Source organism: Myxacorys chilensis, from assembly GCF_059505265.1.
Genome location: NZ_JCACKG010000253.1, coordinates 1 through 46,996, shown reverse-complemented (window position 1 = coordinate 46,996; position 46,996 = coordinate 1). Strand labels below are relative to the sequence as shown.

The following is a 46,996-nucleotide window of genomic DNA, read 5'->3' as shown; positions in this document are numbered from 1 at the left end:
ACTGAGTGAGCTTTTTTACTGTTTACCAGACTTCTCAAACATCCTCTAAGGCTGAGTTGGTTTAGTTTGAGCAGCGTTTGTCTCTGGACTACAAACATAGTTCACTACCGTAAAGGCGCTGCTTCCCCGTTTTGGCTGGCTGAGCGCACCACTATCCCCATAATCAAACTTTTGGATCAACTGCCGATTTTTGGTGTAGGCATTCACCTTTCGTAGCCGCTGCGTCTTACTCGCACAATCGACTGACCAGCGCATAACCGCTCCGTAAATGGGCTGCTCTACCGTCGTGTCTAACAGCGCATTGTTAGGCCCTGGAAACTCTCGATACTCCCAGTACCAAACATACGGATCGTTACGCTCAATCGAACTGACATCGACAAAGAACTTATCGTTAACAGAATTCTCAGTAATTTTAGTCCACTCCACGGCCAGCGCAGAAGGACTGTAGGCTAGAAATGCGCCTGCGACCAGAAGTTTCAAGAACGGATTCATAGATCAATCTCTCAGCCAAAAATAGAGTCAGTGTGGAAAGGCAACAGAATTTAAACGCAGTCACGCTGAGTTTAGCGTTTCACAGGCTCAGTCTTAGCAGGGGCAGGATTTGTGGCGCGGTTGGGCTTGCTGGCTGCCTCCAAGTTCCGAATTGCTTGAGATGCAAAGGTATCTTGTGGACGTTCATCTAAGGCTCGTTTGAAGTAGAGCATAGCAGTCTGCATGTCCTTCTTCTGGGTAGCAGCATAGCCCGCTTGCATATAGCGATCGTAGAACGTTGTCTGCTTTTCTGGTGTAACCTTCGGCGCTGAGTCAGGAGTTGTGGGCGCGGCTGGACTGGTTGGCTTGGCAGGAGTTTCTGGGCTGCGAACAGCCGCGATCGGCCCTACGGACTGGTAAGCACTACTCACCTTCTTTACATAAGGCGACGCTTCAGGGCTGTTGTATCGATTAGAATCACCCGTCAGCCACCACGCGGCTAGGCGCTGAACTGCTAGCGATTCATTATTGCGGCTCGCCTTGTATTCCTGCTTCAGCACATCGCGGACAACGCATGTCACCAACGATCGCGCTGTTGCAGGACTATTCTGAAACTGGAGCGGCGTCACTTCTCGTCCTGTGCATAGCCTTGACCACCGACCGATGTTAGCGGGTTCAACCTGCCAATCGCTATATAGATTGGGAGTCGGTTTATCTGGCTTTGAGGCTTGGCGAAGGGCTTCTACCGCTCGTCCTACCTGCACTTCTGTAACTTGTGCTTGAGCAGGCAGTGCCATCATTACACTGATCCCAATGGCTCCTAGAACTCTCAGTCGCATAACTCGCCCTAACAATGAATACTAAATTATGACTACAGACTCAATTTATGATTCTGCTGTGTCTGACTGTGATAAAGCGTTACGTTTTCCTGGTAGAGAAATCAGGAAATTGGTAGATATCTATTCACTGAATATGAAGGAAGTTGGGTCAAAGGTCAAGCGAGGAAAGGACGATGAGGCGAGACAATGGAGGGCGGCATAAAGGGATAGAAGATTTCCTATTTTAGATCGTGGTTCTTATTGGCATAGAAAGGAGCTGAAAGCGATCGCGAAGTTCAGAGGATTGCTCACCTGAGTTCTGTATCGCAAAAACCTTGTCATACACGAAGAAAGGGACGCAAAAAGCGTCCCTTTCAGCATTTCATATCACCGAGATGAAGATATCAGAGGTGAAAGACTACTCATTACCAACAACTTGGTTCTTAAGTTTGTCAAACTCTTGACCCAGTTCTTGACGATTAGAAGCTTTCAGAAGATAGCGATAAACAAACCAAGCGGTGTATCCTAACCCAACCAGTTCAAAGGTAGGTTGCAGAAGGGGAACATCGTTAATTGCACTCAAGAGGGCTAAGGTGAGCTTCACGGAAACGATCGATCCGAAAACTAAACCCACCGTTACAAGAGGCTTGCGATATTCCGAGAAAAACGCTCCTAGATACTCTGGCAGCGCAGACAAGATCGTGTAAGCTTTTTCGCCTACTTGACGCCATTGCTCGTTTTGCTCAGGAGAGACTGTCGCTAAGGAACCTGCGTCTTCTAGGTTAATGGCAGGAGTCGTAGGCTCAGCGACACTAGTGGGGGAGTTGTCTGAATACTCCACTTGTTTCAATTCAGGTTCCATAGTAAGAGTTCCTTGGAAAGATTAACCTGGACATGCCTTGCCGGATGAATTAAACCAGCGTTCGGACAATATCAGAATTTAGAAATAAATTTCGCTATCTTTCAAACATAGCGAAATTCTCTTCTGAAGTTGTCACTTGCAAGATAGATAATCACCTAAACTCTCAAATTCTGCAAATTTCGTTCTCTAACGTATTTACCGATACATTGAAAGCGCCACCAGTAAAGGCATTCCAGCGATCGCAGCGCTGCGATCGCTGGAACATGAGCATTTTGAAGCAATAATCTTAGTCAATTTATCCAGAAATGACTGAGTAAAATCACTTGTTTTTATCAGACATAAGTAAAGTAAATACATCAATCGGGGACATTCTGAAAAAAATGGTGTTTAACGTCCCCAGATTTCGGTCTTGCTAGTGTCTAACTCTAAATTGAGTAGTACATAAATATTAATCTAGTGAAAACAAAATTGACAGATTTCTTGCCAAATTCTGCTGCTTTGGTCGATCAGCGCGTGGTTGCTGTCCAATTCGACCAGATTGACCCATGCGCGATCGCGGGCATAATCGCGACTGACCTGCACGGGGATCACCTCATCCTCAAGTCCGTGCAGAATTAACGTCGGCACTGGTTTTCGTAGATTTGCTTCGTTGTATTGTTGGAGATCACTGACAATTTGATAGTCCAAGGGTAAAAGGCGACCTTCCCCGTGATGATAAACCAGTAGGGGCTGCCCGGCTTGCCATTGTTGAAGTTGAGCAGCTCCGATCGTGGGCAACCAATGCTCTAGATAGCGAAATGCAGGGGCAAGTAGAACAAGCCGTTCAACTTGGGGACAAGACTCTCCAAGCCATGCGGCGGTCAATCCTCCAAAGCTTGAACCAATGATAGTGGTGGACGATGCTGGAAGGATGGCTCTAACTTGTTGCAGTTGGCGGCTCAGCGTTAGGTGCGTGAAGTCATTCTGATTGAGATCGGGAATCTGTAAGATGATGTCTTCCGAGGTGAAGCGATTCCTGCGGAAGGTTGCAAACTGGGTGCGCAAATCTTGGGCTTTTGCCGATTGAGGACTAGAAGCAAATCCGTGCAAATAGAAAAATTTCACCTTTACTCCCGAACGCGCTCTTCCATACGTCCTCGGTTATCGCGCTGCTTCTTCATGCGTTCTGCAAACTTCTGACGTTGCTCGACGGTCAGTATATCTCGCATGGCTAACATACTTTCAAATTGAGCATCGGCAACCTGTTCTCGTAAGGTTTTGACTTGTCGATACTTTTCCTGGAGTTGCTCTTTAGACGCGTCACCGCCCATCAAGCTCCGCAGCTCTTGCTGAGCTTGACGTTCTGACTGTTTACTCGTGCGGATGCGATCGCGGTACTTCTCCCGCACCGCTCGAATCTGCTGCATCTGATCTGCCGACAGATTGAGTTCTTTTAGCCAACCCATCCCAGGACGTTTTTCGGGTCGCTCTGGCTCCGCTTGGGCAAAAAGATGCTCGGCGGAAAAATCGGCTAATTTTGAAGCGTCGGCTTGGGTTGTGGCTCGAAAGGCAATCGCACCTCCTAAAACGGCGATTAAAGCAGCGATCGCAGACATGCGACGAATCATGGAACTCTCCTTATCCAATTAATTATCAGTCAACGGTTCGACCAAGGCTAGAAACTCTTGAGCCGAGCGATCGTTGGCATTAGAGGAAACGTCAGATACCGAATTCAACCAGCTATTTTCCATAAACGCTTCTAAGCTAGCGACATCCGTAGGAGCAGGCTGTGAGGCTTGGTAAGCTGCCACAGCCACCACTAATCCAGCCGCCACGGCTCCTGATGTTGCCCACCACCGAATCGGACGCACAACTCGCTTTGCTTGGCTCTCTTGAGTTGCCTGCATAATTCGCTCTTCTAGCGAAATAGACGCAGGCGGTGGCAGCGGGCGATGGTGCTTGAGAAACGAGACTAACTCTGGATCATCTGGAGGTTTATGAGTCATAGTTGAACTCCTTCACGATGTAAAAATTGGCGCATAGCAGCGCGAGCGTGGAATAGACGAGATTTCACCGTGCCTAAAGGAATCCCTAAAATATCTGAAATTTCTTTTTGGGCAATGTCTTCTAAATCATGCATCACTAAAATGGTGCGATGCTCGAAGCTAAGGTGGTGCAAGCCTCGCTGTACGACGTCCTGGTAGTGGAGATGCATCAAGTCTGGCGCGTCTTGCTGAGTCTGGCTCTGTTGCTTCAGGGAGTCGAAGCGCGATCGCCCCTTTGCTAATAGTTGCCTTTGGTCTGAAGCGACATTCCAAGCGATGCGGTACAGCCAGGTGGAGAACTGAGAAGATTGCCGAAATTTCGGCAGTCCCTTCCAAGCCCGCAAAAACACTTCTTGCACCAAATCATCAAGGGTGGCTGTATCGCAAAGCTGATAAAGCAGCGCCCTGACTTTCTGATGATAACGTTGATACAACCAACGAAAGCTGTTCGCGTTGCCAGCGACACATTGCCGGATCAGCACGTTGTCCGAAAGCTCGGAGTTTCTGGCTTGGTCATCGCTAGCTTGCACCGCACTCCTCTGAACGTCGCGTTGTGGCTCTAAAAGAGTTGATTGCTCTTGGAACCTTGCAAAGCGCATTGTATCCGCTACCACTGATGCATTCTCCGCAGATGATATGAAATTAGACAGATCGCGGCGAAGAAAGGTTCATATCATTACTCACGGTTTTTAGAGAGGACTATCCTCAATGAGGACGAACCATCGAGGGTGGAGGCGGATCAAAGGGTTCAAAGATTGAACTGGGGTTCAGTCCAGTAATGTGTTGAAAATCGTCAGGACTGAGAGGGCTGAAAATTCCGGTACGTTCCCACTGCTGAAGTGACTCGTGAACGTGATTGAAGAATGCGAGTCCGCGTGGCATCGGAATTGCTGCCCAATGGTGCGCGATCTCATCGGCTAAGGCTAACTCAATCCAGGCAGAAGGATACCGCTCTAGCAGTTGATCTAGCTCATTTTCGCAAGCTTCAACCTCTGATCCATTCAGTTGATAGCTGCTAATAATATGCTTTATTCGTTGCTTTTTAAGATGTTTAGCGAGGGTCATTACTTGTACTTGGACATTCAACAACTATTTAGCAAAGCGTTCATGCTTTCAGCTTATAACACCCCGATCAAAACCTAGAAAAAATCAATTTTGCAGCGACAAATATCGCAATCAAACTGCATGTACAAGTAGAATTTCAAGCAGGGCTGATGCAGCCAGAAATAAATAGCGATGTTGAGATACCTAAACCTATGGAAAATACTTTGTTCGATCGCACCTTTCGAGACAGTGAGGGCAAGATTGTTCTGGCACAGATACCAAACCTGCCAATTTTGGTTTGGGGGACAGCAAGCTTACTCCAATTTCTAGTGACCAGCGGCAAAATCCAGGCCGGATTAGATTTAGTCGCGTTTGGTTCCTTGTTCACATGGGCATGGCAGGAGGTTTTTCAAGGGGTTAACTATTTTCGGAGAGCGCTCGGTTTCGTCGTGCTAGTTGGCGCGATCGCGTTCAAACTTCAAGGAGCCACCGGGCTCACTTAATGACTCCTTAATGATTGGCAGCTTGTTGAAACCTCCGACCCTGAACGCAATCGGGCATTGCATTTCTGGATCGCTCGAATTTGGATCACTCAAATTTGAGTGATCCAGATTTGGATCACTTAGAGAGGCAAGAACCTTTCAGTGACCATAAGTAACAAATTATCGTGACAAGCGTGCTAATTTGTGCGATAACCCAACCCGTACCCCTCTTTGAACAGTGCTGTAGGTTTAACACTTATGGATTTAAAGGCTTTGATTCGTGAGATTCCCGATTTTCCTAAACCTGGAATTCTGTTTAAAGACATTACGACGCTGCTACAAAATCCAGAAGGGTTGAGATACACAATCGATTTGCTGGCTGAGAAGTGCGCAGATTTAGCTCCTGACTATGTTGTGGGAATGGAGTCACGCGGGTTTATTGTGGGAACGCCTTTAGCGTACAAAATGGGGATTGGATTTGTCCCCGTTCGTAAACCAGGGAAGCTGCCAGCACCCGTTCATCAGGTGGAATATGAGTTGGAGTATGGAACGGATTGCTTAGAAATGCATAAAGATGCTTTCAAGTCGGGCTGCCGAATCCTGATTGTGGATGATCTGATTGCGACAGGGGGAACGGCAGGAGCAACAGCAAAGTTAATTCAAAATATTGGATGTCAATTAGTTGGATGTGCGTTTGTGATCGAGTTGAAAGATCTCAACGGGCGTCAACGGCTACCGGATGTGCCGATCGTGACATTAGTTGAGTACTGAGTGGGTTGAATAAAAAGTTGATGGGCCGTTGTGCTAATCGCTATCAAAATCCCTAAGCTGACAAGGGCACAGGTTTAGACGGGGTGTATGCAGCAACGGCATTTTTCGATGCCTCGCTTTAGATGACTTAGCGACACATCCGACTTAGCACCGACCGGAGTAATCTTCTGTCAGCCTAGAAGGTACCACCTTAGAACCAAAGCAACTGGCTAAGGGTTGAAGAGCAGAGCCGTGCTAATTGTTGTAAATGGCGATCGCATGTCAGGATTGACGTGTCCACACTCCGATGAAGGTTGGAGGCAACGATGCAGAAACTCACGCAGGAACAGTTAACCCAGATTGTTGCAGAGGCCCAGCGCATCTCCAACAAGCGGCAAGATGAACTGGACGCAGACGAAGTTCGACAAATTCTTCAAGAGTTGAACTTGCCGCCAGAGTTGTTAGAGGAATCTCTGATACAGGTACGGCGACGGCAATCGTTGCAAGTAGAGCAGCGTCGAAATCGTTGGATAGTTGGAGGTGTTGCCGCTATCATCGTTGTAGCGATCGCGTCAATCCTCTATTTCTTGAATCACCAACAACAGATCCTAAATCGAGTGTCTGTACAGCGCGATCGTATTACCCTGCAAGCGGATGGTAGCGATGTGCAGACCGTTTCTCGCCAATCGAATCCCGATCTCTACTATCGTGTTGTGTTAAAAGACGCTCCGATTGGGCAGAAGCTATCGCTCTCTTGTGAGTGGATTGATCCAAATCAGCAGATCGTGAAACAAAACCGCTACGAAACGCAAGAGATTCGCACTGCCCTTTGGAATACTTACTGTCACTATCCAATCGGTACAACAGCAATTCCTGGAACCTGGACGGTGCGGATGCGACTTAACGATCGTTCAATTAGTGATGCCTCGTTTACGGTTCAGTAAGCAGAGACAGAATTAATGGCATCCCCGTTATGCAAGTTCATCTATTTCTACAAAGAGCGCTTGGGGCATCCCCTCGTAGTCTTTTGCTTTAATCGTTTGAATTACGCAGTCGAATGAGTTGACGGCGCATTTGAGGCGAAGCTTCGAGTTCAGAAATTTCTTCTGCGTTCACCTGTACCTGCATTGGCTCCATATATTCATCGCTGCCGCACGAAAAGGCATCAATGAGCATCTCTAAAAGCTGTTCACGATCCTGAAGGACTCCCTTCTCCTCAATAAGCCGAAACTTAAGATGGACTTCACACTCATAGACACTAACTTCGGCGGCTTTAGGCTGATACTCTAAGGAATCGTACTTCATCGATTTCAGCGGTTCCTTTACGCGGCAGGTGGATAGGCAGACTAGGTTCTATTACTAGATTCTATTAATAGTAATTCGCTAAAAAACTGCTCTTGACTGGTCATGTTCAAGGCTGATCAATCGGTAAATACTCCCCTATTGCTCGAAACTAACATTTTTCAGAAGTTGGCTAGATCAGCTATATTGCTGAATCAACTTCGTGAAGGTTAAGGTGCTGAGCTTAGGATTAAAACCAGTATGAGATGGTTTTTAGCAATTACTTCATGACTGACTCAATGATAGTTATAGGTGAGCCGCTTTTGAATTAGTACCGTAATTACACTAGATTTAAGTGGCTTAATAATGATGGAATCAAAGTAAGGAAATGGTGAAGTAGACAAGCAATTTATTAGCTACAGCATATCCGTAGACTGAAATTCCTTGAAGTTTAGATGCACCTTAAGCATTCCCCTAAGCCACTAAGATTTATCAACTAGAGAAGGTCAAGAATCAGCTCGAAAAGTACCCGAAAAAATTCTTGTGTTTAATAACACTAAATAGAAAAGCGCAATACTGACACAACTTGCGCCAAGCCTTATAGCGAAATTGAATTTACTAAACTGTTCCAGCTTTAATCTGCTTTTCGAGAACAGATAATGTACGGCGTATACAGTGCTGTAGTGGAACCGATGTGCATCATGCTACAAGGTAGAACGAGCAGGATTTCAGCGGCTAGAGAGAGATAGTAAAAACTCAGTAAGCGATCGCGTAATTAGTGATCTATTTGACATCTGGGCTTAAAGGGTATGAGCGCCTCAATGTGCTTTTTCTTGAGTGAAGTAACTGTGAAGATAAGATATGGTCAGCGATCTCGCTGCAAGATTCTATTAAAGCAAAAAGACAAATGCATCCGTTTTCAAAAACTTACGCAGCCATCATTGACGGCAATTCATAAGGTAAACCTAGTTCATCAATCAGTACTTGGTTAATCATCTTAGTCTCCGTACAGTACAACTACGGAAACGAAAGGTGAACTCCGCAAATCTTCTGATCTAACCCAAGCAGCTTGCTCTTCAATACTCTGCAAAGTGAATGCTTTAAAGTTCGGTATAGTGCTGATAGATAGCAAGATAAAGTGGCTTGAAGTCCAATCATGCACCAAACCACCTTTGCATTAATAGCCTCCTATTTAGCTCTGTGAAAGAGTTGTTTCACAACTTAAATCCGTCGATTAATTGCTGTTGCAGTCGAAAGACAGGCAATGTGAAGTGAAAACAACTCCCTTGATTTGGCGTGGAATCCACCCAAATTTGCCCATAGTGCGATCGCACTATGCGTTGGCACAGGGAAAGACCAATTCCATATCCGTCTTGTGCTTGGTCGCGCTGAAGCCGGAAATGATCTTCAAAAATGCGCTCTCGATTGTCTTCAGGAATGCCAGGCCCAGAGTCGCAAATGCTGACTTGCACCTTCTGGGTCGTGCGATGCAAAATGGAGACGTGAATTGCGCCATTAGTTGGCGTGTATTTGATTGCGTTGTCCAAAATGTTGACGAAGACTTGCCGAACGCGTTCGGGGTCGGCGTAAACGAACGGCAGATCATTTGGAATATCAGTATTTACTTTCAGATGCTTAGCTTGCGATCGAGCGTGCAAGCTGTCTAATGCTTCCCGGCACATTGCGCCTAAATCAAGCTTCTGAGGCTGGATGTGTAGTTCTGCGCTAGAGCCTTTCGCCGCTTGCAGAATGTCAGTAATCATCCGATCGATTGTGCGAAGCTGCGATCGCGCATGGTTTAACAACTGCAGGATTAGGACAGGCGTGAAGCGTGAGGACTGGCGATCGCCAGATTTGTGACCGATTTCGAGGGTTTCCACGGCGATCGAGGCAGCGGTGAGAGGATTACGAAGATCGTGCGCCAACATCGCGATAATTTGGTCTTTAAACTGAAGCTGCAATTTCAACTCTTCACGCTCTTGATTCAGCCGGAAAACCTCATCTGAGAGTTTTAACAACTCTGCCGATTGAATCACCGATCGAACGCCAGTCGTTTTGGACGCATCAACTTTAGCTGATTTTGCGATCGCGTCTTCCTCCAACAAAAATTCTTCTGCCGCTCGTTGCCACCGCGACCACCACCGCTCTAACTGAGCGACCAAATCGCTACCCGTCAAAATTTGTCGAGGCTCAGGATGAATTTTAATCAGAGCAGGAGTTGCCACTAATCGAAAATGCTCTGCCAAATACGGCTGCTCACCAACATCGACAATCTGAAGCTCAAACCGATTGTCGGACTCTCGCTTCTTGAAAAACGACCGAATCTGCCGGATTTGTTCTTTAGAATTGGGACGCTGATCGACAAACAGGAGAATCTGTAAGGGCACTTCAGTATTTGTAAACTTATCAGAAGGTGCCAGCATCTTTCAGGAGTACGCTTAACCGATAGGGCAAATTAGTGGAACAATTTGCTGTAGGACCAGGAAGAATTGAGATTTGACGATGTTCTGCTTCTAGGCTCAGTGCAGAAGAAAGGTTAGATTCCCTGCGAGTAGGATAGGATGCCACCCTAAAAAACTACAGAGACTTAAAAACTACAGAGACTTTGTGACTCCCATGCAACCGTTTGCCTGAGCTGAAACAATTCACCTCGATTCAATTCCTAACATATAGGGTAGCGTATCCCTTGCAACCTTCTAAAGAATTTCTAAAGTTTTCGTTTTGGCATACTCTGCTGGACCAACTCTGTTGATTCTCTTGAACAAGGTATGACGGTATACTCCGCACCGCATGGCTCCTTCAAATTGCTGTACCGTATTCAACTAAGACTGGGGAATAGTCCGGAGTCGAGGGAGCCTCCGTGTTTCTGTAAAGATAAGAACAGTGATGAGGTGACGCTGTGGGTCAGGGCAAATGAAAGTATTGGTCTTAACCTGGGAATTTCCACCCCGCATTGTGGGCGGGATTGCCCGTCATGTCGCGGAACTCTACCCAGAATTGGTCAGGTTGGGGCATGAGGTTCACCTGATGACAGTGGAGTTTGGGCAAGCTCCCCACTACGAAGTTGTGGACGGGATAAAGGTTCACCGATTGCCCGTAGCACCAGCACGCGACTTCTTTCATTGGGTCGGCAACATGAATGAGAGCTTAGGCTCTCACGGCGGTAAACTCATTTTAGAAGAAGGGCCGTTTGATGTCATTCATGCCCACGATTGGCTGGTTGGAAGTAGCGCGATCGCGCTGAAATACCATTTCAAAGTTCCGCTGATCGCCACGATTCATGCCACTGAATACGGGCGGCACAATGGCATTCACACCGACACACAGCGCTACGTGCATCAGTGTGAGAAGCATCTCACTCACGAGGCGTGGCGGGTGATTGTTTGCACCGACTATATGCGCCGGGAAGTGGAGCGGACGCTCAACACGCCTTGGAACAAAATCGATGTGGTGTACAACGGCATTCGACGTGAAAAAAAACACATTAACCCAGCGTTTGATTACAGAGCCTTTCGCCGTTTGTTTGCGGCAGATGATGAAAAAATCGTTTATTACGTTGGTCGAATGAGCCATGAGAAAGGCGTTTCAACCTTGATTCAAGCGGCTCCTAAGATCCTTCAAGAACTGAATGATCACGTCAAGTTTGTGTTAATTGGGGGCGGACAGACCGCCCATCTTCAACAGCAGGTTAGAGAGCGGGGGCTGTGGGAGAAGTGCTACTTCACCGGATTTATGCCCGATGAAGAATTAGATCGCTTTCAAACGATCGCGGATTGTGCTGTTTTTCCAAGCTTGTATGAACCCTTTGGAATTGTCGCATTAGAGAGTTTTGCGGCACGAGTTCCGGTTGTTGTCTCAAATACAGGTGGGTTCCCAGAAGTCGTGCGTCACGAACAAACGGGAATTGTGACGTGGGTGAATGACCCCGATTCATTAGCACGAGGTATTTTGGAGGTGCTGAAGCAGCCCGAGTATGCTCAATCCTTAGTTAACAATGCTTACAAAGACTTGGAACGCCGTTTTGACTGGTTTAAACTGGCTCAGCAAACAGAAGCGGTGTTTGGGCGAGTGTTGCATGAGCGATCGCAGGTCGATTGGTAATTCAATTTAGCCACTTAGTAAAGAATCTAAATATGGTGGATTACGCTGAGCGAGTTGTGTGGCTGAAGCAAAACACAGCTCTGGGAACGCTACCGGAAGCCGTGCTGGCTGCGATCGCAGCCGCGATTGAAGAAGAATCCGTGGGAGAAAATTGTCGCCTGACGCTGGAGGACACTGTTCCGGCAGCTCTCTATATTCTTTACAGTGGACATATTGAGAGTTACCGCACGAGCAAAAACAGTGAAGCAAGGGCAACAGGGCTGCTTCCGGGAGCGGTGATGTATTTGAAAGAGCTACTGCTCGATGAATTGGCCGTAGAAACCACGATCGCGCTCAATGACTGTGTGCTGTGGACGATTGAGCGATCGCGGTTCCTCGAACTGGCTCAGCAGTATACCGAAATTGGACAAACCGTTTCACGGCAGCTTGCCACCGAGTTAGAGCAAGTTTCGTCTGCCTTGGAGTATGAGCGAGAACGGCAGACTGCCCTGCGTCCCTACCTTGTACCGAAGGTGAGACGAGGAATTGTCGGGTCAAGCCGCTATGCAACGCGGCTGCGACAGGAAATGAAAAAAGCCTCTAAAGATCGCGGTTCAGTGCTGATCTTTGGCGAACCTGGACTTGAAAAAGACAATGTGGCGGCGTTGATTCACTTTGGGTCGAGCGATCGCAAAGAACCCCTGATCAAAGTGAACTGCAATACCCTGCAAGCGAACGGGGCTGAATTGTTTGGTCGAGCAGGCGGTAAACCTGGACTTTTGGAGTGGCTCGGTCGCGGCACACTTCTGCTAAATAATTTGGAAGACGCTTCACCAGAGCTAGAAGCGAAACTGGTGCAAATGCTATCCACGGGAGAATTTACTCCTGTCAGTCGAGACGGAGAACCAGCGGCATCGGCGCGTCCGGTTGAAGCTCGGATCATGATGATTTCTGAACGGGTTTTACCTCAGTTGGAGCGGTGCAAAAAAATTGCTCACAGTATCAAAGTTCCGCCGTTGCGAGTGCGAAAAGCAGATGTCGCGGCGATGGTGGAATATTATCTCAGCTTATTTTCGCGATCGCGGAGCCTGCCAAAACCGACTGTCACCCCAGAAGCGTTGCGGCGTCTGCAAGGATACGATTTTCCGGGCAATTCAACTGAGTTACAGAATCTGATTGAGCGGGCACTGGTGCAGTCTGGAGAAGCGAGCGAACTGACGGAAGAGGTCTTTTGGTCAGCGAGTGCGAAAAGCCGCCGGTTCCGAATCAATCTTCTAAATGCTTATCCAAAGCTACGGCAGTTTCTGCGGAGTCCGTGGTGGCCGGATCGGATCAACTACGGGTTCGTGTTGGGGAGTTTTGCGATCGTGGTGGCTGTGTTGATGCTGGGACCGCAGAGCCGCGATCGCAACATTGCCCTAAATCTGTTTTGGGCGTGGTGGTGGATGCTGATTCTGATTGGCTTTCCCTTTGTAGGACGGCTTTGGTGTTCGATTTGCCCCTTCATGATCTATGGAGAATTAGCACAAAAAGTTTCATTATGGCTGTTTCCAAGGCGACTTTTACCGTGGCCACGACAACCGGCTGAGAAATGGGGCGGTTGGTTTCTCTTTGGCATGTTTGCGCTGATTTTACTCTGGGAAGAACTGTGGAATTTAGAGAACACGGCTTATTTATCGGGCTGTTTGCTCTTATTAATCACGGCTGGAGCCGTTACCTTTTCGTTGTTATTTGAGCGGCGATTTTGGTGTCGATATCTCTGTCCCATCGGCGGCATGAATGGAATGTTTGCCAAATTATCCATGATTGAATTGCGGGCTCAGCAAGGCATTTGTTCGGCAACCTGTACGACCTATCAATGCTATAAAGGCGGACCTCAAAAAGGAGAAGGCATGGACACAGGCGGATGTCCGGTCTATTCTCATCCAGCTCAGCTTCAAGATAATCGAGATTGTGTTTTGTGCATGACGTGCCTCAAGGCTTGTCCGCATCGATCCGTCGAACTCAACCTGCGTCCGCCCGGCATCGAACTTTGGACAACGCACAAACCGACCTATGCAGAACTTTGTTTGCTCTTTTTGCTATGGGGCGCGGTGTTTCTCCATCGCTTGCCAGAAATTGAGCAGCAGTTTGGACTGAATCTTTATTTAGATCACTTTGGAATTCATGCAGGCGTATCGGTGTTGGCGTTGCTGCTTCCGGGCGCGATCGCACTCCTCGCCCATGCCCTGCTGCAAGTTTTCAATGCCAAGTCCCGTCCCTTTTTGGAACTCGCTTACGGATATCTGCCGTTTGTGTTGGGCTGTAGTCTCGCTCACTATCTGCGCCTCGGATTAACTGAAGCCGGGCAAGTACTGCCGGTGACGGTCGCAACGTTTAATCCAGAGGCGTCTTTAGCAACGCTGCCGGTTGCGATCGTTCATCCCGCTGTGATCACCTTTCTACAAGCCGCAACAATTGTCGGCTCATTCTGGCTCAGTGTCTTCCTGACGCAGAAAATCGCCCGCCAAGCGATCGCACTGCTCCTACCCCAACATTTAGCCATGGTTGCGATCGGATCGCTCTTCTGGAAAATTACGATTGGCTGGTAAATCATCCTGAGCGGTTAAAAACGCGGTGTATTGGGAATGAACCCTAATATCTACGGCTCATCTTGTAGGGATGAGTCTCTCTTTAGATAGGTTTGCATTTCTATCGAATTCGGCAGAATAATCCAAAAGGAAAATTATTCAACGTAGAATCTACTGAAAATTGGCAAAATTGGCCAAAAAAGAATTATTCAATGTAGAATCTGACGCATCAATTACGTTGCACCCTTTAACACCGTCATGGGAAAACGAAACGACAATTCACGGGCTTTGGTTTCTAAGGCTACGCCCCGATCTTTAAATCGAGCGATCGCCACCACCCGCTTCACCTGTCGCCTTCTCCTATATCTAACCCAACGCCATCCCATCTTGTTTTGGACAGGTTCCTGGCTAGTGCTGGTGCTAATTTCTGGGATTTCGCTAAAAGGGATTCTGCAAATTGATGTTTCGCCGCCTCAAACAGAGCAAGCGCAATCTGAAGTTGTAGTGCAAGCCCCAGCGCCAGTGCAATACTCAGCTCAAGAGTCTGCTTCGTCCTTTGGTTTGTTAGCGGCTGTCGTGGTGTGTTGTGGCGCAGCCTCAATGCTATTGGCGCGTCAGCTCCGCCCCGCCAAAGCGACACCACGGTTCCAAGGGAAGCTTGCTTCGCGATCGCTAGTTCAGCGGAATGCCGCACCCGCGTCCACCGCCCTGCACCCGCGTCCTCCAGCTCCTTCACCCCTAAAAACGGCTCCACAGAGCGTCAGAAGGTCTGCGCCAAACGCTCCTAGAAGCAGTGCGCAGCCCAGACCCGCTAAACCCGTTGCTGCTCGAAGCGCTGCTGTAGCTGAACCAAGACAGCCTAAAGTAAAGGTGGTTCCTCAGTACGAACATCCTCTAGATTGGACTGAACCGGGTTTAGCTGAAATGATGGACATTCGGAAGCACGATTCGATTTCATCATTTCTTTAAGGTTCTTTTGAACGTTATTTTGCCGCTAGCAACGCTTTCCACTCTGCGATCGCGCTTTCCGTCCACAGCCAGTTCTTAGCCAAAGCATTCGGCTGAAACTCGGTCGGCGTCTGCCTGAGAATCCGGTTGCGCAGAATAATGGCTTGCCGCTTTAAGCTGGCTTGCTGTTTGGGCGGTTGCTGGTTCGCGGCCTTCATGTAGGCGAGGGCAATGCCAGCATAGGCAGTCATCTCATCTTGCAGAGCAGGATTTGCCTTGCCTGTTGCTGCGGTTGCGCCAAGTTTCTGCTGCTCGGCGGCCAGTCTAGCCGAGGTCTTCCATGCCTCGCCCGCGCGTTTGAGGTTTCCCTCCGCATAGTAGGCAAATCCGAGGGCATTGTAATAGAGCGGCTCTGGTTTGCCGTCCACCGCCGTTTTCCAGTAACGACGCACATCTCCAATACTGAATGTCCGATTGCCGCTTTGCTGAAGCGATTGCCAAGCGACTCGCCCGCGCAAAAAGCTGATAGCTGGATTCGTCTGTTTGTCGTTAGGAACAGCATCGATTGCGCTTGTCGCTTGCACTAAATTGTTTTGATTGAGCAGAGCTTCTGTTGCCTCCTGCCCTTTGCGCAGATCGCCCTGACGGAAGCTCTGAGTGGCCGTAGCGGTGAGAATACCAGTCTGACTCGTCGGCAGATTGCTAGTAGGTAGAGTAGCCGGATCAGGCAAGACGTTGCTAGGCCATAGAGACGATCGCAAACTAGAAATTCCCCAAATGGCTAAAACAGCCGCGACAGCAGTTCCCGCGATGCCAAACGTAATCCAAGGACGGCGGCGAGTCGGATGCTTTAAATTTTTGGCAAACACCCGCGAGTGAGGCGGAGTTTCCGTTCTGACTAGCGATGCGCCACTCGACCCCGTAGAAGATTGAGCCAAGTCCGACGGCTCCTGGCTAATGGCTCTGCCCGTGGAATCTGTTCCAAAGTTATGCGCAGTTTTGAGGCGGCGAAGATGTTGCTCCGCTTCGACTAAGTTGGGATTGAGTTGCAGTGCCATTTGGTACGCAATGATTGCTTCCGCAGGGCTGTCATACTGCTCTAAGGCAATACCCATTTTGCTGTAGGCGTCAGCATATCGGCTATCTAGCTGCAACGCTTCACTGTATGCCGCGATCGCGCCTGCCACATCGCCGTTCGCATAGAGTGCTTCTCCTGAAGCGACAAAATCTGCCGCCGTCCGAGGCTGATCGGAGGAGTGGAGCCTGTCCTCATGCTCAAAAAAAGTGTCCTCATAAAAAGGATTGTCAGATTCGTCTTGCAATTCCCGTAGCAGATTCAGAACTTCCTCGCGATCGCGATCATCGGGGTTGTCTAACTCCAGCCCGTCCAACAAATCGTCCGGCATCACAAAAGGAATTGGGGTCGCCGTCGACACTGCTTCAGGAACCGATCGCGTCGGGGTCACAAGCTCTGGAGTCGGCAGTTCGCCCACCAGCGGCGGTTGCAAATAGCCGTCGAAGTTGGGGTGCAGATACAGAATGGGCAGTGACCAATACAACTGGTTTGAGCCATAAGACGAGAGCAACCCCTGACGAGCACGGCTCAAGCTCAAATCGATTGGATAGCGTTGCTTCAAGTTGCGATAGAACAGGCGGCTGAGCGTTAGCGCCACGTCATCGGGAATCCGTTCTGCCATCGCCAAAACTGCTGGAACTCCCCGTTTCAGTAAAGCTTCGGCAAGGTTGCCCGATTCCGTCGCCTTGGATAGGTCGGCGGTGGCGGTGTAAACCCCCCGGCAGGAGTTAAAAACTGCCATGCGAATGCCGTTATTCACCAACAAGCCTGCTAGGTCATCGCCGCTCAACACTTCTGTTAACCCAGTGCGATCGTTGACCAAATATAAATCTCCGCCCGACATGCCCAAGTTGCTGTGTCCGGCATAGTGCAAGATGTGGAAGCGCCCTTGCTCTAGAGCTTGAGTCAGCCTTTCCCGCCCCGGTTGGTTTAGGATAGTGAGTTCAATTTCGCCCGCTGCACTACCCTGATCGCGCATCAGTTCCTCACGCAGATGCGTCGCTTCGCGCTCTAGCTCTAACACTTCTTGGTCGGTCGGAGCCGCCAGTACCATCAGAATTCGGAGCGCCTGACTCTGCTCGACCAAGGACGAGCGGTGCGGCGTCAGCACGGTTGCCATTGGAGCAAAGGCGGCTTGATAGCGAGAGAACACGACATCGGTTCCGGTTGCTAACGGACGCACCCCCGCATGAAGGACTTCCCACGGTAAGCGCGGCAGCAGATCTCCTTTTAGTCCTAAGCGCAGCCGCAATCCTTCTCGCCGATTTTGAGCGATGCCTTGAGCGGTCATCCAACTATCGCGAATCGTTCCTTGAAACAGCGCGTTGTAGAGAGTTTGTCCAAATTCAACCAAGTTCGGCACAAGCACACCTGCGGCATCTTCGGGTGAGTGTCCAGTACGGGGGCGAAAGAGGTTGCCTCTGAGCAATCCTAATAAGGGGTCGTGCATCAACTGACGAGCTTGCTCTAGCCACTCGTCTACCTGCCAAGTCACTAACTCTTCGGCTAACGGCACTCCCGGAGAGACGCCTTCTGTACGGACGAGATATTCGGTTGCTCGCACCGGAGTTACTGATAGAAAAAATTCTTGATCCACGACCACCCTCCAAGACCCTGTTGCTTGCCGACGCCCTCTCTTTCTATAACCACTTGCGATCGCGCCTAGTCAGGTAAAAACTTGACAATGACACTGTGACTGCGCTTGTGATTGCACGAGGGATAAGCCATCCCTCTGCTCTAACTAAATAACTGTCCGCCTAACTTAACTCTCTGTCTAACCTAGATGCCTGTGCCGACTGTGCCGCCCCTTTCTCATAAATAGACAATTTGTGATAAACAATTTGTTTAGAAGAATTGCTTATTTATGGGAACGCTATCAGCGCATATACGGATATATCGTTCGGTGAGATCTTGGCACATACTGAAGCGGTAGACGGTTCCCATGACTAAACGTTATCCCAGGTTAAACAAAACTTATTCTAATCTTCAAGAATGCCCGCTTGAGCTTCCAGAACACGCTTTAGGCGGCAGAAAAGAGCAAGGGTAGATGTACCATCAAAATTAAGGCTGAAAGAATGATTGTGCTTTCTTCGTGCCTCTTTATCCCTTCATGCCCCAGACGGTTCGCAAAGCAGAATTTAGAGAAACGCGACCTCTAACAAATCTCACCCTAGATATATTTACTTTATCGTTCTAGACCCTACTCTGTAGCTATTGAGCCTTTCTGATTCAAAAAGGTAAGTTGCCTTTGCGCTTCAGCACTAGGATGCACTTGCCTTTACTCTTTGTGCGATAAGATCTGACTATTAAGTTATGTTTCTGCTGATCTTTCCGCAGTATGTAACGCTTCGGTTAAAGACAGAGTTCGACTACGACTTAGACCTGTTATTTTTGCTTAAACGCTAACGAGAGGACTAGAACACATGGCATTTACACAAGCTCCCCTGCCGTTTCCAAAAGATGCGCTTGAGTCACACGGGATGAAAGAGGAAACGCTGGAGTTTCATTACGGCAAGCACCATGCAGGATATGTCACCAATCTGAATAAGCTGGTCGAAGGCACTGAGCTTGACAATGCATCGCTAGAGGAAGTTATTCAGAAGTCATTTGGTGATTCATCCAAAACGGGTATTTTTAATAACGCGGCTCAAATTTGGAATCATACGTTCTTCTGGAACAGCCTCAGCCCCAACGGGGGAGGGTCACCAACGGGCGATCTCGCAGCTAAAATTGACGCGGCCTTTGGTAGCCTGGACAAGTTCAAAGAGGAATTTAGTGCGGCGGCGGCAACCCAATTTGGCAGCGGTTGGGCATGGCTTGTCGATGATGGTGGCACACTCAAAATCACCAAGACTGCTAATGCTGAAAATCCTCTAGTTCATGGTCAAAAGCCTCTGTTGACCTTAGACGTGTGGGAACACGCTTACTATCTTGATTATCAGAATGCCCGTCCTGCGTTCATCAAGAACTTTTTAGACAACTTGGTGAACTGGGACTTTGTTGCTCAAAATTTGGCTTCCTAGTTTCAATCGGGACTAAAGTTCAAATTGATAGAGAGTAAAGATAGCCGCGATCGCGCCCTTGGTTCTCCTCGGTTTTGTGATAGCGGCTATCTTTCTGCGAAGTTCCTCCCCTCGCCCCTGCTAAAACTCGCGCATTAACGCGACAATAAAAGTGACCTCCCCCTAGGCCCTCCACCCATGAACAGCTATGACCTCGCCCGCTATTTAGAGCAGACCGATAGCATGACCAAACCTTGGCTGCTGGCTCAACTTCGATTGCTCAAGTTAAACGAACAGCGATCGGAGTTATCTACTGCGGAATACGAGGCTCGGTTGGCTGACATTCACCAAGACTTAATGAATTTAGGAGAATGGTGGGTTGGCATTGAAGACGAGGTATTCTAATGCGTCGGCGAAAAAAAAACACAGTGGACATTAATCTCACCGATCCTCAGTATTATTTCAATCGAGAGTTAAGTTGGCTAGAGTTCAATAGTCGCGTTCTGCATGAGGCGTTTGATCCACGTACCCCTCTGTTAGAACGGCTGAAATTTCTAGGGATTTTTAGCTCTAACTTAGATGAATATTTTATGGTGCGGGTGGCAGCGCTGAAAGAGCAGGTCGAAGCGAATGTAACGAAGTTACCGCCAGACGGGCGCACCCCCCAAGAACAGCTTGATCTGATCGACGAGCGTCTGCGTCCCCTTGTGCAGAAGCAGCATTATCACTTTAATCAAGCTTTGCGTCCTCACTTAGCCACGCAAGGCGTCTTTCTACTGGACTACATCGACCTCAGCCAAGAACAGCGCACATATTTACAGAGCTATTTTCAAGAGCAAGTTTTTCCGGTGCTAACGCCGCTGGCGATCGATCCGAGTCATCCGTTTCCTTATATTTCAAACCTCAGTTTAAACTTAGCCGTTGTGATTAAAGACAGTGTGACCGAGGAAGAACTCTTCGCGAGAGTTAAGGTTCCTGGGATGCTGCCGCGCTTTATCTCCCTGCCGATCGAGACTCAAATCACACCCACCTCACTCTCTAAAAGTCGAGCGACCGTGTGGGCAGGCGTGCCGCTAGAGCAAGTCATCGCTCACAATTTGGAGCCGCTCTTTCCGGGCATGAATATTCAGGAATATCATCCGTTCCGCATTACCCGCAACGCAGATTTAGATGTCGAGGAAGATGAAGCCGAGGATCTAATGTTAGCGATCGAGCAGGAACTCCGAAAACGTCGTTTTGGAGGCTCTGTCGTGCGAATGGAGATTAACTCCTCGATGCCGGAGCACGTCCGAGAGATGCTGATGCAAGAGATGGATCTTGCTCCCACGGATGTGTATGAGGTTGAAGGAATTCTCTGTCTCAGAGATCTCATGTCGTTTCTCGATTTGCCGTTACCTGAGCTGAAAGATTCGCCTTGGACGGCGATCAAGCCTGCCGTTCTGCGGCGAGCCAATGACATTGACATTGAGAAAGCTGCATCTGAGAACGACGACAATTTCTTTGGAACCGTTCGCAAACAAGATGTTCTGGTTCATCACCCTTATCATTCATTTTCACGGAGTGTACAGCGTTTTATTGAGGAAGCCGCCTACGATCCGGATGTATTAGCCATCAAAATGACGCTGTATCGCACATCGGGCGATTCTCCGATTTTGCAAGCCCTGATTGCGGCAGCAGGCAATGGCAAGCAAGTCGCTGCCTTGGTAGAACTGAAAGCCCGCTTTGACGAAGAGAACAATATTAACTGGGCAAAAAAACTTGAAAGTGCTGGAGTCCATGTTGTGTATGGTTTGGTAGGACTCAAGACCCACACCAAATTGACGTTAGTCGTTCGGCGGGAAGAGAGGCGAATTCGGCGATATGTTCATGTTGGCACGGGCAATTACAACCCTAAAACGGCCAGGATCTATACCGATTTGGGGCTGTTTAGCTGTCGAGAAGACCTAGGGGCGGATGCCACGGATCTGTTTAACTTCTTGACCGGATATTCGCGGCAGAAATCTTACCGCAAGCTGTTAGTGGCTCCGGTGAATCTGCGCGATCGCATGATTGAATTTATTCATCGCGAGATCGATCATCAGCGTCAGGGTCGAGACGGGCGAATTGTTGCCAAAATGAACGCTCTTGTCGATTCTCAAATTATTGTGGCGCTGTATGAAGCATCTCAAGCTGGTGTGCAAATCGATTTGATTATTCGCGGCATTTGCTGTTTGCGTCCGGGCATCAAGGATGTGAGTGACAACATTCGTGTCATGAGCATTGTCGGACGGTTTCTAGAACACTCCCGCGTGTTCTACTTTCACAACGATGGTGATCCCACCGTGTTGATTGGCAGTGCTGACTGGATGCCTCGCAACCTCGATCGGCGGGTCGAAGCGGTGGTTCCCATTGAAGATCCAAGCATCGCTCAAGATTTGCAGGAGATGTTAGGTATTTTGTTAGCGGACAATCGTCAAGCGTGGGATCTCCAAGCCGATGGCCGCTATATTCAGCGTCGCCCCGCTACCGACCAGCCCGAACAGAGCGCTCAGAAAGTTTTGATGGAGATGACGCGAGCGAACAATTAAGCGCGTGCAGTCGTCCTCTAGATTAGGCGAACGGGAGGTTAGTGATTTAAGCTAGAGCGTATCTTGCCCGCGATCGCACTCCAAATCATTTTGTCAACATCTTGCTCATGTTTACTGATCGCAGGCAAGATGCCCGCACAACTCACAACTTGTCGATCGCACCGCAAGAATTAATTGATGGCTGATTCCAACACCTTCCTCCGGGACATTTGGTACTATGCGTTGCCGGGGCACCAACTCAAACCCGGTAAAATCATCTCCAAGATTTTGCTGGGCGAACCTATTCTGTTTGGGCGCACGTTAGCGGGTCAGGCATTTGCATTACGCGATATCTGCCCGCATCGTGCGATTCCGCTCAGCTACGGACGGTTTGACGGGCATGAAGTGGAGTGCGCTTATCACGGTTGGCGGTTTGATGCAGCCGGGCGCTGTACCTTAATTCCAGCGTTGACCGAGGATCAGCACCTCAATTTAGATAATTTTGGGGTTCGGGCGTACAGCGTGCAAGAAGTGCAGGGCAATGTCTGGATCTACATGCCTTCTGCAAATCGGGGTGACAGTGATGCGATCGCGCTAGACGTTCCTCGCATTCCCGGATTTGGGCATGAGACATACCAATCCGTTGAAGTGATGAATTTTCCGTGTTTTGTTGATCACGCGATCGTGGGGCTAATGGATCCAGCGCATGTGCCGTTTGTACATCGATCGTGGTGGTGGCGAGCCGATGCCAATTTAGCTGAAGAGGTCAAAACCTTTGACCCATCACCCTACGGATTCACCATGCGAAAGCATCAGCTAGAGCGAGAGACGGTTCTGTATCGCTTGATTGGTCGCAAACCTGCGGTCGAAATTTCCTTCCAACTTCCCGGAGTGCGAATCGAGCAAATCACGAGCGATCGTCACACGGTCTGCAATTTAACGACGATCACGCCAATTACAGAAACCTCAACCGAAGTCACAACACTCTTCTACACGACGCTACCGTGGTTTAAGGTTCTGCTGCCGGTTCTTCGTCCACTCGTACGACGGTTTTTAGATCAAGATCGGCAGATGGTGATCAAACAACAGGACGGGCTGAAATATAACCCCAGTTTAATGTTGATTAAAGACGCCGATACTCAAGCTCGTTGGTACTACCAACTGAAAGCAGAGTTTACACGTGCGATCGCTGAAGGTCGCGCGTTTGACAACCCAGTACGAGAACAGGTGTTGCGCTGGCGCAGCTAAGCAGGTTGATGTCCACCCACTCAAAAAGGGCGAGAAGCCTCGCCCCTTCTCATGCATCCAATAGCGGCGCTTAACTTGCTGCTTTGTCCGTTAGCTTCGTTAATACCTGATTCGAGCGCTCAACAAACGACTTCATACCATCCGCATCAAATCCCTTTTGTGCCATCAACGCCAGATCGTAAACATGGTGACAAATGAGGTTTGCAAGTTCTGCCGAGGGAGACTGACCATCCGGTGTGGCAATGGCTCCATGACTCAAATTGATCAAGTTTTGAATCATTGGATGCGAGGTGTTGACCAACAGAATGTGTTCCTCTGGAAATTGCACGGCCTGCTGTTGCATCAAGGCCGTCATTTCTTGCATTCGGCGCAATTGCTCAGGCAGCAGCACCATAGCAGGCGGCGTTGCGGCAGCGTTTTCTCCCTTGAGTGCCTCCGTCCGAATCGTCAGTTTCGGCTTGTTGAGCGCTTTTTGGAACAACGTTTTAATCTGCTCACTACGGGTTTGATTCGTAGCTGGATCGACAATCTCCTCAGTTTTGTCTTTGTCAATCAGCGTGTCATCTAGCTCAGAATCTACGCGGGAGAAGTTGACGTGAGAGTACTCGCGCTCTAAGAAACTAGCGAAATGGCTGTCGATAAAGGAGTCGAGAAATAGGACTTCTAAGCCTTGACTGGTGTGAAGTTGAACATAAGTTGCTTGAGAGACTTCATCGTTGCAGTAGAACACACGATTCTCATGGCGTTCTTTGTTGCGTTCGAGATAGTCTTGCAGAGTGGTATAGGATTTGCCATCGACAGTGTTGCTTTGGCCTTCTGATGAGTCTTGCCAAACATCTCCTTCTTGCGTTTGAACTTCCACTTTAGGAGCGTTGTCAGTCAGATTTGCAGTGGTGCGATAGATGATGATCTCTTCGACTTGCTTCTTAAATTTATCATCGTTGAGCGACCCAAATTTGACGAAGGTTCCCAGATCCTGCCAGCAACGAATGTATTCTTCCCGGTTATCCCGATAGAGTTCTTTTAAGCGATCGCCCACTTTTTTCGCAATATAGTCGGCAATTCTGCGAACCGTGCGATCGTTCTGCAAGAAGCTCCGCGACACATTGAGTGGAATATCTAAACTATCAATCACGCCCCGCAACGGCAGCAAAAACTGTGGGATAACTTCCTCACAGTTATCGCTGACAAACACCTGGTTGCAGAACAGTTTGATCTGTCCTTTCGACACATCGACATCGGGCTTGAGTTTCGGAAAATAGAGAATGCCGTTCACCACAAATGGATAGTCGGTGTTGAGATGCACCCAGAGCAACGGCTCTTCTTGAAACGGATACAGATACCGATAAAACTCAAGGTAATCTTCTCGGCTGAGATTGTTTGGCGACTCCTTCCACGGCGCAATCTGACGGTTAATTTGTTCCGGTTCTGACGCGGCTTCATCTTCTTTTTCAATGACTTGAAGCTTGATCGGAAACGGCATGAAATCGCAATACGTTTTCACTAGCTGCCGAATCCGGTACGGCTCAAGATATTCTAATTCTTCGTCTTGTAGCGTTAGTTTAACTGTTGTACCTTGCGTTGTACGCGACGATTCCGTTAGCTGAAACTCCGTCGATCCATCGCATGTCCAATTAACAGGTTTTGCGCCTTCTTTATACGACAACGTATCAATCTCGACGTGTTTTGCCACCATAAACGACGAGTAGAAGCCAAGCCCAAAGTGACCAATAATTTGCTGATCGCCGCTGGCTTGGTATTTCTGAACAAACTCCTCAGCGCTAGAGAATGCAACTTGGTTAATGTATTGCTTCACCTCATCTGCTGTCATGCCGATGCCGGTGTCTGAGAAGGAGAGCGTTTGTTTCGGTTTGTCGATCGTAATGACAATCTCCGGCTCACCCATCTCGCCAGAGAAATCTCCAGAACGCGCCACCATCTTCATCTTCTGGATGGCATCGACTGAATTTGAGACTAGCTCACGCAAAAAGATTTCGTGGTCTGAGTAGAGCCACTTTTTGATAATCGGAAAGATATTCTCAGTATGAATCGAGATGTTGCCTTGTTCCAGAATGGTCGTCATCGGCTTATCCACAGTTCTCAAATAACCTCAGCACTATTTTGCACGAAGGTTAGGGCTTGCGTTCCCATTGTAATCAGTAGGGTTGACCGATAGAGCGGTTCGGATATCCTCACCTACGGGGTTCAGAGGCAGTTTTATTGACCCTGTTTTGTTGACTCTGTAACTTTTGGCGCTCTAATTCTAAAGATAGAGCCTAGTAGCTTAGTTGATCCCTCTTAAGTTGATGTAATCCAGAGGTCTTCGCTCTAGGTTTATAGGGCGTCGGATGCTACAGCCAAATGTTACGACAAGAAGATCTAAAGTTTAGTTAAGGAAGGTTTCAATGTTTTTTCACAAAAAAGAAACTATTCATACCGTCAATGTTAATGAGGCAAATCCGCGTTTTGCTCAGCTACTTCTAGAGCAGTTTGGTGGAGCAACAGGAGAGCTAACTGCTGCTCTGCAATATTGGGTGCAGTCCTTCCACGTTGAGAATGCTGGCATTCGAGATATGCTCCAAGACATTGCGATCGAGGAATTTGGACATTTAGAAATGGTCGGTAAGCTGATTGAATCTCACACCAAAAATGTGGATCAAACCGAGGCTTACAAAAGCAGCTTGTTTGCTGTTCGGGGCATGGGACCTCACTTTCTCGATAGTCAAGGCAGTGCCTGGACAGCAACCTACATAAATGAGGGGGGCGATGTGGTGCGCGACTTAAGAGCAAATATTGCAGCAGAGGCAGGAGCACGCCAAACTTACGAAGAATTGATTAAGTTAGCCACTGATGAAGGCACGAAAAAAACGCTCACACACCTTCTCACTCGCGAAATTTCCCACACTCAGATGTTTATGAAAGCTCTGGACTCGATGGGCAAACTGACCGATCCGATGTTTGGCAATATTCAGCCCGATGACACTGTAGACATTTACTACAATTTGTCTTCCAATGGTGGGAAAGATGAGCGTGGGCCTTGGAATTCGGAGCCAACATTCCGTTACATTGCTGATCCGGTCAACCAAAAGTAAACCTAGCACCTGATACGACACATAAGACTTTTTGCATAAGTAGCAGAATGCAAGGCTAAAGCTATCAGGGATTTGTTCAAGAAATAGATCTTCGCACAAGGGATTGATAGTCCCTGTATTCTCTCAGTTGGGAGTACAGGGACTTTATTTTTAACGTCAATTCGGGTTAAGCCATCAGTGCCAAAGCCACGCTCCAACCGCCCTCGCTTCTCGACCCGTCCCCTCTCATTTCCCTTAGCGAGGGGGTGTCGGGGGACGGCTTCCGTCTCCTGACGAGCGGGGGCGCGGGGGGAAGTCCCCCGAATTGTGGCAACGCCACCCAACCCGCCCTAATCGTCTTATCCCGAATTCACGTTATTTCTCAGAGGATCTCTAAATTTGTAAAAGATTTCTAAAAGCGATCGCGATTAGAGCCTATAGATTGCGTCTAGCTCTAATAGGGTGTGAAGCAGCACATTTGCACCTTGGGCACATTGTTCAGGTGAGGTGTATTCAGCTTCAGAGTGACTCAACCCCAATTGACTCGGCACAAAGATCATACCCATGTCGGTGATGCGCCCAACCTCTAGCGAATCGTGCCCAGCGCGGCTCGGAAGCAAGCAATGGGTTAGTCCTAGCTGGTGACTCACAGATGTGATCGCGCTTTGTACTAATTCAGCCGCCGGGGTCGGTTCAACACACAGCAGCGGCATCATCTCAATTTCAGTGTTTGTCTCCGCCGCGATCGTTGCAACTTCAGTTTCTAATTGCTGAATCATGCGATCGAGAACCTCTTTCGACAAATCGCGCATATCGACGCTGAGTTCTACCGTTCCAGGAACGATATTAACGGCATTGGGCGAAACGGTAAGATAGCCCACCGTTGCGACTGGCTGACTGGGCAAGGCTAGAGCGATCGCTTGCACCGCCAGCACAAGTTTAGACGCGGCAATCAAAGCATCTTGGCGCATATCCATTGGGGTTGTACCCGCGTGGTTTGCCTGCCCCGTGATCCTTAGCTTGTGACGCTCCATGCCGACTACACCTTGAACAATCCCGATTTGATGTCCAGTGCGTTCTAAAATAATCCCCTGTTCGACGTGGAGTTCGACGAAAGCACAAAGCGTCGTGCGATCGCGCCGTGCCGTTGCTAACAGACCCCAATCTCCACCGAGACTCTCTAAGGCAGTTTGAATCGTTTGTCCATTTGGCAGATGGTAGCGTTCTATGTCGTTGTAGAGGACTGTGCCCGCGATCGCTTGAGAGCCAATCATGGTGCTTTCTTCATCGGTAAACACAATCACTTCGAGCGGATGATTCAGGCGCACATTATTTTTGTGCAGTGTCCGAACGACTTCAAGCCCTGCTAAAACGCCTAACGTTCCATCGTATTTGCCACCAGAGGGGACAGTATCAATGTGAGATCCCGTTGCTAACGATGGTGCAGGATGTTTTCCGGCGTAGGTTCCAATTAAGTTTCCCGCCGCATCAATTCGCACGTGCATATCGAGTTCAGTCATCCATCTCTGAATTAAAGCCCGAGCATGCAGGGTTTCTGGCGTAAAGGCAAGGCGACAAATACTTCCTGAAGGCTGCTTGCCAATTTTTGCGAGTCGCTCAATATTAGCCGTGAGGCGATCGCGATCGATTTCTAGTTTTGAGAGCGTAAGCATGGGGCTGTTCTGTGCAAGTGAATGCAATGCTACTAAATGTTGAGCGACATTTACTGCACACTGGATACAAAGAAGCCAATCTCTAGCCACTTTTGCCTGTAACGTGAAGCAGACTAGCTTTTGAACCTGAAGTTTTTCACTTTGAGTTTTTCACTTTGCATCGCAATGAAGATCAACGATCTAACTCACCGCTCAATCTGAAAAGAACTGTACGTCCTCATAAAGTAAGTCGATCGCGCCTTCCCAGGCAATGCTTTCTAAAGTTAGGATGTCACCCGTCGTATAAGGCGTGTAGAGCCACATCCGACCTTCACCGCGACGATAACATTCGACGCCGACCTTTTCAGAGTCTACAAGCACATATTCCTGTAACGTCAGCATGTTGCGATAGGCTGTGAACTTATCGCCTCGGTCTCTAGATTCTGTGCCAGGTGAGAGAACTTCGACAATAAGTTTAGGGTACTGGATTAATTTGCGGGCATTGAGGTCACGAGGATCGCAACTTACGACCAGATCTGGATAGTAATAGAGACCGGATGCATTGACTTGAACTTTGACATCTGCCATGTTGATCCGACAACCTTTAGCCCGAACCTGCGATCGCACGAGTGTCAAGAGATTAATTGCAATGTCATTGTGAGGGATGGTTCCGCCTGTCATGGCAAAAACTTCGCCGTCAACATATTCATAGCGTGTTTCTTGGCGAGGTTCCCAGTCCAGGTACTCCTCGATCGACATCTTCTGAGGTTGAGGTGTGGCAATCATGGTGGAGTCCTCTACTTGCTCTCATTATCGCGCCTAGAAGAGTAGATGAAGCAGTACGCTGTGAAACGGAGCTACCAACCTCTAAACTCGGAACTCCGACCTCTGAACTCGGAGCTTCACCCTCTGAACTCGGAACTCCGACCTTTTTGCTCGGCACTTCACGCTCTGAACTCGGAACTCCGGCCTCTGAACTCGGAACTTCACGCTCTGAACTCGGAACTCCGACCTCTGAACTCGGAGCTTCACCCTTTGAACTCGGAACTCCGACCTTTTTGCCCGGAACTTCACGCTCTGAACTCGGAACTCCGACCTTTGAAGTCGGATGAGCGTGCTTTAAACTCGGAACTCCGACTTTTGAGGGGAAGTTGTTGAAGATGAGTTCAGAAAAGCGGCGTTGGCGAAAGCAAGCGTCATAGTTTGAACAGCATTATTTGTGTCCAAAACACGCTCTGGCTTGTTGACTCAGGATGGCTTACCTCAAGACAGGTTGTTTTGTGGTAGCTAATTGTTCGAGTAATGTTGCCGCGATCGCTGGTGCATTGTACTGTTGCATCTTGGTTTGAAACTGCTCGCTGTGGGTGCGATAGCTAGAATCCTTGAGCAACGTTTTGACTGCATTTTTAATCTGTTTGGGCGAAGGAGTGCGCGTTCTCAAATTAATTCCCACCTTTGCCCACTCCACCCGCGCGGCAACTTCCGGCTTCTCCTCTGTTTTCCCTGCAACCACTAAGGGAACTCCATTCGCCAGAGCCATTTGCACTCCGTTGTAGCCTCCATTCGTAATCATCACATCCACATGAGGCAGCAAATGCGCGTGGGGAATGAATGGCTCAATTCTGGCGTTCGCTGGAATGTGAGTCAGGTTGAGGGTGTCAACGGGTGCTCCGCCTGTTGTTGCCACGACTAAAACATCTTCGTGTTCCAGTGCCTGCAACGTTGGCACTAGCAACTCTGCTGAATTCGTGGTCACAGTTCCTTGTGTGACATGAATGATGGGTGTGTTGCCTGCAAGTTCATCCCACCAGACAGGAGGGGTGAACTCGGACGGGGGCGGAGACAGCAGCGCTCCAGTAAAGTGAACTTGAGGGGGTAAGTCGCGGCGCGGATACTCGAAGTCTGGAACACTGGGGGACAGATACAAGAAGGGGGAAATTTTTTCAAAGTAATGGACGGGGCAGGCAGGCAGGTTGAGTTGCGATCGCAAATCGTTCGTGTAGGTTCTCAAATGCCGCAGCACCTTTTGTTCAAAGAAGCACTTTAGCCCCTGATTCCGCAGTCGTCTGAATGGATGATTGCTGGGCAGAAGACCCAACCCAAAAGGAGCCGTGTCTCGGCTGTTCAGAGCTAAAGCAGATGCACCAAACTCTGCCCAAGGTAGCCCTTTTTGTTCTGCGACCCAGGAGACGCCCAGAAACATAGAATCGGCAATCAGGACATCGGCTGGAAACTGATCCAGAATCTCTGAAAGATCTTTGGTTTGCCCTAATGCAGGATCGATGAAGAAATTTTTCAGGTCAAATTTCAGTCGTTGCACTCCCTGAGCCGCTTCACGTTGCTCCATCAAGGACGAAGGAACGTTCTTTGCATCCGAGTAGTCGAGCCAACTGAGAATCGGGGCAAACCGCGCTCCAGTCTTCTCAACCGTTGATTGAAACGCTTGTCCAGTGTACCAACACACCTCATGTCCGCGCTTGACTAGCTCACGGACGATCGGTACAGCAGGGCTAACATGTCCAATAACCGGGACAGTGCCAATCAGAAAACGAGCCATTGGGTTCTCCACTTTCTAAAATTTGCGGTTTATCGTTTCGCTTCGCTGATGATGACAGCATAGCGAGATGCCGTTCGGCTCGAAGCAATAGAACGCTGAGACAGAAAAGGAATGATCAGATTCAAGGTCAAACTTAGAGCAATGCCCAAGGCGGTTTCTGTTATTCAAGGATGAACTGCCAATTACAAATCCTGTCTATCCCAGTCATTGACGTTTGCTTTGCGCCAATTATGCCGTTAGAAGCGAGGCAATTGATTGAGGTTCTGTTCAAGCGCATTAATTATTAACTCGGCAAGTCATTGAGATTACTGCTACCCTTATCCCTTGCTCCTTCTTCCACGAGAGAAGGGAGCCAAACTTTTATCTCCTCTCCTGTGGAAGAGGGTTAGAGTGAGGGCGGTTTGGATACTAGATTAAATAGTGACAGATCAATAATTGGTGGAGACCCGTATGACCCAGACAGCAGCTAAACGCATTTTCATCTGTGGATCAGCGTTGCGCGGTCAATCAGACCACGGCAACTTAGGCAACGCTATGTTTATTGAAGCGACCCAAACAAAACCTTTGTATCGCCTCCATGCTGCTGAAAACGGTTGGCATCCAGCCATTTACCAAGTTGAGGAAGGGGGCATCTCGATTCCGGGAGAAGTGTATGAACTCACTCACGAGCAGTTTGAGCATCTTGCTGCAAATGAGCCGCCTCATATGTATCCTGCCGATGTTGTTCTAGAAAATGGAGACGTTGCAACTGCGTTTCTTTACCCGCGTGAACTCGTGGAGAAATATAACTGGCTTGATGTGTCTGACTTTGGTGGGTGGATTGCTTATAAGTCTAGCGATTAACGCAGAGCGCAACTCCGAAGGAAACACGTCATTACACCCTAGACTTAGACAACTAAACTTAGACAAGCGGCATCTTCTACCACCACTTGCCTGAGTCAATCCGCTTTTTTAGATTTGGGAAAGGCATCGCAGAATTAGATCTGCCAGACTTTGATCTGCCAGGCTTTGAGCTATTAGAGGCTGGGCACTTCTGTAACTGATTCCAGGTGGCGACATTGACAATACCATCATTCTTTAACTGGCACTTTTGCTGAAAGCTCATGACAGCACGTTCGGTAGTGGCATCAAAGCAGCCGTCTTTTTGAACAGAATAACCGTGATTGTGCAGAAGTTCTTGAAGCCCATGTACATCTGCTCCGGTGTGTCCGAGTTTCAGCATTCGCGCTCCCGGTCGGATGTTTGCTTCTAAAGCTTTCCACGTTATTGTGCCGACAACTCCATCGACTTTTAACTCGTGTTGCTGCTGAAATGTTTTAATGGCAGTTTCTGTCAGACTTCCAAAGTCTCCGTCAACCCGTAAAGAGTATCCACAAGCGTTTAGCAACACTTGCAGTTCCGATACTCTTGTGCCAGTGTCCCAAGGGTGAATAGAGTCTCCTGAGAAGGTACAGTGGACTTTCACATCTGAGGCTTTGGAATTAAATGTCATAGCACATTTCGACACTAGGGCGACTAAACTCGTATTTCACCTTAAAGGGCTTAACTCAATCTGTCCATCGTTAACAATTACATCTTCAATGGCTAAGCTTTCATGACAGCAGTGAAGGCTTCTATTCACAGCTTCGCGAGATCTGATTAAGCGCTGGCAACGACTACCACTAGCTAATAATTCACAAAATAAGCAAATCAGTTTCCAAACATAGAAAACCAGTTCTCAAATACAGCAAATCAGTTCCCAAATTCAGCAAACCAGTTCCCAAATATAGAAAACGAGTCCTCAAATATAGAAAATGAGTTCGTCGAACCAAAGAAAAACACGAGGCTGTGAGGTCAGTCAAACGATTAAGCCATGTTTATCTAGCCGATCGCGCCAACCCTGCCGCAACGTGTCATAAAGACGTCGTTATTCATGTCTTATAAAAGCGATGCGATCGCTAATTTGCTGATGGTGAATCTCTGCGCTAAGGTGAACTTAAGACTGATCTCACGACAATAGATCAATTTCAAAAGTACAAATGTTTGCCTATTCAATTCAGTCGTTAAACTGAATAATTCTAATAGTTCGCCTCGGCAAATCATTTTCGTCTAGCCAAGTTAAACCGTTTACTAGGCATTGCTCCTGCCTTCTCTAGTTTCACCGCTCTACACGGTAGGATTACTTCTGCTTCCAGCGCTATCTGATGCAATACTCTGTTCACCCGCCCAACACCTTTATTAGTCAGTATGGCGACCAACTACTGCCAGAATGGTCTGCCCCAGTGCGCTCAATTATCGTGATCTTGCAACCTGCCAATCTAGAACTGACCCATTGCACTCCAGAAGCCGAACATTGCAAGCACCAACTGAGGCAACGCTTCCTAGAAATCGGATTAAAAATTATTCAGCATCTCAAGCAGTTAGGCTACTTGGCCGACGGGTTTGATCCTCAAACTGGGTTACCTCTGACTTCTCAAGCTGGACGAATGCGATTGGATGATGTAGCAGTGGTGCGATCGTCCCTCGGCTATTCAACCACTCAATTAGGCGCGTGTTCTACCGTCGTTCATCCCCTGTGGGGAAGCGCAGTTTACCCCTCGATCTTGATGTCTTCAGCAGACACTAAACTCGTTGAGTCCGCCGTCAAGGCAGTAGCGGGTTTACTGGAGTGCCACCATTCTTTAAGCGGTTGAGGAAGTTTAACCCAATATAGCGTCATCACAACTGATGCTCCGGCCTGTCCTTGTCCAACAATTTCGACGCTGTAGGACGGGCTGCTACGAGTGGCAATATCGGGTATGAATCGTTTGCCAATCCGCCGCCAACTCGGTTCTTTGCTGCGCCATTCAATTCGGCAACAAGGATAGGGCAAGGTTTCGCGATCGAACAATCGGCAGCAAGGGCCAATCACTCGGTAGCTGTAATGACAACCAGGGCTAAAAAAGACGTGTCCGTGAGAAAAAGGATGGGACATGAAATGGGCAAGAGACTAAACAGTAGAAATGACGTGTCCTCTCTATAGTAAAGAAAGAAATAAGAAGTAAGGAAAAGGCACTGATCCCGATTTGAATCAGCAACCCGACAGATTCTAAGGAGATGGGCGTAATCAAACAGAAGAGAGGCTTCAGTTTAATTACGCCTACCTCCTTACTGGCGATTCATCTTGAAGTCATCAACTGCCTCAATGTGCCAATTCTTATCTGTGTAAGTGGGCAGATACATGCTGATGCCAAAGTCAACTCCAATGAGGAACCAAATCGCAGTCTCTCCCGTGCGGCTGTTTTGCCACAGCAGATCGACGGAGCCATCTTCGCTAAAGTCGCGGATGCCGTAGATATCCCAAGCGGCATCGCTCACCCTGGGTAAGTAATGACCCTGCTGAAACTGAGTGTCATTCATCAACCAAATGGCGACTTCGCCTGTACTCTCATTGCGCCAGAGCAAATCAGGTTGACCATTGGTGTTAAAGTCGCCAACGCCTTTAATTCTCCATTCGTTGGAAACCGTTGGCAGCAACACAGAGCGGTTAAACCGGAAGCCATCCATCAACCAAATGCCCGTCTCTCCAGTGCGACGATTGCGCCAGAGGAGATCAGGGTTGCGATCGCGGTTAAAGTCTTGTACGCCCTCAATCTCCCAGTCGAGATCAGCGACTCGCGGTAAATAAATGCCCTCTGATATGAACGCTCCATCCATCTTCCACAGCGCGACTTCTCCAGTGCGATGATTGCGCCACACCAGATCGAGGTTGCGATCACCGTTAAAGTCTGCCGTGCCTTTAGCAACCCAAGCTGGATCACCGAATTGAATGCCAAAGCCATTGGCGTAGCGTGCGCCGTTCTTCATTAACCAGAGCCCGGCTTCACCCGTTCGGATGTTGCGCCAGAGCAAATCGGCTTCTCCATCTCTAGTAAAGTCACCTGAGAGATCAATAACCCAGTTGGTGTCACTTACGGTAGTCAGTGGAACATTTGATGAGAATAAACTTGAGTTGAGCTGCCAAATCATTGTCGCTCCACTGAGATTGTTGTGCAGCAGAACCTCCTGCGTCTGGTTCTTATCAAAATCACCGATCAGAAAGGTATTCCACTGGAGATCGTCTAAGCGGGGTAAGTACAGACCCGTTCCAACATTGGTGCGATTCATGTACCACACTGCATTTTGTCCGCTGAGGTAGTTGTGCCAGAGCAGATCGGGATTGAAATCGCCGTTCAGATCCTTCGTTCGTTGAATCTCCCAGCCCGGACCGGGAAGGGTTTTAATGAAAGACCCTTGCTCAAAGGCAAAGTTACGGGTTTGCCAGATAGCAGCTTGTTGGCTGACGTCGTTTTGCCATACGATGTCCAGGAAACTGTCCCCTGTAAAGTCGGCAACGCCTTTAATTTTCCAGGTTAAATCTGCGATCGTCGGCAGGTAGTATCCAGCCTTAAATTGGGTGGTCTGGAGTTGCCAAATCGCAACTTCTCCACTGCTTTCGTTGCGCCACAGGATGTCGGTGTCGTTATCGTTGTTAAAGTCACCAAACTGCTGCATTTTCCAAGACAGATCTACCACCGATGGGAGATAAGCCGCGCTACTGAACGTGGTGCCGTTCATTAGCCAGATCGCGTTTTCTCCGGTTCGAGTGTTGCGCCAGATGATGTCTGCTTTGCGATCGCGGTTGAAATCTGCTGCTCCCTGAATTTTCCAGTCTGTTCCGGGCACGATCGGGGAAATCACATACTTGATGGCTTGATTCCCCTCCATCAACCACAGCCCGACTGAGCTGGTGCGCTCGTTTTGCCAGATCAGGTCATCGTCACCGTCTCCATCTAAGTCAGCCGTCGCCTTGATGCGCCACCCTTCCTCGTCTACGGTCAGCAGATTGCTTGAGCTTTCATAGGTTGTGTTGTTGAGATACCAGATAGCATTCTCACCCGTGAGAGCATTGCGCCAAACAATATCTGTTTTGCTATCGCGATTGATTTGAGTACCGGGACTGGTGTCGTCATTTTCAATTGTCCCCTTAACTTCCTCTGAACCAAGAGCGATCGTTGCATTGCTGGGATTGCTGAGTTTGAACTGGAAGGTTTCGTTGGCTTCAGGACGAGTATCGCCTAAGACGTTAACGGTAACGGTCTTCTTCGTTTCACCCGGATTGAAAGTGAGTGTGCCTGTGGTGGAGGTGTAGTCGTTATTGGCGATTGTGGCTTGTTCGTCAGCCGTCGTGTAGGATACCGTAACCGGCAAGGAACTTGCTTGAGATAGACTGACTTCAAACACAAACGGGGTGATGCCGCTATTGCCTTCTTCTCGACTCGGCGTAGCGGTAACTTGCACCTGCGGCAACGAATCATCATTCTGAATCGTGCCTGTCGCGGCCAGCGTAGAGCTTGCAGACGGCAAAGTTGCATTGGTTGGGTTGCTCAACTCGACGGTAAATGTCTCATCCAGCTCATATTGAGTGTCACCTGTCACCTGCACCGTGATGGTCTTCGATTGCTCCAATGGTGCGAAGGTTAGCACCCCTGTATTTCGTGTGTAGTCGCTAGTATCGGCGGTTCCGGGCTTCGTGTCATATTGAACGGTGATAGTTTCGCTGCTGGGGTTGGAGAGGTCAACCTTAAAGGTAAAAGGTGTTGTGCCACTGTTGCCTTCTGCTGCTGTGACATTCTGAATGCTAAAGGTTGGACGAGGATCGTCGGCAAGAATGGTTCCAGTGCCTTGATTAGACACCGTGGATAGGGTCGCATTCGTAGGATTGCTGAGTTTGAACTGGAAGGTTTCGTTGGGTTCAAACGTGCGATCGCCTAAAACATTGACGGTAACAGTCTTCTTCGTTTCGCCTGGATTGAAGGTGAGCGTACCTGTGGCGGCGGTGTAATCGTTATCAGCAGTCGTCGCTTGTCCATCAGCCGTACTGTAAGCCACCGTAACTGGCAAGGAACTTGCTTGAGACAGACTGACTTCAAACACAAACGGGGTGATGCCGCTATCGCCTTCTGCCTGGCTTGGCGAAACACTGACTTGCACCTGCGGCAACGAATCATCATTTTGAATCGTGCCTGTCGCGGCCAGTGTAGAACTTGCAGACGGCAGAGTTGCGTTGGTTGGGTTACTTAACTCGACGGTAAACGTCTCATCCAGTTCATATTGAGTATCACCTGTCACCTGCACTGTGATGGTCTTCGATTGCTCCGACGGCGCAAAGGTCAGAGTGCCCGTGTTTCTCGTGTAGTCGCTGGTGTCAGCCGTTCCTGGTTTGGTGTCGTACTGAACGGTAATAGTTTCGCTGCTGGGGTTAGAGAGGTCAACCTTAAACGTAAATGGTGTTGTTCCGCTGTTGCCTTCTGGTGCTGTGACATTCTGGATGCTAAAAGTTGGACGAAGATCATCGGCAAGAATGGTTCCAGTACCTTGATTGGATAGGGTCGCATTCGTAGGATTGCTGAGTTTAAGTTGAAAGGTTTCGTTAGGCTCAAAGCGAGTATCGCCTAAGACGTTAACGGTAACAGTCTTCTTCGTTTCACCTGGATTGAAGGTGAGCGTACCTGTGGCGGCGGTGTAATCGTTATCAGCAGTCGTCGCTTGTCCATCAGCCGTACTGTAAGCCACCGTAACTGGCAAGGAACTTGCTTGAGACAGACTGACTTCAAACACAAACGGGGTGATGCCGCTATCGCCTTCTGCCTGGCTTGGCGAAACACTGACTTGCACCTGCGGCAACGAATCATCATTTTGAATCGTGCCTGTCGCGCTTGAAGGCGGCAAAGCTGCGTTAGTTGGGTTGCTCAACTCGACGGTAAACGTCTCATCCAGCTCATATTGAGTATCACCCGTCACCTGTACTGTAATGGTCTTCGATTGCTCTAATGGAGCGAAGGTTAGAGTGCCGGTGCTTTGTGTATAGTCGCTGGTGTCAGCCGTTCCGGGCTTCGTGTCATATTGAACGGTGATGGTTTCGCTGCTGGGGTTGGAGAGGTCAACCTTAAAGGTAAACGGTGTTGTGCCACTGTTGCCTTCTGGCGCGGTGACATTCTGGATGCTAAAAGTTGGGCGGAAATCATCGGTAAGAATGGTTCCAGTGCCTTGATTGGATACGTTGGATAGATCTGCATTTTTGGGATTTTTGAGACCGACCGTAAAGGTTTCGGTGGGTTCAAACGTGCGATCGCCGACGACCTTCACCGTAATGAACTGCCGCAATGGATCGCCAGGAAGGAAGGTCAGCTTTCCGGTTGCGCTCTGGTAATCACTATCGATCAGGCGAGCAGTGCCATCAAGCGTGTCGTAGTCAACCTCTACGGTATCAGCGGTTGGATTCGACAGATCTACGGCAAAGACAAAATCTTTCAGTCCAGCATCACCTTCTGTGAGCGCGATCGAATTAATGCTGAGTGTGGGTTTTGCATCATCATTAATGATTACGCCTTTGGCTTGACTTGCGATCGTAGAGAGTTCAGCATTGATTGGGTTAATCAGCGTGACATTAAAGATTTCGGTTGGCTCAAACTTGTTATCCCCATTCACGAACACGGTCACTTCTTTTTCGGTCTCGTTCGGTGCAAACGTGAGCGTTGTGGTTGTAACTCCTGTGTAATCTAGGTCATTAGTTCTGGCAGTCCCGTCGCTCGTGGCGTATTGAACAGTAACCGGAACGCTAGTTGCTTGAGATAATTTGACTTTGAATTTGAATGCCGTTGTCGTTCCAGCATTTCCTTCATTGCCGCTTGCATCATCAATACTAATCGTCGGGAAAGGCGGCTGATCATCGTTTTGAATGATGCCTTGAGCATCGGTTGCGCCTGCTGGCAGTATGGCGTTAACCGGGTTAGCCAGCCTGAGCGTAAAGTCTTCATCTGGCTCAACGTCCGTGTCTCCCTTGACTAAAACGGTGATGGTCTTCTTCTGCTCACCTGGATTAAACGTGAGCGTGCCAGAAGCGGGAATGTAGTCTACCTCTGGTGTTGCACTTCCAGGAATCGTGGTGTAATCGACGGTAATCGCATCGCTACTTGGATTCGAGAGATTCACCTCAAAGACAAACGGCGTTGTTCCACTAATGCCTTCATTTTGAGATTGGCGACCGCTGAGTGACAGAGTAGGCTGGCTGTCATCGTTGGTCAGAACTCCATACGCTTGAGCCACTGAGATATCGGCGTTCACCACGGACTGATCGAGCAGCTTGACGACGAATTGCTCGGTCGGTTCAAACTTCACATCTCCAACCGTTTGCACAGTGATTTGCTGCTGGAGGGGGCTACCAGGGCTAAAGGTGAGCCGTCCTGTTTTGGCGAGGTAGTCTCCATCGGCTACTGTTGCCGTGTCGTCCTCAGTGGCATAGTCTACCGTGATAATTTCCGCACTTTCGTTCGACAGCGTGACGGTGAAGACATAATCTTGAGTACCGCTATTGCCTTCGCCTTTTGTGACACCGCTAATTCCAAGGGTAGGTCTGCGATCGTCGTTTGTGATCGTTCCCGTCGCGATCGCGCTTGCAATCGTCGCGTTGATTGGGCTGCTCAGCGTCACCTTAAAGTCTTCGTCGGGTTCTAACTTGGTATCACCGTTTAGCAGAATGGTGATCTCTTTCGAGGTTTCTCCAGGGGCAAAGGTAATGCTCGCATTCGACACGCTAGCGTAGTCGTTGTCGCCCGTTTTTGCTGAGCCGTCGCTGGTCGAGTAGGAAACAGTTATCGGATCGCTGCTGGCATTCGACAGGTTCACCTTAAATTTAAGAGCGGTTTGACCAGAATTACCCTCATCGATACTGGCATCTAAGATGCTAATCGTTGGCGCAGCATCGTCATTCTGAATCAATCCGAAGGCAGTATCTATTTTTAGCGTTGCACTACTGCTGACGTCACTTAATTTGACGAGATAAGTTTCATCGGGTTCTTGATCTGCATCTCCTTTAACATTAACCGTAATGGTTTTTTTCGTTTCACCAGGGTTGAAAGTTAGTGTGCCAGAGGCTGCTTCAAAGTCGTTGTTTTCAAGGGTTGCATTTCCACTTGGAAGGTTGCCATTCAAAGCATCATATTTAACTGTGATAGTTTGATCGCTGGGATTCGATAATGAAACTTCAAATGTGTTGAGATTCGTCTCACCAATCGCACCTTCTAGCTGATTTTGAGTGGTATTTGCGATCGTAATTTCCGGCGGCAGATCATCATTTTGAATCGTGGCAACGGCACTGACTCCACTGGGATCTGCAAGGGTTGCATTCGTTGCGTTTGTCAGTTTAATCGAGAAAGTCTCATTCTCTTCTCGCTTGCGATCGCCCAAAACATCGACTGCAATCGTTTTCTCAGTTTCGCCTGGGTTGAAGGTCAGCGTTTGATTAATTTGAGCCGTGTAATCTTCTCCAGCTAAGGCGGTTCCGTCTTCGGTTGTGTAATTGACCGTAATCGCTGTATCAGAAGGGTTGGAAAGCGAGATCAGGAAGTTAAACGGATTCGTTGTATCCCCTTCAGCTTTAGTGGGTGCAGTAATTTGAACGGTTGGCTGCAAGTCGTCGTTTTTAATCGTTGCGATCGCGCTGCCTTGCTCAACCGAAATTGCTCCATTAGTTGGCTCGCTCAACACTAGTTTGAACTGCTCATCACTTTCAAACGTGCGATCGCCTTTGACTTTCACCACCACTGTTTGCGTCGTGGTGTTAGGGGCAAATGTCAGCGTATTTGTAATCGGCACATAGTCGTTGTCAGAGGCTTTAGCAGTCAAATCTTCAGTGCTGTATTTAACTGTAATAGGTTCGTCACTTGGCTTGTCTAGGCTAACCGTAAAGATATAATCTGTTGTAGTACCTTCTGCTCCCTCATTAATAGCATCAGCAGCGCTCACACTGATGACAGAAGTTTGATCATCGTTTTTGATTACGCCTGTTGCAGTTGCGGTTGAGATCGAAGCATTGCTACTAACGTTGCTTAGAGTAACCGAAAACGTTTCATCTTGTTCAAATTTTGTGTCTCCCGTCCCTAACACGGTGATAATCTTTGATGTTTCTCCAGGGTTAAAGGTGAGTGTTTGCGATACAGCAGTATAATCATTGTCACTTGTGGTTGCACTGCCATCCGCTGTGGCATACGTCACCGTCACTGGGTCACTCGTCGCATTGGAGAGTTTGACTTCAAACTGATAGTTTGTTGTTCCCGAATCGCCTTCGGTAACGGTTGGTAGGGTAATATTCGCGATCGTCAATGTCGGCGGATTGTCATCATCTAGAATCGTTGCGATCGCAGATGAATTACTTCCTACTACCGCGTTGACCACCGCGCCAAGTGACACTTTAAAGGTTTCGTTTGGCTCTTTCACCATGTCGTCTTTTACGACAATGGTTACTGTTTTGGACGTTTCGCCAGGCGCAAACACGACGTTCTGATCAAACGCCTCATAATCATCTGGACTTGTAGCTGTGATGTCACTGGTGGTGACTTGTACGCCGATCTCTTGGCTGCTGGCTTGATCGAGCGTCAGTGTGAAGACAAATGCCGTTTTTCCTTCTAGCTGCTCTAGCGTAGTAGGGCTAATCGTGACGTTGGGCACTGAAACAAGGCGAGCGTTCGAGAACTCAGACGTATTGCCCGTTGCATCGGTGATGGTTGCGCTGATGAACTGTCCCGCCGCGATCGCTTGAGGATGGGTGTAGCTGACGATCGCTTTTCCGGTAGCGTCGGTGGTGATAGTCGTTGTGCCTAAGAAGGTTTGTCCTTCCCCAAAGCCAGAAGGATCAGCCGTTGTGTTGCTGAAAAATTCGACTTGGAAGGTCGAGTTTGCTGCGCCGTCAAACGTGCCGGAAATAGCGGTACCTGTGCTAGAAGGTTCTGCGATCGTCAGCACTGCTGTGTTTTGTAAACCGTTTGCGCCTGTATCAATATCTCCAGGATCATTCGCCGTCACGCCATCGTTGCCTAAGTCAATACCTAAGTCAGTATTCAGGAAAATCGAATTTTGTTGAATTCGGTTTCCAGTAACATTTCCCTCGATAGAAATTCCCGAACCTTGGTTATTGGCAATAACGTTTCCTGTCGTACCACCAATTGTATTGTTACTAGAATTGATGCTAACTCCGTCTAGAGCGTTGCCAAAATTTCCGGTTCCAGTTGCATCTGTTCCAATGTAGTTTCCTTGAACCGTGTTACCGCCTACGCCCTCTATCCAGATTCCATTTTCCGTGAATCGATTGATAATTAATCCCTTAACGGTGTTATCACCTGACTTGAGTGTTAATCCGTTGGCAGTTCCTGCGCCTGCACCATTAAGCTCAATGATTGGAGTTGTCGTGTAGCCTTCTTGAGTTGTACCGTCAATAATCACCGCATCTGTGATATCTGGAAGCGCAGATGCAAGCGCAATTGTTCTAACGCCCGATCCTCCAATCCCAAAGCTAACGGTGTCTTTGCCACTAAACGCATTTGCGTTCAGAATGGCTTGCCGCAGTGAGCCTTCACCACTGTCATTGGTGTTCGTCACAACCGTGTCGTTGGCCTCGATCGTGACCGTATCCGTATTGGCGGTGGTTGAAATCGAATAGGCTGGATCGTCTGCTAATGTTAGTTTCACAAATTCGGCAGCTTCTGCCTGAATGTCATCTTGCGGAGTGAGCGTAAGGTTCACCGTTCCCACGCCATCCGGTAGAGTAATAATTAGATCGCTGCCCGTGATGGTGAACGAGCCAGCATCAATCGTCGGAGTAAAGTCTGCGATTTCACCTACTTTTGCTGCGATCGTAGCGGTACTCGTCGCGTCGATTTTTAACTTAATTGTGAGCGTACCCTCGGTGCGACTACGGCGAATTTGATAGGTCGGATTTGCGGGTGCACCCGATTCAGCAACACTTTTGTTGGTAGCTGACAAACTCACTATGGTAGCTAGGGTTGAGCCAAACACATCTGGTTTGCCGTTTAGATCAGAACTAGTTAAATTGATCGCATTACTTGCAAAGGCAAGGTAGCTTCCAGTGCTGTTGATGACTGGATTAAACGAGGCTCCATTGCCGCCTGCTGTACCTGTGTTGCTGATCCAAGCCGTGGAAGCTGTTTTGAGGTCGCGAACAAAAATATCTTGAACTCCGTTTGTGTCACCACTGACCAAATCGGTTGAGTAGCTGCTGAAGCCAATAAATCGACCGTCACTGCTGATGACGGGATTGGAAGAGCCAGTTCCAGATGAGCCAGTTGCTCCATTGCTTGTGCCCGTTCCGCTTGCTCCCGAAGAATTAATACTGACTAATTGTGTTGTGTTGTCTTTGAGATTGCGAACGAAAACGTCTTCAGCATTGTTTGAATCATTGTTAGTAAGATCAACAAAGGTGCTGCTAAATGCAACAAATTCACCATTACCACTCACAATCGGGTTAAATGCGCCAAAGCGATTGAGAGTGCCGCCTCCACCTGCGCTGTAAGTACTACTGGTATTTACACTAACTAGCGTAGTTGTATTGGTATTGAGATTACGAACGAAGACATCTAGTCCACTATTACTATCTGTTCCTCCACCTAAGTTGCTTGCAGCGCTAGTAAAGGCGATGATCTTTCCATCATTACTGATACTGGCTACTGAAGAATCACCGTCTCCGATCGCGCCGCCGCTGCTTTGGCTGACCAGCGCGATCGCATTCGTTAAGCGATTCCACACAAAAATATCTTTCTTGTTGTTTGTATCACCTGCAACTAGATTTGAAGCCGCACTGGCAAAGACAACATACTCACCATTACCATTAATTACCGGACTATCAGAATCACCATTACCGCCAGCACTCACAAGAGTAGTAGTATCAGTCGTACTATTCCAAATAAAAATATTTTTACCACTTGTAGCAACGCCTGTGAGGTTCGCGCTACTGACAAACGCTACAAAAAGCCCATCTGCACTTAGAACAGGACTAAGTGATGCTCCGTTGCCCACGACACCCGCGATCGTATGGCTAACCAACATCATTTTATTGGTTTCGCGATCGTACCAAAAGACATCGCTCGCCGTATTGCTATCGTTAGCGATGATATCTGACGCAGTACTGCTAAAAACGATGTATCGACCATCAGCACTAATTTGCGGATCGAAAGAGGCGGCATTTGCACTTGCAGTTCCGGCCTGGTTGCGGCTAATCAGCGTTGTCTTTCCCGTTTGCAGATCTCGCAAGAAAACATCTTCAGCCGCGTTTGTGTCATTTGCTGTGAGTTCGGAGGCTTTGCTGGTAAACACCACATAGCGCCCATCTGCACTGATCGAGCCAACATGAGTGTTGGAGTCGCCACTTCCAGTTCTAGAATTTCCGAGTGAACCTGTATTGCGACGAGTTGCCAGTACTGCACTGCCAAACGAGACGCCTGTGATGAACACATCTTCTAAGCTGTTGCTATCATTGGCAATCAGGTCAGTGGCAGCGCTGTTAAAGGCAACAAAATTGCCATCTCCACTGATCACAGGGGCAACTTGAGTGGGAAAACCATTAATGAGGGTGCTACCCGATGCGTTGTTTCCTACAGTGCCAGAAGGATTGCGGCTGATGAGATAGGTTGAAGGCGTTGTAGAAATGTCACGAACAAAAATATCTGGCTTGCCATTGGTGTCGCCATTCACTAAATTCGTAGCGCTACTAATAAAGCTCACTCGCTTACCGTTGTAGCTCAAGGTTGCAAAATCAGATTCATCGTTACCTACTTCGCCTGCCGTGCTGCGGTTGACCAGGACTGTTGTATTTAAAGTCAGATCTCGTACGAAAACATCTTTCTTGCCATTTGTGTCACCTTCCACTAAATCGTTAGCGGTGCTAGTAAAAGCGACATAGTTACCCGTGTCGTTAATTACAGGTCTGAATGACCCGTCACCCGTAACAGAGTTAGGAGTTGTCCCACTTTGACCCGCACTAGTAGCACTGACGAGTTGAATCGTTCCTTTAGTTGGATCGGTCGTTGAACGAGTCCAGACGAAAACATCGTTAAGACCATTCGTGTCGTTCGTGCCCAGCGGACTATTGCTTGTAAATGCAACGCGATCGCCACCTATACTAATCGAGGGCGTGCCAGAAACATTGCCGCCAGAGGTTAATGCCAGTAGGACGCTGTTATCGGTAGAGCCATCATCAGGGCGCTTCCACAGAAACACGTCTGGACTCTGACTTGTATCAGAATCGGTAGCAGTAATTAAATCGGATGCGTTGCTGGTAAAGGCGACATAGCCTCCATCACTGCTCAAGACCGCCGCACTGACTATTCCATTACCAGCAACTGTTCTGTTGAAATTGCGGCTGACCAACGTGACCTTGTTATCTGATTTAGTCCACAGGTAGGCATCCCGTCGAGTATTGCCGCTGTCCCGTGAGTCGAGATTCGTGGCTAGACTGAGAAACGAGATCGCATCTCCAGTCGCACTAATAGTCTGACTAGAGGAAGTATTGTTTCCGCTCAACCCTGTGCTCGATCGGCTCACCAGCGTAGTGACATCATTCTGCCGATCCCAAACAAAGATATTGTTCCGAGTCCCTGTATTTTGAATATCGCCGGACACAAGATTACTAGCATTACTGACAAACGTGACAGAATCTCCGTTGCTGCTAATGATTGGGTTCAGCGAATCACCTGTGGCGCTAAACGTGCTGCTCACTTGATGACTAATCAGCTTGACAGACCCATCTGTGCGGTTGAATAGGAACACATCTGACTTCCCATTCGTGTCGTTGTCGACTAGATTGTTGGCACTGCTGGTAAAGACAACATACTGCCCATCTTGGCTGGTGCTGCTTGCTCCACTGCTGCCTCCTACAGTGGCGCTAAAGAGCGTGGGATCAGAAACCGAGATCAGATCAATGGGCAAAACGCCTTGATAAGCGGCTAACGTATCTGACCGGAGCGCGATCGCAGCCTCAATCTCTCCCATATTCGCTTCTAGCGTCCAGTCGCCGCCCAGCTCTGCGTTTCCTGTCCAATTCGTTGAGGCAGCAATGTCCGCTCCCGTCAGTTGACTAAATTGATTAATGAAGGCTTGCCCCTGCTCTCCCTGAGCAATATCGCACCCATACAGCAGAATATCTGCATCTTCTGTCAGCGCCTCTGACCAACTTTTAAATTGCGATGCGTAGTTGTCAAGCGTCTTCCCTGTAAGCCAGGTGTTGCCTAGTTGAACCCCTCCCACTTCTCCATGAGAAATGATATGCAGGCTAGAAATACCGCTTCGCCCCAAAAGGGTTTGAGTAATCTGCGCGATCGCGCCGCTAGCTTCCCCAGAAATTGCGCCTTGTGCCGAATGAAGGACATGGACTTCGGTTCCTGCTTGCACACCCGCGACTAACGATTGGTAGTCTTTCACCCCCGAATCGATGAAGAGGATAGAAGCCGAGGCGCTTCGCGCTAGTGGCGTCTGAGGGGTTTGCAGGGGCGATGCAGTCGCTTCAAGGGTACGCTCAGCGTCATCCGTACTTAGAACAAATGGTGAACGGCTCCAGATAGATGACCCAGTAAGTTCCATGGGGCGTACTCCTCAGAAGGGGTGAGTTAGGGCAAAGACTAATGGTGAGAATTGTTACCAAGTAGCCGTAGACATTTTGCCCAAGAAACTCATTTTTGCGTACGCTTTCGGATGAGGATACGTGAATTCTGCAATTAAGTAAGTAATAAATTCATAAGCATTGTAAGAAATTTAAGGGAAATTACGGAAGAAATTTATTCAGTTCTAAAACGTAGGTTTGGCAGAGTTTTGCTTTAGACAAATTATTTGTGCAAGGCAAATGCGACGTTGCTAAAGCTTAGACTTACCTGCAATACCTCAAACAGCCAAAATTTAGCTTTACTAATATATATTCGATATCATAATATCAAGATATTGACTGTTGGAACTCAAACAGTTTAGAAGCATCAATCGAATTGGCGCATTTTTAGGCGTAATGGGGCAAAGCCAGCTAGATATGAGCGGCAAAGAAGCAGAACTTGATCCGGGCGATTGGCCTTGCCAAGCTCCGAAGGATCGCGTAACGGCGCATCATTTCGGTCAGCGGATTGCAGAAGTGACCGAGCGATATGTAGCAAATAGTTTAGTGGCAGCAGATTAGGTAGCAGATAGCTCCATCCGCTACCTAATCTGCTGCCTAATCTAGTTCCAAAGCGATTATTTCAAATCTAGCAATCCTTCTTCTTTAATCTTAGGATTGAACCGAATCTCAGATTGAACTCCTCGTTCTTTCAATTGAGCTAAAATATCTGCCTCAACCCGTCTAGCGACATTTTTCAAGACTTTTCCTTGAGCTACTTCGTCATGAATTGGGTTTTGATAATTTGCCTGTTCTTCAGGAGTCATCAAGGCTTTTACCTGAATGGGTTGAGTCCAGAGCGTATCGTCACCCAAAGTTGAACCGTTTTCCTCAATCCAAGCTGCGCGAATCTCTTCTAAAACCGCGCGACTCGGACGATCAACGGTCTTTACTTTTACCCAATAGCAGCGATCGAGCTGTCGGACTAAATGCTGCTTCAAACTTAGAGAAACATCTCGCGAAAACCCAACAAATTGCAGTGTTTTCGTCTGATCAAAAACAGCATATACGCCTACTTTTCCTTGAAATTG

The 46,996-nt window shown here is 48.5% G+C and carries 34 protein-coding genes; 15 read left to right on the top strand and 19 right to left on the bottom strand.

All coding sequences use genetic code 11. The annotated features are described in order from the left end of the window. Positions 1-45 precede the first annotated feature (45 nt). The 8 genes from AC5JLB_RS26125 to AC5JLB_RS26090 all read right to left on the bottom strand — a co-directional run bounded on the left by AC5JLB_RS26125 (position 46) and on the right by AC5JLB_RS26090 (position 5,240). The gene (locus AC5JLB_RS26125; protein ID WP_495876758.1) at positions 46-492 is read right to left on the bottom strand and encodes a surface-adhesin E family protein; all 447 of its coding nucleotides are present in this window, start codon (positions 490-492) and stop codon (positions 46-48) included. Positions 493-563: 71 nt separating this feature from the next. Next, the gene (locus AC5JLB_RS26120) at positions 564-1,310 is read right to left on the bottom strand and encodes a hypothetical protein (RefSeq protein WP_495876757.1); all 747 of its coding nucleotides are present in this window, start codon (positions 1,308-1,310) and stop codon (positions 564-566) included. Between the two features lie 397 nt (positions 1,311-1,707). Then, entirely contained in the window at positions 1,708-2,151 is a 444-nt protein-coding gene (locus tag AC5JLB_RS26115; protein ID WP_495876756.1) for a CAAD domain-containing protein, read from the bottom strand. Between the two features lie 453 nt (positions 2,152-2,604). Next, the gene (locus AC5JLB_RS26110; RefSeq protein WP_495876755.1) at positions 2,605-3,255 is read right to left on the bottom strand and encodes a YqiA/YcfP family alpha/beta fold hydrolase; all 651 of its coding nucleotides are present in this window, start codon (positions 3,253-3,255) and stop codon (positions 2,605-2,607) included. Positions 3,256-3,257: 2 nt separating this feature from the next. Next, positions 3,258-3,758 (bottom strand): Spy/CpxP family protein refolding chaperone, encoded by a 501-nt coding sequence (locus AC5JLB_RS26105; protein ID WP_495876754.1) that lies wholly within the window; start codon positions 3,756-3,758, stop codon positions 3,258-3,260. An 18-nt stretch (positions 3,759-3,776) separates the two neighbouring features. Beyond that, the gene (locus AC5JLB_RS26100) at positions 3,777-4,136 is read right to left on the bottom strand and encodes a hypothetical protein (protein WP_495876753.1); all 360 of its coding nucleotides are present in this window, start codon (positions 4,134-4,136) and stop codon (positions 3,777-3,779) included. Further along, the gene (locus AC5JLB_RS26095) at positions 4,133-4,789 is read right to left on the bottom strand and encodes a sigma-70 family RNA polymerase sigma factor (protein WP_495876752.1); all 657 of its coding nucleotides are present in this window, start codon (positions 4,787-4,789) and stop codon (positions 4,133-4,135) included. The genes AC5JLB_RS26100 and AC5JLB_RS26095 overlap by 4 nt, the downstream gene beginning before the upstream one ends. Before the next feature lie 91 nt (positions 4,790-4,880). Beyond that, positions 4,881-5,240 (bottom strand): hypothetical protein, encoded by a 360-nt coding sequence (locus AC5JLB_RS26090; RefSeq protein ID WP_495876751.1) that lies wholly within the window; start codon positions 5,238-5,240, stop codon positions 4,881-4,883. A gap of 191 nt (positions 5,241-5,431) precedes the next feature. Here AC5JLB_RS26090 and AC5JLB_RS26085 point away from each other — a divergent pair, with 191 nt between their 5' ends. The 3 genes from AC5JLB_RS26085 (at position 5,432) to AC5JLB_RS26075 (ending at position 7,395) form a co-directional block, all read left to right on the top strand. Then, positions 5,432-5,722: a hypothetical protein gene (locus tag AC5JLB_RS26085; RefSeq protein WP_495876750.1), complete on the top strand. Its 291-nt coding sequence runs from the start codon at positions 5,432-5,434 to the stop codon at positions 5,720-5,722. Positions 5,723-5,959: 237 nt separating this feature from the next. Further along, positions 5,960-6,472 (top strand): adenine phosphoribosyltransferase, encoded by a 513-nt coding sequence (locus AC5JLB_RS26080; RefSeq protein WP_495876749.1) that lies wholly within the window; start codon positions 5,960-5,962, stop codon positions 6,470-6,472. 305 nt (positions 6,473-6,777) lie between these two features. Further along, positions 6,778-7,395, top strand: a complete 618-nt coding sequence (locus AC5JLB_RS26075; RefSeq protein WP_495876748.1) for a DUF3859 domain-containing protein — start codon at positions 6,778-6,780, stop codon at positions 7,393-7,395. An 88-nt stretch (positions 7,396-7,483) separates the two neighbouring features. On the opposite strand, the gene AC5JLB_RS26070 is transcribed toward AC5JLB_RS26075, so the two are convergent. Then, entirely contained in the window at positions 7,484-7,756 is a 273-nt protein-coding gene (locus tag AC5JLB_RS26070; protein ID WP_495876747.1) for an Npun_R1517 family heterocyst differentiation transcriptional regulator, read from the bottom strand. A gap of 1,190 nt (positions 7,757-8,946) precedes the next feature. Next, complete coding sequence (locus AC5JLB_RS26065) at positions 8,947-10,155, bottom strand: histidine kinase (RefSeq protein WP_495876746.1); 1,209 nt, start codon at positions 10,153-10,155, stop codon at positions 8,947-8,949. A 490-nt stretch (positions 10,156-10,645) separates the two neighbouring features. On the opposite strand from AC5JLB_RS26065, the gene AC5JLB_RS26060 reads away from it, so the two are divergent. The 3 genes from AC5JLB_RS26060 to AC5JLB_RS26050 all read left to right on the top strand — a co-directional run bounded on the left by AC5JLB_RS26060 (position 10,646) and on the right by AC5JLB_RS26050 (position 15,351). Further along, positions 10,646-11,833 carry a glycosyltransferase family 4 protein gene (locus AC5JLB_RS26060; RefSeq protein WP_495876745.1) on the top strand — a complete coding sequence of 396 codons (1,188 nt, stop codon included), beginning with the start codon at positions 10,646-10,648 and terminating at the stop codon, positions 11,831-11,833. Between the two features lie 32 nt (positions 11,834-11,865). Beyond that, on the top strand, positions 11,866-14,403 hold the full coding sequence (locus AC5JLB_RS26055) for a sigma 54-interacting transcriptional regulator (RefSeq protein ID WP_495876744.1): 2,538 nt from the start codon (positions 11,866-11,868) through the stop codon (positions 14,401-14,403). A 237-nt stretch (positions 14,404-14,640) separates the two neighbouring features. After that, positions 14,641-15,351, top strand: coding sequence for a hypothetical protein (locus AC5JLB_RS26050; RefSeq protein ID WP_495876743.1), 711 nt, complete (start codon positions 14,641-14,643; stop codon positions 15,349-15,351). Between the two features lie 14 nt (positions 15,352-15,365). On the opposite strand, the gene AC5JLB_RS26045 is transcribed toward AC5JLB_RS26050, so the two are convergent. Beyond that, positions 15,366-18,002 (bottom strand): CHAT domain-containing protein, encoded by a 2,637-nt coding sequence (locus tag AC5JLB_RS26045; RefSeq protein ID WP_495876742.1) that lies wholly within the window; start codon positions 18,000-18,002, stop codon positions 15,366-15,368. An 826-nt stretch (positions 18,003-18,828) separates the two neighbouring features. Here AC5JLB_RS26045 and sodB point away from each other — a divergent pair. The 4 genes from sodB to AC5JLB_RS26025 all read left to right on the top strand — a co-directional run bounded on the left by sodB (position 18,829) and on the right by AC5JLB_RS26025 (position 23,201). Next, entirely contained in the window at positions 18,829-19,428 is a 600-nt protein-coding gene (gene sodB / locus AC5JLB_RS26040; RefSeq protein WP_495876741.1) for a superoxide dismutase [Fe], read from the top strand. A gap of 177 nt (positions 19,429-19,605) precedes the next feature. Further along, positions 19,606-19,812, top strand: coding sequence for a hypothetical protein (locus AC5JLB_RS26035; RefSeq protein ID WP_495876740.1), 207 nt, complete (start codon positions 19,606-19,608; stop codon positions 19,810-19,812). Further along, a complete protein-coding gene (gene ppk1 / locus AC5JLB_RS26030) occupies positions 19,812-21,974 on the top strand; it encodes a polyphosphate kinase 1 (RefSeq protein ID WP_495876739.1) in 2,163 nt (720 codons plus the stop codon). Before AC5JLB_RS26035 ends, ppk1 begins: the two co-directional genes overlap by 1 nt. A gap of 177 nt (positions 21,975-22,151) precedes the next feature. Continuing rightward, on the top strand, positions 22,152-23,201 hold the full coding sequence (locus AC5JLB_RS26025) for a Rieske 2Fe-2S domain-containing protein (RefSeq protein WP_495876738.1): 1,050 nt from the start codon (positions 22,152-22,154) through the stop codon (positions 23,199-23,201). Between the two features lie 70 nt (positions 23,202-23,271). Here AC5JLB_RS26025 and htpG read toward each other — a convergent pair whose 3' ends face one another. Beyond that, positions 23,272-25,284, bottom strand: coding sequence for a molecular chaperone HtpG (gene htpG / locus AC5JLB_RS26020; RefSeq protein WP_495876737.1), 2,013 nt, complete (start codon positions 25,282-25,284; stop codon positions 23,272-23,274). A 322-nt stretch (positions 25,285-25,606) separates the two neighbouring features. Here htpG and AC5JLB_RS26015 point away from each other — a divergent pair, with 322 nt between their 5' ends. Continuing rightward, positions 25,607-26,293 carry a manganese catalase family protein gene (locus AC5JLB_RS26015; protein ID WP_495876736.1) on the top strand — a complete coding sequence of 229 codons (687 nt, stop codon included), beginning with the start codon at positions 25,607-25,609 and terminating at the stop codon, positions 26,291-26,293. Between the two features lie 407 nt (positions 26,294-26,700). Here AC5JLB_RS26015 and AC5JLB_RS26010 read toward each other — a convergent pair whose 3' ends face one another. Together AC5JLB_RS26010 and AC5JLB_RS26005 are read right to left on the bottom strand one after the other, a co-directional pair. Further along, positions 26,701-27,945, bottom strand: a complete 1,245-nt coding sequence (locus AC5JLB_RS26010) for a Zn-dependent hydrolase (RefSeq protein ID WP_495876735.1) — start codon at positions 27,943-27,945, stop codon at positions 26,701-26,703. A gap of 192 nt (positions 27,946-28,137) precedes the next feature. Then, positions 28,138-28,710, bottom strand: a complete 573-nt coding sequence (locus tag AC5JLB_RS26005; protein WP_495876734.1) for a Uma2 family endonuclease — start codon at positions 28,708-28,710, stop codon at positions 28,138-28,140. Here AC5JLB_RS26005 and AC5JLB_RS26000 point away from each other — a divergent pair. After that, entirely contained in the window at positions 28,698-29,036 is a 339-nt protein-coding gene (locus AC5JLB_RS26000; protein WP_495876733.1) for a hypothetical protein, read from the top strand. The genes AC5JLB_RS26005 and AC5JLB_RS26000 overlap by 13 nt on opposite strands. A 146-nt stretch (positions 29,037-29,182) precedes the next feature. Here AC5JLB_RS26000 and AC5JLB_RS25995 read toward each other — a convergent pair whose 3' ends face one another. After that, positions 29,183-30,481 (bottom strand): glycosyltransferase, encoded by a 1,299-nt coding sequence (locus tag AC5JLB_RS25995; RefSeq protein ID WP_495876732.1) that lies wholly within the window; start codon positions 30,479-30,481, stop codon positions 29,183-29,185. 450 nt (positions 30,482-30,931) lie between these two features. Here AC5JLB_RS25995 and AC5JLB_RS25990 point away from each other — a divergent pair, with 450 nt between their 5' ends. Continuing rightward, entirely contained in the window at positions 30,932-31,324 is a 393-nt protein-coding gene (locus AC5JLB_RS25990) for an allophanate hydrolase-related protein (RefSeq protein WP_495876731.1), read from the top strand. A 76-nt stretch (positions 31,325-31,400) separates the two neighbouring features. On the opposite strand, the gene AC5JLB_RS25985 is transcribed toward AC5JLB_RS25990, so the two are convergent. Beyond that, positions 31,401-31,973, bottom strand: a complete 573-nt coding sequence (locus AC5JLB_RS25985) for a peptidoglycan-binding domain-containing protein (RefSeq protein ID WP_495876730.1) — start codon at positions 31,971-31,973, stop codon at positions 31,401-31,403. A gap of 691 nt (positions 31,974-32,664) precedes the next feature. Here AC5JLB_RS25985 and AC5JLB_RS25980 point away from each other — a divergent pair. Further along, the gene (locus AC5JLB_RS25980) at positions 32,665-33,153 is read left to right on the top strand and encodes a methylmalonic aciduria and homocystinuria type D protein (RefSeq protein WP_495876729.1); all 489 of its coding nucleotides are present in this window, start codon (positions 32,665-32,667) and stop codon (positions 33,151-33,153) included. Here the strand turns inward: AC5JLB_RS25980 and AC5JLB_RS25975 are convergent. Next, positions 33,051-33,434, bottom strand: coding sequence for a DUF8632 family protein (locus AC5JLB_RS25975; protein WP_495876728.1), 384 nt, complete (start codon positions 33,432-33,434; stop codon positions 33,051-33,053). The genes AC5JLB_RS25980 and AC5JLB_RS25975 overlap by 103 nt on opposite strands. Positions 33,435-33,607: 173 nt before the next feature. Further along, positions 33,608-45,907: a Calx-beta domain-containing protein gene (locus tag AC5JLB_RS25970; RefSeq protein ID WP_495876727.1), complete on the bottom strand. Its 12,300-nt coding sequence runs from the start codon at positions 45,905-45,907 to the stop codon at positions 33,608-33,610. A 361-nt stretch (positions 45,908-46,268) separates the two neighbouring features. On the opposite strand from AC5JLB_RS25970, the gene AC5JLB_RS25965 reads away from it, so the two are divergent. Next, complete coding sequence (locus AC5JLB_RS25965) at positions 46,269-46,487, top strand: hypothetical protein (protein WP_495876726.1); 219 nt, start codon at positions 46,269-46,271, stop codon at positions 46,485-46,487. A 56-nt stretch (positions 46,488-46,543) separates the two neighbouring features. Here AC5JLB_RS25965 and AC5JLB_RS25960 read toward each other — a convergent pair. After that, positions 46,544-46,996, bottom strand: a 453-nt coding sequence (locus AC5JLB_RS25960) for a GIY-YIG nuclease family protein (protein WP_495876725.1), incomplete at its 5' end; no start/stop codon positions are given.

Bases quoted from the DNA above. Each gene is read 5' to 3' on its own strand.
- AC5JLB_RS26125 (WP_495876758.1), bottom strand. From the start codon at position 492: ATGAATCCGTTCTTGAAACTTCTGGTCGCAGGCGCATTTCTAGCCTAC.
- AC5JLB_RS26120 (WP_495876757.1), bottom strand. From the start codon at position 1,310: ATGCGACTGAGAGTTCTAGGAGCCATTGGGATCAGTGTAATGATGGCA.
- AC5JLB_RS26115 (WP_495876756.1), bottom strand. From the start codon at position 2,151: ATGGAACCTGAATTGAAACAAGTGGAGTATTCAGACAACTCCCCCACT.
- AC5JLB_RS26105 (WP_495876754.1), bottom strand. From the start codon at position 3,758: ATGATTCGTCGCATGTCTGCGATCGCTGCTTTAATCGCCGTTTTAGGA.
- AC5JLB_RS26100 (WP_495876753.1), bottom strand. From the start codon at position 4,136: ATGACTCATAAACCTCCAGATGATCCAGAGTTAGTCTCGTTTCTCAAG.
- AC5JLB_RS26090 (WP_495876751.1), bottom strand. From the start codon at position 5,240: ATGACCCTCGCTAAACATCTTAAAAAGCAACGAATAAAGCATATTATT.
- AC5JLB_RS26085 (WP_495876750.1), top strand. From the start codon at position 5,432: ATGGAAAATACTTTGTTCGATCGCACCTTTCGAGACAGTGAGGGCAAG.
- AC5JLB_RS26080 (WP_495876749.1), top strand. From the start codon at position 5,960: ATGGATTTAAAGGCTTTGATTCGTGAGATTCCCGATTTTCCTAAACCT.
- AC5JLB_RS26075 (WP_495876748.1), top strand. From the start codon at position 6,778: ATGCAGAAACTCACGCAGGAACAGTTAACCCAGATTGTTGCAGAGGCC.
- AC5JLB_RS26070 (WP_495876747.1), bottom strand. From the start codon at position 7,756: ATGAAGTACGATTCCTTAGAGTATCAGCCTAAAGCCGCCGAAGTTAGT.
- AC5JLB_RS26065 (WP_495876746.1), bottom strand. From the start codon at position 10,155: ATGCTGGCACCTTCTGATAAGTTTACAAATACTGAAGTGCCCTTACAG.
- AC5JLB_RS26060 (WP_495876745.1), top strand. From the start codon at position 10,646: ATGAAAGTATTGGTCTTAACCTGGGAATTTCCACCCCGCATTGTGGGC.
- AC5JLB_RS26055 (WP_495876744.1), top strand. From the start codon at position 11,866: ATGGTGGATTACGCTGAGCGAGTTGTGTGGCTGAAGCAAAACACAGCT.
- AC5JLB_RS26050 (WP_495876743.1), top strand. From the start codon at position 14,641: ATGGGAAAACGAAACGACAATTCACGGGCTTTGGTTTCTAAGGCTACG.
- sodB (WP_495876741.1), top strand. From the start codon at position 18,829: ATGGCATTTACACAAGCTCCCCTGCCGTTTCCAAAAGATGCGCTTGAG.
- AC5JLB_RS26035 (WP_495876740.1), top strand. From the start codon at position 19,606: ATGAACAGCTATGACCTCGCCCGCTATTTAGAGCAGACCGATAGCATG.
- ppk1 (WP_495876739.1), top strand. From the start codon at position 19,812: ATGCGTCGGCGAAAAAAAAACACAGTGGACATTAATCTCACCGATCCT.
- AC5JLB_RS26025 (WP_495876738.1), top strand. From the start codon at position 22,152: ATGGCTGATTCCAACACCTTCCTCCGGGACATTTGGTACTATGCGTTG.
- htpG (WP_495876737.1), bottom strand. From the start codon at position 25,284: ATGACGACCATTCTGGAACAAGGCAACATCTCGATTCATACTGAGAAT.
- AC5JLB_RS26015 (WP_495876736.1), top strand. From the start codon at position 25,607: ATGTTTTTTCACAAAAAAGAAACTATTCATACCGTCAATGTTAATGAG.
- AC5JLB_RS26010 (WP_495876735.1), bottom strand. From the start codon at position 27,945: ATGCTTACGCTCTCAAAACTAGAAATCGATCGCGATCGCCTCACGGCT.
- AC5JLB_RS26005 (WP_495876734.1), bottom strand. From the start codon at position 28,710: ATGATTGCCACACCTCAACCTCAGAAGATGTCGATCGAGGAGTACCTG.
- AC5JLB_RS25995 (WP_495876732.1), bottom strand. From the start codon at position 30,481: ATGGCTCGTTTTCTGATTGGCACTGTCCCGGTTATTGGACATGTTAGC.
- AC5JLB_RS25990 (WP_495876731.1), top strand. From the start codon at position 30,932: ATGACCCAGACAGCAGCTAAACGCATTTTCATCTGTGGATCAGCGTTG.
- AC5JLB_RS25985 (WP_495876730.1), bottom strand. From the start codon at position 31,973: ATGACATTTAATTCCAAAGCCTCAGATGTGAAAGTCCACTGTACCTTC.
- AC5JLB_RS25980 (WP_495876729.1), top strand. From the start codon at position 32,665: ATGCAATACTCTGTTCACCCGCCCAACACCTTTATTAGTCAGTATGGC.
- AC5JLB_RS25975 (WP_495876728.1), bottom strand. From the start codon at position 33,434: ATGTCCCATCCTTTTTCTCACGGACACGTCTTTTTTAGCCCTGGTTGT.
- AC5JLB_RS25970 (WP_495876727.1), bottom strand. From the start codon at position 45,907: ATGGAACTTACTGGGTCATCTATCTGGAGCCGTTCACCATTTGTTCTA.